At 71.6% G+C, this 56,959-nt stretch carries 52 protein-coding genes and 1 pseudogene (1 of these 53 cut by a window edge); 29 read left to right on the top strand and 24 right to left on the bottom strand.

Going from position 1 to position 56,959, the window contains the following annotated elements; translation table 11 throughout:
- The 6 genes from ABTZ99_RS19795 to ABTZ99_RS19770 form a co-directional block, all read right to left on the bottom strand.
- On the bottom strand, positions 1–267 hold the 5' end (the start) of the coding sequence (locus ABTZ99_RS19795; protein ID WP_499612821.1) for an MFS transporter. Its footprint begins 900 nt before the window's first position; 267 of the gene's 1,167 nt are visible here — the first part of the coding sequence; the start codon lies at positions 265–267; the stop codon falls past the left edge of the window.
- Positions 264–1,613: a DegT/DnrJ/EryC1/StrS family aminotransferase gene (locus ABTZ99_RS19790; protein WP_499612819.1), complete on the bottom strand. Its 1,350-nt coding sequence runs from the start codon at positions 1,611–1,613 to the stop codon at positions 264–266. The genes ABTZ99_RS19795 and ABTZ99_RS19790 overlap by 4 nt, the downstream gene beginning before the upstream one ends.
- 52 nt (positions 1,614–1,665) lie before the next feature.
- Positions 1,666–2,706 carry a Gfo/Idh/MocA family protein gene (locus ABTZ99_RS19785; protein ID WP_499612817.1) on the bottom strand — a complete coding sequence of 347 codons (1,041 nt, stop codon included), beginning with the start codon at positions 2,704–2,706 and terminating at the stop codon, positions 1,666–1,668.
- A gap of 16 nt (positions 2,707–2,722) precedes the next feature.
- Positions 2,723–4,063, bottom strand: a complete 1,341-nt coding sequence (locus ABTZ99_RS19780; RefSeq protein ID WP_499612815.1) for a DegT/DnrJ/EryC1/StrS family aminotransferase — start codon at positions 4,061–4,063, stop codon at positions 2,723–2,725.
- Between the two features lie 2 nt (positions 4,064–4,065).
- Positions 4,066–4,317 carry a hypothetical protein gene (locus ABTZ99_RS19775; protein WP_498772414.1) on the bottom strand — a complete coding sequence of 84 codons (252 nt, stop codon included), beginning with the start codon at positions 4,315–4,317 and terminating at the stop codon, positions 4,066–4,068.
- Between the two features lie 228 nt (positions 4,318–4,545).
- Positions 4,546–5,406: a peptidylprolyl isomerase gene (locus ABTZ99_RS19770; protein WP_498772416.1), complete on the bottom strand. Its 861-nt coding sequence runs from the start codon at positions 5,404–5,406 to the stop codon at positions 4,546–4,548.
- A gap of 145 nt (positions 5,407–5,551) precedes the next feature.
- Between ABTZ99_RS19770 and ABTZ99_RS19765 the strand changes: the two genes are divergently transcribed.
- Genes ABTZ99_RS19765 through ABTZ99_RS19755 form a run of 3 tightly spaced genes read left to right on the top strand, consistent with a single transcriptional unit; the run spans position 5,552 to position 8,151 of the window.
- On the top strand, positions 5,552–6,253 hold the full coding sequence (locus ABTZ99_RS19765) for an MBL fold metallo-hydrolase (RefSeq protein WP_499612813.1): 702 nt from the start codon (positions 5,552–5,554) through the stop codon (positions 6,251–6,253).
- Positions 6,254–6,259: 6 nt separating this feature from the next.
- Positions 6,260–7,525, top strand: coding sequence for a histidine--tRNA ligase (hisS, locus tag ABTZ99_RS19760; protein WP_498772420.1), 1,266 nt, complete (start codon positions 6,260–6,262; stop codon positions 7,523–7,525).
- Entirely contained in the window at positions 7,522–8,151 is a 630-nt protein-coding gene (locus tag ABTZ99_RS19755; protein ID WP_499612810.1) for a hypothetical protein, read from the top strand. Before hisS ends, ABTZ99_RS19755 begins: the two co-directional genes overlap by 4 nt.
- A gap of 330 nt (positions 8,152–8,481) precedes the next feature.
- Here ABTZ99_RS19755 and ABTZ99_RS19750 read toward each other — a convergent pair whose 3' ends face one another.
- Genes ABTZ99_RS19750 through ABTZ99_RS19740 form a run of 3 tightly spaced genes read right to left on the bottom strand, consistent with a single transcriptional unit; the run spans position 8,482 to position 10,901 of the window.
- Positions 8,482–9,345, bottom strand: a complete 864-nt coding sequence (locus ABTZ99_RS19750; protein WP_499612808.1) for a spermidine synthase — start codon at positions 9,343–9,345, stop codon at positions 8,482–8,484.
- Between the two features lie 7 nt (positions 9,346–9,352).
- Entirely contained in the window at positions 9,353–9,760 is a 408-nt protein-coding gene (locus ABTZ99_RS19745) for a hypothetical protein (RefSeq protein WP_499612806.1), read from the bottom strand.
- A 49-nt stretch (positions 9,761–9,809) separates the two neighbouring features.
- Positions 9,810–10,901 carry an NAD(P)-dependent alcohol dehydrogenase gene (locus ABTZ99_RS19740; RefSeq protein ID WP_499612804.1) on the bottom strand — a complete coding sequence of 364 codons (1,092 nt, stop codon included), beginning with the start codon at positions 10,899–10,901 and terminating at the stop codon, positions 9,810–9,812.
- A gap of 245 nt (positions 10,902–11,146) precedes the next feature.
- Here ABTZ99_RS19740 and ABTZ99_RS19735 point away from each other — a divergent pair, with 245 nt between their 5' ends.
- Positions 11,147–11,431, top strand: coding sequence for a DUF1653 domain-containing protein (locus ABTZ99_RS19735; RefSeq protein ID WP_499612802.1), 285 nt, complete (start codon positions 11,147–11,149; stop codon positions 11,429–11,431).
- A gap of 37 nt (positions 11,432–11,468) precedes the next feature.
- Here ABTZ99_RS19735 and ABTZ99_RS19730 read toward each other — a convergent pair whose 3' ends face one another.
- Together ABTZ99_RS19730 and ABTZ99_RS19725 are read right to left on the bottom strand one after the other, a co-directional pair.
- Positions 11,469–12,593 carry a carboxylate-amine ligase gene (locus ABTZ99_RS19730; RefSeq protein WP_499612800.1) on the bottom strand — a complete coding sequence of 375 codons (1,125 nt, stop codon included), beginning with the start codon at positions 12,591–12,593 and terminating at the stop codon, positions 11,469–11,471.
- Between the two features lie 3 nt (positions 12,594–12,596).
- Positions 12,597–13,709 carry a pyridoxal phosphate-dependent aminotransferase gene (locus ABTZ99_RS19725; protein ID WP_499612798.1) on the bottom strand — a complete coding sequence of 371 codons (1,113 nt, stop codon included), beginning with the start codon at positions 13,707–13,709 and terminating at the stop codon, positions 12,597–12,599.
- Between the two features lie 430 nt (positions 13,710–14,139).
- On the opposite strand from ABTZ99_RS19725, the gene ABTZ99_RS19720 reads away from it, so the two are divergent.
- The 6 genes from ABTZ99_RS19720 to ABTZ99_RS19695 all read left to right on the top strand — a co-directional run bounded on the left by ABTZ99_RS19720 (position 14,140) and on the right by ABTZ99_RS19695 (position 21,207).
- On the top strand, positions 14,140–15,555 hold the full coding sequence (locus ABTZ99_RS19720; protein ID WP_499612796.1) for a hypothetical protein: 1,416 nt from the start codon (positions 14,140–14,142) through the stop codon (positions 15,553–15,555).
- Positions 15,556–15,700: 145 nt separating this feature from the next.
- Positions 15,701–16,933 (top strand): hypothetical protein, encoded by a 1,233-nt coding sequence (locus tag ABTZ99_RS19715; RefSeq protein WP_499612794.1) that lies wholly within the window; start codon positions 15,701–15,703, stop codon positions 16,931–16,933.
- 269 nt (positions 16,934–17,202) lie between these two features.
- A complete protein-coding gene (locus tag ABTZ99_RS19710; protein WP_499612792.1) occupies positions 17,203–18,525 on the top strand; it encodes a hypothetical protein in 1,323 nt (440 codons plus the stop codon).
- A gap of 115 nt (positions 18,526–18,640) precedes the next feature.
- A complete protein-coding gene (locus ABTZ99_RS19705; RefSeq protein ID WP_499612790.1) occupies positions 18,641–20,092 on the top strand; it encodes an aldehyde dehydrogenase family protein in 1,452 nt (483 codons plus the stop codon).
- A gap of 61 nt (positions 20,093–20,153) precedes the next feature.
- A complete protein-coding gene (locus ABTZ99_RS19700) occupies positions 20,154–20,780 on the top strand; it encodes a UbiA prenyltransferase family protein (protein ID WP_499612788.1) in 627 nt (208 codons plus the stop codon).
- A 64-nt stretch (positions 20,781–20,844) separates the two neighbouring features.
- Positions 20,845–21,207 (top strand): DUF1304 domain-containing protein, encoded by a 363-nt coding sequence (locus tag ABTZ99_RS19695; RefSeq protein WP_498772811.1) that lies wholly within the window; start codon positions 20,845–20,847, stop codon positions 21,205–21,207.
- On the opposite strand, the gene ABTZ99_RS19690 is transcribed toward ABTZ99_RS19695, so the two are convergent.
- Positions 21,134–22,534, bottom strand: coding sequence for a YibE/F family protein (locus ABTZ99_RS19690; protein ID WP_499612786.1), 1,401 nt, complete (start codon positions 22,532–22,534; stop codon positions 21,134–21,136). The two genes, ABTZ99_RS19695 and ABTZ99_RS19690, sit on opposite strands and share 74 nt — an antisense overlap.
- Positions 22,535–22,781: 247 nt before the next feature.
- On the opposite strand from ABTZ99_RS19690, the gene ABTZ99_RS19685 reads away from it, so the two are divergent.
- Positions 22,782–23,408 (top strand): nitroreductase family protein, encoded by a 627-nt coding sequence (locus ABTZ99_RS19685; protein WP_498772813.1) that lies wholly within the window; start codon positions 22,782–22,784, stop codon positions 23,406–23,408.
- Between the two features lie 56 nt (positions 23,409–23,464).
- Here the strand turns inward: ABTZ99_RS19685 and ABTZ99_RS19680 are convergent, their stop codons facing one another.
- Positions 23,465–24,568, bottom strand: a complete 1,104-nt coding sequence (locus ABTZ99_RS19680) for an AAA family ATPase (RefSeq protein ID WP_499612784.1) — start codon at positions 24,566–24,568, stop codon at positions 23,465–23,467.
- Positions 24,565–25,206: a nicotinamide riboside transporter PnuC gene (pnuC, locus tag ABTZ99_RS19675; protein ID WP_499612782.1), complete on the bottom strand. Its 642-nt coding sequence runs from the start codon at positions 25,204–25,206 to the stop codon at positions 24,565–24,567. The genes ABTZ99_RS19680 and pnuC overlap by 4 nt, the downstream gene beginning before the upstream one ends.
- 46 nt (positions 25,207–25,252) lie before the next feature.
- Between pnuC and ABTZ99_RS19670 the strand changes: the two genes are divergently transcribed.
- Entirely contained in the window at positions 25,253–27,157 is a 1,905-nt protein-coding gene (locus ABTZ99_RS19670) for an intein-containing Rv2578c family radical SAM protein (RefSeq protein ID WP_499612780.1), read from the top strand.
- Here ABTZ99_RS19670 and ABTZ99_RS19665 read toward each other — a convergent pair.
- Both ABTZ99_RS19665 and ABTZ99_RS19660 read right to left on the bottom strand, forming a co-directional pair.
- Complete coding sequence (locus ABTZ99_RS19665; protein ID WP_499612778.1) at positions 27,154–28,572, bottom strand: FAD-binding oxidoreductase; 1,419 nt, start codon at positions 28,570–28,572, stop codon at positions 27,154–27,156. The two genes, ABTZ99_RS19670 and ABTZ99_RS19665, sit on opposite strands and share 4 nt — an antisense overlap.
- A gap of 99 nt (positions 28,573–28,671) precedes the next feature.
- A complete protein-coding gene (locus tag ABTZ99_RS19660) occupies positions 28,672–29,457 on the bottom strand; it encodes an SDR family oxidoreductase (RefSeq protein WP_498772436.1) in 786 nt (261 codons plus the stop codon).
- 108 nt (positions 29,458–29,565) lie between these two features.
- On the opposite strand from ABTZ99_RS19660, the gene ABTZ99_RS19655 reads away from it, so the two are divergent.
- From ABTZ99_RS19655 to ABTZ99_RS19615, 9 genes and pseudogenes are all read left to right on the top strand, one after another.
- Positions 29,566–30,153, top strand: coding sequence for a TetR/AcrR family transcriptional regulator (locus ABTZ99_RS19655; RefSeq protein ID WP_499612776.1), 588 nt, complete (start codon positions 29,566–29,568; stop codon positions 30,151–30,153).
- 87 nt (positions 30,154–30,240) lie between these two features.
- Positions 30,241–30,642: a nuclear transport factor 2 family protein gene (locus tag ABTZ99_RS19650; protein WP_499612774.1), complete on the top strand. Its 402-nt coding sequence runs from the start codon at positions 30,241–30,243 to the stop codon at positions 30,640–30,642.
- A 72-nt stretch (positions 30,643–30,714) separates the two neighbouring features.
- Complete coding sequence (locus ABTZ99_RS19645; RefSeq protein ID WP_498772442.1) at positions 30,715–31,329, top strand: TetR/AcrR family transcriptional regulator; 615 nt, start codon at positions 30,715–30,717, stop codon at positions 31,327–31,329.
- Positions 31,326–32,078, top strand: coding sequence for a TIGR03084 family metal-binding protein (locus ABTZ99_RS19640; protein WP_499612772.1), 753 nt, complete (start codon positions 31,326–31,328; stop codon positions 32,076–32,078). The genes ABTZ99_RS19645 and ABTZ99_RS19640 overlap by 4 nt, the downstream gene beginning before the upstream one ends.
- A gap of 56 nt (positions 32,079–32,134) precedes the next feature.
- Positions 32,135–33,648 (top strand): annotated as a pseudogene (locus ABTZ99_RS19635) (acyclic terpene utilization AtuA family protein).
- On the top strand, positions 33,645–34,799 hold the full coding sequence (locus ABTZ99_RS19630) for an acyl-CoA dehydrogenase family protein (RefSeq protein WP_499612771.1): 1,155 nt from the start codon (positions 33,645–33,647) through the stop codon (positions 34,797–34,799). Before ABTZ99_RS19635 ends, ABTZ99_RS19630 begins: the two are co-directional and overlap by 4 nt.
- Positions 34,796–36,391 (top strand): acyl-CoA carboxylase subunit beta, encoded by a 1,596-nt coding sequence (locus ABTZ99_RS19625; RefSeq protein ID WP_499612770.1) that lies wholly within the window; start codon positions 34,796–34,798, stop codon positions 36,389–36,391. Before ABTZ99_RS19630 ends, ABTZ99_RS19625 begins: the two co-directional genes overlap by 4 nt.
- 7 nt (positions 36,392–36,398) lie before the next feature.
- Positions 36,399–38,318, top strand: coding sequence for an acetyl/propionyl/methylcrotonyl-CoA carboxylase subunit alpha (locus ABTZ99_RS19620; RefSeq protein ID WP_499612768.1), 1,920 nt, complete (start codon positions 36,399–36,401; stop codon positions 38,316–38,318).
- A 2-nt stretch (positions 38,319–38,320) separates the two neighbouring features.
- Positions 38,321–39,478: an acyl-CoA dehydrogenase family protein gene (locus ABTZ99_RS19615; RefSeq protein WP_499612850.1), complete on the top strand. Its 1,158-nt coding sequence runs from the start codon at positions 38,321–38,323 to the stop codon at positions 39,476–39,478.
- Between the two features lies 1 nt (position 39,479).
- Here ABTZ99_RS19615 and ABTZ99_RS19610 read toward each other — a convergent pair whose 3' ends face one another.
- Complete coding sequence (locus ABTZ99_RS19610) at positions 39,480–40,442, bottom strand: helix-turn-helix domain-containing protein (RefSeq protein ID WP_499612766.1); 963 nt, start codon at positions 40,440–40,442, stop codon at positions 39,480–39,482.
- Positions 40,443–41,228: 786 nt separating this feature from the next.
- On the opposite strand from ABTZ99_RS19610, the gene ABTZ99_RS19605 reads away from it, so the two are divergent.
- Together ABTZ99_RS19605 and ABTZ99_RS19600 are read left to right on the top strand one after the other, a co-directional pair.
- On the top strand, positions 41,229–42,353 hold the full coding sequence (locus ABTZ99_RS19605) for a S8 family peptidase (protein WP_499612765.1): 1,125 nt from the start codon (positions 41,229–41,231) through the stop codon (positions 42,351–42,353).
- A gap of 34 nt (positions 42,354–42,387) precedes the next feature.
- Positions 42,388–43,512, top strand: coding sequence for a S8 family peptidase (locus ABTZ99_RS19600; protein ID WP_499612763.1), 1,125 nt, complete (start codon positions 42,388–42,390; stop codon positions 43,510–43,512).
- Between the two features lies 1 nt (position 43,513).
- Here the strand turns inward: ABTZ99_RS19600 and ABTZ99_RS19595 are convergent, their stop codons facing one another.
- Positions 43,514–43,981: a GNAT family N-acetyltransferase gene (locus ABTZ99_RS19595; protein WP_498772458.1), complete on the bottom strand. Its 468-nt coding sequence runs from the start codon at positions 43,979–43,981 to the stop codon at positions 43,514–43,516.
- A gap of 233 nt (positions 43,982–44,214) precedes the next feature.
- Between ABTZ99_RS19595 and ABTZ99_RS19590 the strand changes: the two genes are divergently transcribed.
- Positions 44,215–45,402, top strand: a complete 1,188-nt coding sequence (locus ABTZ99_RS19590) for a S8 family peptidase (protein WP_498772460.1) — start codon at positions 44,215–44,217, stop codon at positions 45,400–45,402.
- A gap of 171 nt (positions 45,403–45,573) precedes the next feature.
- Here the strand turns inward: ABTZ99_RS19590 and ABTZ99_RS19585 are convergent, their stop codons facing one another.
- From ABTZ99_RS19585 to dprE1, 5 genes are read right to left on the bottom strand one after another with little or no spacing between them, the layout of a single operon-like run.
- Complete coding sequence (locus ABTZ99_RS19585; protein WP_499612760.1) at positions 45,574–46,524, bottom strand: decaprenyl-phosphate phosphoribosyltransferase; 951 nt, start codon at positions 46,522–46,524, stop codon at positions 45,574–45,576.
- Positions 46,521–47,087, bottom strand: coding sequence for a phosphatase PAP2 family protein (locus ABTZ99_RS19580; protein WP_499612758.1), 567 nt, complete (start codon positions 47,085–47,087; stop codon positions 46,521–46,523). The genes ABTZ99_RS19585 and ABTZ99_RS19580 overlap by 4 nt, the downstream gene beginning before the upstream one ends.
- On the bottom strand, positions 47,084–48,781 hold the full coding sequence (locus ABTZ99_RS19575) for a hypothetical protein (protein ID WP_499612756.1): 1,698 nt from the start codon (positions 48,779–48,781) through the stop codon (positions 47,084–47,086). Before ABTZ99_RS19575 ends, ABTZ99_RS19580 begins: the two co-directional genes overlap by 4 nt.
- Entirely contained in the window at positions 48,778–49,533 is a 756-nt protein-coding gene (gene dprE2, locus ABTZ99_RS19570; RefSeq protein WP_499612754.1) for a decaprenylphospho-beta-D-erythro-pentofuranosid-2-ulose 2-reductase, read from the bottom strand. Before dprE2 ends, ABTZ99_RS19575 begins: the two co-directional genes overlap by 4 nt.
- Positions 49,530–50,873, bottom strand: coding sequence for a decaprenylphosphoryl-beta-D-ribose oxidase (gene dprE1, locus ABTZ99_RS19565; RefSeq protein WP_499612752.1), 1,344 nt, complete (start codon positions 50,871–50,873; stop codon positions 49,530–49,532). The genes dprE2 and dprE1 overlap by 4 nt, the downstream gene beginning before the upstream one ends.
- A 49-nt stretch (positions 50,874–50,922) precedes the next feature.
- Between dprE1 and ABTZ99_RS19560 the strand changes: the two genes are divergently transcribed.
- From ABTZ99_RS19560 to ABTZ99_RS19540, 5 genes are all read left to right on the top strand, one after another.
- Positions 50,923–51,354 carry a GtrA family protein gene (locus tag ABTZ99_RS19560; RefSeq protein ID WP_498772472.1) on the top strand — a complete coding sequence of 144 codons (432 nt, stop codon included), beginning with the start codon at positions 50,923–50,925 and terminating at the stop codon, positions 51,352–51,354.
- A gap of 66 nt (positions 51,355–51,420) precedes the next feature.
- On the top strand, positions 51,421–53,199 hold the full coding sequence (aspS, locus tag ABTZ99_RS19555) for an aspartate--tRNA ligase (protein WP_498772474.1): 1,779 nt from the start codon (positions 51,421–51,423) through the stop codon (positions 53,197–53,199).
- Positions 53,200–53,203: 4 nt separating this feature from the next.
- Positions 53,204–54,145, top strand: coding sequence for a DUF389 domain-containing protein (locus ABTZ99_RS19550; RefSeq protein WP_498772476.1), 942 nt, complete (start codon positions 53,204–53,206; stop codon positions 54,143–54,145).
- Between the two features lie 111 nt (positions 54,146–54,256).
- A complete protein-coding gene (locus ABTZ99_RS19545; protein ID WP_498772478.1) occupies positions 54,257–55,456 on the top strand; it encodes a hypothetical protein in 1,200 nt (399 codons plus the stop codon).
- Positions 55,457–55,507: 51 nt separating this feature from the next.
- Complete coding sequence (locus ABTZ99_RS19540; protein WP_499612749.1) at positions 55,508–56,356, top strand: SGNH/GDSL hydrolase family protein; 849 nt, start codon at positions 55,508–55,510, stop codon at positions 56,354–56,356.
- On the opposite strand, the gene ABTZ99_RS19535 is transcribed toward ABTZ99_RS19540, so the two are convergent.
- The coding region (locus ABTZ99_RS19535) for a mannosyltransferase YkcB-related protein (RefSeq protein ID WP_499612748.1) at positions 56,341–56,959 on the bottom strand (619 nt) is incomplete at its 5' end. The genes ABTZ99_RS19540 and ABTZ99_RS19535 overlap by 16 nt on opposite strands.

Here is a 56,959-nt window from a genome sequence, read left to right as displayed (position 1 = left end):
CGGCGTCAGCACGCAGAACGACAGGGCTCCCAGCCGGGCGGCGGCCCGTGCGCCGTAGCGGTCCGCGAGGCGGGGCGCCAGCGTGAGGATGACCGCCGTCAGGCCGACCGCCTGGCCGAGGAGGGCCAGCGCCAGGCTCTCGGCGGACAGGCCGAGGGACGTCACGATCTCCGCGTAGCGGGGCGCGAGCGCCGCCGACAGCGCCGTGTTGACGAAGTACAGCCCGCCCAGCGCGATCATCGGCCACAGTGCGGATCGCTGCTTCACAGCCCCCTCCGGTGGCCGGCGCTCCTCACGATCGGGTTCGTCACCCGGTCGGCCGTGAAGCCGGGAGACCTCTCGGCGATGCCGGCCAGCTCCCCCTTGTGCTCCCGGATCTTCTCGAAGACCCGGTCCAGCCACACCGGGAAGTCGGGGTGCCGGAGGAACTTGTTGTGGATGAAGATCGCCCGGTCGTGCACGAGCGTCGAACCGGGGTAGGAGAGCTCCGCGCCGCCGACGCAGGTGCTCCACGCCGGGTCCTGGTGAGTGGGGGTGAAACCCGCTTCCGCCCAGATGCCCTCCGCGGTGAGCGCCAGCCGGAGGTCGTCCGGCGTCAGGCCCCACTCGTCCTCCAGCGCCTCGGTGCACAGCATGTAGAGGCAGAAGAAGGGCGGGTACTCGGCGTCGACCGGAGGCACCCACAGGACCGGTGTGGGGAACCGCCCGCGATCCCGCACCAGGTCGGTGATCACGCGCCGGTTCTCCCGCACCTGCAACCGGTAGTGCAGCGCTCGCAACCACTGGACGAGCATCAGCACCGCCGGCTGCTCGCCCATCCGCTGGTTGCCGGCCGGGACCGGTCCGAGGTCGGCGGCCGGGATCGGGTCGCCGCGCTCGGGCCCGTTGCCGCAATCGGTGTCCGCCCGGACGAGCGCCGCCAGGTACGGGTCCGAGGCCACGACCATCCCGCCCTCGCACGACGGGGTCGCCTTCCCCTCGCCGTGAGCCGAGATGGAGGCGGTCGGGGCCGGTCGGCCGTCGTAGCGGGCCGCGCCGCCCAACGCGTTGTCGTGGTGCACGGCGACGTCGTGCCGCTCGCCGAGTTCGACGATCTCCTCGATCGGGCCGAAGTTGCCGTACATGGTCGCGGGGACCACGGCCAGCACGCGGTCGGCGTGGCGGTCCAGGTAGTCGGCGACGACCTCGCTGTCCATCGTGGCGTCCGGCCGTGCGTCGATCGGCACCAGCGTCGGCGTGCGACCCAGTTCGGCCGCCACGCCCAACCGGACGCCGTGGTGGGCCGAGGCGTGGGTCAGGTCGGCGACGAGCACCTCGTCACGCCCGTCGGCCCACTCCAGGCCACGTCGGCGCAGTTGTGCGCGGAGGCCACTGGCGATCGCCAGCGTGCCGTTGGGCTGGCCGACGCCGTAGCGGTACCCCGTGGTGTCGGCCACCACCTGCTCGAGGATTGCCCGCCACTTCGCCGGGACGTGGCTGAACCCCACCCACTGGCCGCTGTCGGTGACCTCGGTGAGCGCCGCCGTCTCGATCAGTCCGGACAGGGGCCAGATCGGGGCGTCCTCCGCTGTGACGACCGGGTCGCCGCCGAGGGCTGCCGGCATCGTGCTCATGACTCCACTCCTGTCTGTGCGTTGTGGGCGGACTTCGCGTTGGGGACGGACTTCAAGAGCCCGCGATGGGCAGCCGCTCCTCGACCGGGCCGCCGATCGCGATCGACTCGCCGGACCGCGCCGACACCAGGGCCAGGTCCACCATGCGCTGGAGCGTGACGGCTTCGTCCGCGGTGACGACCGCGGTGCTGAGCCCCAGCGCGGAGTCCCTGAAGTTGGCCAGCTGGTCGCGGATCGCCTCGCGGACCAGTCTCGGCCGTGCGCGGGCGAGCGGCGCGGCGGAGCCGTGGAACCGGGGGAGCAGGTCCGGCGCCATGGCGGTCTGGTGCGTCGGCATGGGCAGCCGCAGTCGTCCGAGCGGCCCTTCCACCTCCAGGTGGGTTTCCTCTCCGACGAGGGTGTGGGACGCGTACGCCACCGCGACGGTCGCGGTGGACCCGTTGCCCATCCGAACGGTCAGCGAGGCGTTGTCGGTCGCGTCCCGGTCCGGTTCCGGCGGCACGTGGTTCCAGGTCGTGGCCTCGACCGCGACGGGGTCCGGGCAGTTCATCAGGTACCAGGAGAGGTCGAGCACGTGCACACCCAGGTCGGTCAGGGCGCCTCCCGCGCTCTCCCGGAATCCGGCCGGGCTCCACTGCGGGAAGCCCCGGCGGCGCAGCCACCTGCCGGTGATCCTGAGTGGCTGACCGACCGCCCGGACGATTCCCACGCAGTCCCGGAAGACGTGCCGGTACAGCAGTCCGTAGGTGAGGACCAGTCCTCGCTCGTCGGCCGCCTCCGCCATCCGGGCGGCTTCTGCCACGTTGGTCGCGGGTGGTTTTTCGCACATGACGTGCTTGCCCGCCTGAAGGGCTTCCAGGGTGAGCGCGCAGTGCGACGCCGGCCAGGTGCAGATGCTGACGACGTCCACCGCGTCGAGCAGTTCGCGAAGTCCGAGTTGCCTGATGCCGAAGGTCGCGCACATCCGCTCGGCGCGCGGGGCGTCCCGATCGTGTGCCGCGACCAGTTCCACTCCCGGTATTTCCTGGTACGCGGACGCGTGGTTGTGCGCCATCTGCCCGCATCCAATGATTCCGGCTTTGAGTTTCTTCACGGCTGGCGTCCCGATCCTATCGAGTCGGCGAGTGTGCTATTCGTTTCGCGTGTTCGTGGACCTTCCGCACCGCGACGGCGTACGACTCGACGAAGTCGTCGCTCAACGCGGCGGCGTGTTCGATGACCAGGACCGACTCGTACAGGCGTGCCGCCACGGGGCAGTCGTACCGGCTCGGGTCGAGTTCGTCGGTCCCGTGCACGGTCCCGATCAGCGGGTCTTCCGCCGGTTGGTACAGGCGCGAGCGGTTCAACGGTTCGTAGACCCGTGACACCTCGACGTCCAGCTCGGCCGTGAGGGCCTGCGCCAGCAGGTCCGGGGACAGGCCGCCCCACTGTTCGCGGGGGTAGCGGGCGGCCCACTTGTAGGTCGGGGCGACGACGTCCGGCTGAGCCGGGAACGGGTCGACCCCGGGCAGGCTCGTCGCGAGGTCGTCGAGTCGGCGCCAGACCTCGGTCCGCGCCGCCTGGCGCGTCTCGAACTCGTCGAGCTGCGCTCGCGCGAGAGCCGCGGACAGGCCGGGCAGCCGGTCGTTGCCGGCGGGGATCCCGATGGCGTCACCGCAGGGCCGGCCGCAGTTCGCCAGCGAGCAGAGCTGCTCCGCGAGCAGGCCGTCCCGCGTGGTGATCATGCCGCCTTCGCCGCAGGTGAGCGTCTTGCTGGCCTGGAGGCTGAAGGTGCCGGCCGTGCCGATGGCGCCGACGGGCTCACCCCGGTAGCGCGCACCGTGCGCGTGCGCGCAGTCCTCGATCAACGCGATCCCGCGCTCGTCGGCGATGCGCTTCAGCTCCCCGAGGTCGGCGACCCGGTTGTACAGGTGCACCGCGATGATCGCGAACGTCCTGTCGTCGACGAGCGCCTCGACCGAGGACGGGTCCAGGCAGAGGGTCTGCTCGTCGACGTCGGCCAAGCGCGGCACGAAGCCCTTCTCGAGCGCGGCGGTCGCCGTGGCGCTCCACGTCAGGGCGGGGACGATCACGTTGTCCCCGACTACCGGCTTCCTCAGCCCGAGCCGTCGCGCGTGAGCGGAGATCGCGGTCAGCGCCAGCGCGATCGCCCTGGTCCCGTTGCTCACGGGGATGCTGTGGAAGTCGTTCGCGCCATTGCCGTGGACCTGGGTGAATTCCCGGGAGAGGGCCTCCTGCTCCGCGCCCAGCGACCCGACGGGCAGCAGGAGCGGCTCGGCTTCGCACGGCGCGCTGAGCGCCTGGGACGCGGGTTGGAAATCCGCCGCCCGCAAGTAGGAGTCGACGCGCGACCGGTCCGCACCGGTGATTATCGGCGTGCGCGTGGCCGATCCCGGATCGCGGACCGGGGGTCCGCCGAGGGCGACCGGGAGTTCGTCAAGATTTCTCATGGTCAGTCCCGGAGGTCGGAATTTCTGCCAAGGTGCGCCGGCGCGCCGATCACTTGGTCGGCATTCACGCCGGGCGGGCTGTCCGAATTGGACGCAGAGGTGATCTTCGGTCCCCAGACCTCGTCCTTGGCTTCATGACGAGACAGTGTTTCCCCGCTCCCGAACGGCACAAACGCCACTGCGGGATTCGTTTCTGCCCGGTCCGCTTGGAATACGCGAAACGCGCTGATCAATTCCCGCGCGATCACCGTCATTTCACGTCGCCTGGTATGGAGAAAATGTCCTGCCCGGACGCACGAAGCGCCCGCGGCCCGATCCTCCTTCAAGGACCGGGCCGCGGGCGCGTCAGCGAAACGTAAGGGGCCGGTGGGACCATCCGAGGATGTCGGCCTCACCGGGGCCGACGGGGAAGACGAAGGGGCCCGCTACTCCTCTCCCGAGTAGCGGGCCCCTTCGTGTCCGGGTGGCTGCCGTCGCAGGGGTTAAGCGACCGCGACCGACTCGAACTTGACTTCCTTGTTCGGCTTGCCGCCGCCGGGGCTCGGGTCGAACGCGCCGTCGTGGCCCGCGCGGGCCACCTCGTCGATCAACTTGAGACCGGCCTCGTCGAGGCTGCCGAAGACGGTGTAGTCGGGCGACAGCTGGGCATCGCCGTAGACGATGAAGAACTGGCTGCCGTTGGTGCCCTTCTGCGTCGCCTGGTCGAGGCCGGCGTTCGCCATGGCCAGGTAGCCGCGGCCGTAGGTCAGCTCCGGCCACGTCTCGTTGTCGAACGTGTAGCCGGGGCCGCCGGTGCCGGTGCCCGTCGGGTCGCCGCACTGCAGCATCTGCAGGCCCTCGGTGCCGATGCGGTGGCACGTGCTGCCGTCGTAGTAGCCCTGCTTGACCAGGCTGACGAAGCTGTTCACGGCGCACGGCGCCAGGGCGCGGTCCAGGGTCAGCTTCAGCTCGCCGATGTTGGCCTTGATGGTGGCGGTGGCGGTGCCGGTCGCGGGGGCGCTCGCCTCGGGGGCCTTGGTGCCCTCCTTGGACGCGGGCTCCGTCGACGGCCGGTACTCGCACGTGGCCGGGTCCGCGATGGGCGTCGGGCGCGTGGGCAGCGCCTTCACCTCGGTCGGGATCTCGATCGGGGCCGGGGTGGTCGAGCTGGCGGCGGCGTCGTCGCCGGTGCTGCTGAAGTCGGTCGTGGCGAGGAAGTACACACCGCCCGCGATGACGACGACGGTGACCGCCGTCGCGACGACCGCGATCACCCGGCGCCGCTTCGCGCGCTCCGCCCTGCGGACGAGCTGGCGTTCCAGCTTCCGCTTGGCCTGCTCGCGGCGCTGCACGTTGGTCGGCACCTGCAACCTCCCTGATCTCTGCGTCGACGGCGACGATCGGTCAGCAGTCTAGGGGGCGGGTATGTGACTGGTGTATGCCGGATAGGCTGCTCGGCGTGGTCCACAGCGATCCGTTGTCGATCCGTTGCCGTCGAGAGGTGATCCCGTGCTGGTGATCGGGTTCCCGACCGGCGCTCTGATGGCCAACTGCTTCGTGCTGGCCACGGGCGCGGGCGGGCCGTGCGTGGTGGTCGATCCGGGCCAGGGCGCGGCCGAGCGGGTCGCCGAGGCGTTGCGCGAGCACCGGCTCTCCCCGGTCGCCGTGCTGCTCACGCACGGGCACTTCGACCACACGTTCTCCGTCGCGCCCGTCTGCGACGGCAACGACATCCCCGCGTGGATCCACCCCGACGACCGCGAGATGCTGGCCGACCCGCTCAAGGGCATCAGCGCGCAGTCGCGGGCCTCCTTCGGCGGCAACCTGGAGATGCGGGAGCCGCGCGAGGTGCGCGAGCTGACCGACGGCGCCGAGCTGGACCTGGCCGGCCTCCGGCTGACCGTCGACCACACACCCGGCCATACCGGCGGGTCGGTGATGTTCCGGACCGGCACCGAGGAGGGCGGACGGCTCGTGCTGTCCGGCGACACCCTCTTCGCGGGCTCCATCGGACGCACCGACCTGCCGGGCGGCAACCACCGCGAGATCCTGACGTCGCTGCGCACGAAGGTGCTGACGTTGGCCGACGACACGGTGGTCCTGCCCGGCCACGGACCGACGACGACCATCGGTCGCGAGCGCGTGAGCAACCCGTTCCTGCTGGAACTGGCCTCACCGGGCGCGCCGGCCGCACCGCACCGAGGACTGTAGAGACCCGTGACGACCCCCTTCGCCGCGCCCAAGGGCGTTCCCGACTACTTCCCGCCCACCTCGGCGTCGTTCCTGGCGGTGCGCGACACGTTGGTGGAGTCGGCGCGCCGCGCCGGCTACGGCTACATCGAGCTGCCCGTCTTCGAGGACACCGCGTTGTTCGCGCGGGGCGTCGGCGAGTCGACCGACGTGGTCAGCAAGGAGATGTACACGTTCACCGACCGCGGCGGGCGGTCCATCACGCTGCGGCCCGAGGGCACGGCGGGCGTCATGCGGGCCGTCATCGAGCACGGCCTCGACCGGGGCCAGTTGCCCGTGAAGCTCGCGTACGCGGGCCAGTTCTTCCGCGCCGAACAGCCGCAGGCAGGTCGTTACCGCCAGTTCCACCAGGTCGGCGTGGAGGCGGTCGGCGTCGACGACCCGGCCCTGGACGCCGAGGTCATCGCCATCGCCGACGCCGGCTTCCGGGCGCTGGGCCTGACCGGCTTCCGCCTCGAACTGACGTCACTCGGCGACTCCACGTGCCGCCCGCAGTACCGGGAGAAGCTCCAGGCCTTCCTCGCCGAGCTGCCCCTGGACGACGAGACCCGCCGACGCGCCGAGCTGAACCCGCTGCGCGTGCTGGACGACAAGCGCCCCGAGGTCCGCGAACTCGTCGCCGACGCGCCCCTCATGGTGGACAACCTCTCCGCCGAGTCCCTCGCCCACTACGAGCAGGTCAAGGGCTACCTCAACGAGCTGGGCGTGAAGTTCGTGGAGAACCCGCGGATGGTCCGCGGCCTCGACTACTACACGAAGACGACCTTCGAGTTCGTGCACGACGGCCTGGGCGCCCAATCCGGCATCGGCGGCGGCGGTCGCTACGACGGCCTCATGGAACAACTCGGCGGCCAACCGCTGTCCGGCGTCGGCTTCGGCCTCGGCGTCGACCGCGCGCTGCTCGCCTGCCAGGTGGAGGGCGTCACGCCGGGCGACCAGACCCGCTGCGACGTCTACGGCGTGCCGCTGGGCGAGGCCGCGAAGTCCCGCCTGGTCGCCCTCTCCGCTCCTTTGCGCGCCGCCGGTGTGCGGTTCGACCTGTCCTATGGTGGCAAGGGCCTCAAGGGCGCGATGAAGGGCGCCGACCGCTCGGGCGCGCGCTTCGCCCTCGTCCTGGGCGAGCGCGACATCGAGGCCGGTGTCGTGCAGGTGAAGGAGTTGTCGTCGGGCGACCAGCGCGAGGTGCCGCTGGCGGACGTGGTGATCTCAGTGCTGGAGGCGTTGGGCCGGTGAGCGAGCGGATTGCCCTTGACCTGCTTGACCCGAAGTCGGTGCGCAAACGCGCGCGGACGGTGGCCATCGGCGCGCTGATCGTCGCCGCCGCGTTCGGCGGGTTGCTCGGGCTGCTCGCCGGCCGGACCGCCGGGCTCGTCGCGGCGGCCGTCTTCGCCGTCCCCCTCCTGCTGCTGGCCTGGTCGGAAGCCAGGAGACGGGTGTGGCTGGAGGGCCACGTCCTCTCCGTCCGCGCCTTCGGCACGCGTTCGGTCGACCTGCACACCGCCGACCAGTTGGACCTGCTGGTGACCGACGTCCGAGGCGCCCGCACCGTCGGCCTCTTCGTCCGCGGCGGCGGCAAGGCGATCAACCTCGCGCTGGCCATCTACGCCGGGACGGGCGGCCGCGAACAGGGCGTCCTCCCACTGCGCAAGCTGGCCGACGTGCTGGCCGGCCGAGGCGACCCCCCTGGCCTCGTCTTCTCCGAACTCCTGGTCGCCCAACTGCGCGCCGAGGCCCGGGGCCTGGCCGCCGCCGACCGCCCGCTCTACCAACTGGGCTCCAAAGCCCCGACCGGCCGCCTCGCCCAGAAGCTGAACCCGGAAGCCATCTCCCGCTTCGTCTCCACCCTCGACCAACCCTGACACCACCACCACACGTCCACTGGCACGCCTTGCCCCCAAAGGAGGGCTTCGTGTCATCCCGCCGACCTGGCTCCGCCCTACCGCGCGTGTCAAGGGGGGCGCTGTCTCACCTATACCCGCACCGTCCACTGATGTCGCCCCCCTTGATACGTGTGGTAGCCCGTAGGGAGGTCGGTGGGATGACACGAAACCCGACCAACAACGGACCCGCCGCCGAACCACCCACCGGCCCGTCATCCTGCTGATCTGCCCGTCCGGCGAGGACTCTTTAAAGCACCTACTCCACCCTGCCCATCCACCCTGCCCGCCCATCCACCCTGCCCATCCGCCTTAATCGTCGGGCAATCCCCACGTGCCCTTGGGCGGCGCGGGGGACTGGGTGGCCGTCGCGTCGGTCGTCGCCGGCGCGCCGCCGATGAACCGGATCAGCGAGTCGTCGTGCTCGACCCGCCCCGGGAACGGGTCACCGGCCGTCAGCCGGGTCAACGCCGCCACCGGCAGCTCGACGTGCGACCCGACCAGCACGAAGTTGCCGAACCGCCTGCCCTTGAACACCGCCGGCTCCGCCAGCACGCACACGTGCGGGAACACCGCGCGGACCGTCGCGGCCTGGGCCCTGGCGAACGCCAGCTTCCCGCCGTCACCGATGTTGGCCGCGTAGACGCCACCGGCCCGCAGCGCCCGCGACGCCAACGCCACGAACTCCACCGACGTCAGGTGCGCGGGCGTCCGCGACCCGGCGAACACGTCCGTCACCACCAGGTCGAACGCCGCCTCGGGCGCCTTCTCCAGCACCGCCCGCGCGTCGCCGTTGCGGATCCGCAGCCGCCAGTTCCGGTCCAACGGCAGCACGCCCCGCACCAGGTCGACCAACGCCGCGTCGATCTCCACCACCTGCTGGCTGGACCGCGGTCGGGTCACCGCGATGTACCGGGGCAACGTGAGCGCGCCGCCGCCCAGGTGCAGCGCCCGGATCGGCTCGCTGCCCGGCGCGACCAGGTCGGCGACGTGGCCGAGCCGCCGCAGGTACTCGAACTCCAGGTGCCCGGGGTCGTCCAGGTCCACGTGGGACTGCGGCGTGCCGTTCAGGCGCAGCATCCACGCCCTCGGCACGTCCGGGTCCGGGATCAGTTCCGCGATGCCCGAGTCGACCTCACGGCTGATGGTCTCGTCGGCTTTCCGGATCCGTCCCACCCGACGATTATCCCGGTAGCGACTGCGTGCGGCGCTTGCGGTCCGGCAGGCGGTCGACCAGCCTGCCCAGGCGCTCGGTCGTGCCCTGCAACGGCCCGAGCGCGGCGGCCAGCACGCGGATCGACTCGTCCAGCTGCCCGGTGTTGCCGGCCAACGTGGCGATCCGGGGCTCCAGCTCCGTCAGCTGCCGCTGCACCGCCTCCAGCTGGTGCAACGCCTCGGGCATCTCGTTGGCCAGGAACGTGGCGAGCTGCTCCAGCCGTTCCAGCGTGCCCCGCAGCTCCGCGACCTGCGGCAACGCCTGCGCCAGCGGCGTCAGCTTCTCCAGCGCGTCGGCGATCCGCGGCAACGCGAGCACGCCCGACACCAGCCCGGTGGCGACACGGGCGGTGAGACCCAACACGGTCCGCAGCATGGCGGTACGGTAACCGGATCCTCGTTCTCTCGCCTCGCTCACTCGAAGCTCACTCGAACATGAGCACCGGTTTGAGCACCCGGTGCGCGAGCGCGGCTTGTGCCGCGTCCTCGATTTCCTCGAACGCGAACGGCGTGGTGAGACGTTCCACTGGTAGTTGCCCGCCCCGGTGGAACTCGACGAGCTTTGGCAGGAATTCCTGCGCCACGGCGTCGCCCTCGATGACGCCTTGCGCGCTGATGCCACGGGACTGCAGCCGCGTGATGTCGAGCGACAGGTCGGTGCCCGCTCCGACGAGCGCGACCCGCCCGGTGGAGCGCAGCATGGCGATCGCCTGGCGCACCGCGTCGGAGCGGCCGGTGGTGTCGACGGCACAGTGCGCACCGCCGGAGGTCAGCTCCTCGACCGTGGTGACGAGGTTCGTCTCGGTCGGGTCGAACGCCGCGGTGGCGCCGAGTTCCAGGGCCAGGCCGCGGCGGGTGGGCGATGGTTCCACGACGATGATCGGAGAGCACCCCGCGATGCGGGCACCCATGACCGCGGACATGCCGACGCTGCCCGCGCCGAACACCAAGACCGCTGTGCCCGGTTGTGCTCGGAGAACGTTCAACACGGTGCCGACGCCGGTCTGCACGCTGCACCCCAACGGGGCCGCGACGAGCGGCGGCAGATCCGGCGGCACGCGGACGACCGTGCGTTCGTGAACGATCGCATGCGTCGCGAAGCTGGACTGGCCGAAGTACCCGGCGTGGACGACTTCGCCGAGGCGGGAGAGCGGCGACGAGCCGTCGCTACGGCCTCCGGAGGAGTTCAGCAGGCCCAGTGAGCCGCAGTAGGCGGGATGCCCGTTGAGGCATGAGTGGCACTCCCCGCAACTGTTGTACGACAAGCACACGGTGTCGCCGACCTCCACGTGCGACACCGCAGTCCCGACTGCTTCGACGGATCCCGTCCCCTCGTGACCGAAGACCATCGGCAGCAGGTGTCCTGGCCACGTGTCCCGGTTGCGCAGATCCGTGTGGCAGATCCCGACCGCGCTCATGCGCACCAGGACTTCACGGGGTCTAGGCGGTTCGAGGTCGACTTCACGAAGCCGAAAAGGACCGCCCTTGGTGTGCACGATTGCCGCAACGACTCGCATGGGACCTCCGCGGTCAGCTCGTCATGACTTCGGAGACTACGTCGCGTCCGCCGTGGCGAGTCCGCAACAAGAGTGCTCACGTGACCGCCACATTTTTGCGGTCTCCGGTATCGGCTGTGGCCGGGGACGGCCCTCCGCCCACCACCCCGATCGGAGGGGATAGCATTCGCGCCATGGCGGAGCGGAGCGTCCGTGCACTACCGTTGCCATGCCTCGTACCAATTCAATCATCGGAGAACTCCACCATGACTGAACGAGTTCGACTCGGTCTGCACGAGCACTTCAGCGGTCACCGCTACAACGTTCTCGGATTCGGGCACTACGTCGTCGGCGATGGTGTCGAGGAGAACGTGGGTGACGAAGTCGTCGTCTATCACGCGACGTTCACGTCGGCCGCCTATGGGGAGCAGCACACGTGGGTGAGGCCGGTCGACAACTTCGTCGAAGAGGTCGAGGTCGATGGGACTCGGGTGCCGAGGTTCCGTTTCGTCGGAGAGGAGGGGGACACGACTGGTCAGGTTGAGCAGTAGGAGTCACCGCGTACTGCTGGTGAACCGATACGGAGCGCTAAAGTCCATCGGTTGGCTCATCGGCGAGAAGCGTGCTGTCGACGACCGCCTCGAGGCTCGTGGTCCGATGGTGTACGGCTCGTTGGCGATGAGCGCCACCACCCAAGTGACGAAGCCTGCGCACGAGAGAGGTGACGGTGCGCCAGTCGCCATTCTCCTCGAGGTGTGGGCGTAGTCGACTGACCAGTCGCTCTACCGCTTCTACGTTCGTGACAAGTGCGGGATCGGTTCGCGCGCAGGTATCGGACAAGCCGTTGCGAGCGGCAGCCCAGAGAGCCGCGCGGATGTACGTGTCATCGTGTGCTGGAAACGGGTCTTCACGTTGCGTGGCCATTACTGCTTCGCACACCAAGGCCCGGATGACGACGACGAGGAGGAGGGTGTCCGCCACAGTGGGTTGGGTGTCGGCGACCCGCACCTCGACTGTCGGGAATCGCCGTGACGGTCGAGCCAGCCAGTAGATCCCGGATTCCTCCGAGGCGAGGCCGTACCTGTGCAGGCGTTCAACCTCGTCGTGGTACTGGGCACTGTCGAGGAGGCGTGGCGGTGCTGTGACGGTCGGCCACCGCGAGCTCAGCACTGCCCGCCAGCTGTCGTGTCCGGTGTCCATTCCCGCGTGGAACGGAGAGTTGGCGCTGATCGCGAGCAAGATGGCCAGGCTCGGTCGGAGGCGGGTGCACACCCGGACGGCGAGGTCGAGGTCGGCCACGCCCACGTGAACGTGCAGCCCGCAGGTGCCCTGTTCGTCGAGCAGCGCACCGAAGTGGTCCGCCATCCGCTCGTAGCGGCCCCCCTTCCGGACCGGAGGCGGGGGTGTGGTGCCCAGTGCCGGTGTGCCCGTCGCGGCGAGTGCCAGACCGTGGTTCGCCGCGAGTCTCCCGGCGAGTGCGCGTTGGCGGCGCAACGACAGCGCGATCTCGGGCACCGTCCGGCATACCGGGGTGACCACTTCGAACTGCATCGGCGTGAGTTCCGCCGCGGCCGAGAGGCCTACCGTTCCGGCATCGTCGACCAGTGCGTCTGCTCGTGCGACCGGCAACCGGGTAGCAGGGTCGATGACGAAGAACTCCTCTTCTACGCCTAGCGTTTCGCCTGGCCGCGGGGCTCCGTCTGCGGAACGCACCGTTCAGGTCACCCCTCGTCGCTCGGCGTTGTGCGGCGGGAGCGCCCAGAGCCGGGACGCGGCGTCGGCCAGCGTGGCGTCGCTGCGGTTGAACGCCACCCGCGCGAAGCGATGACCGGCGGGATTGTCGTCGGCGGTGAATGCGCTGCCGGGGAGCAGGAGCACCCCCACCCGGTCCGCCAGGAATCCGCAGAACTGCTCGGCGTTGCGGAACCCGTCGGGAACGGCAACCGTGAAGTAGAAGCCGCCTTGCGGCGTGGCGCAGGCGAATCCGGTGTCTCGGAAGACCTGGAGCGCCAAGTCGCGCGCGCGTTGCAGTTCGCTCCCACCCACCGCCTCCGCGGACAGGGTCAACGCGTGTTGGAAGGGTGCTGGTGCCCCGCCTGTCAGCACCTCGTGCACCGCCCTTATCCGACTCGCGACCACCGGAGCCGCACGCACGTAGCCGATTCGCCACCCGCTCACGGCGTGGCTCTTGGAGAAGCTGCCGATGCTGATCGTGTGTTCGCTGCGCGAGGTCAGGTCGGACACGGAAGTGAACTCGGCCCCGTCGTACACGAAGTCGCGATAGACCTCGTCACAGACGAGCCAGATGCCGCGTTCGGCGCACCAGTCGGCCGCCGTTGACAGATCGGCGCGCGACAGCACCGACCCGGTGGGGTTGTGTGGACTGTTCACCAGCAGGACGCGGGTCCGCTCGTTCATCGCCGCACGGAGGCTGTCGAGGTCCAGTTTCCACTCCGGTGGTCGCAGGCGCACGAACCTCGGCCTGCCGCCGGTCAATGCCAGCGCGGCGGCGAAGTTGGGGTAGTGAGGATCGAGCAGCACCACTTCGTCATCGTCGTCCACCAGGGTCAGCAGTGTCGCTGCCAATGCTTCTGTGGCACCTACCGTCACGATGAACTCGTCGGCGGAATGAGGAGAACCTGTCAAGCGCTCGGAGAGCGCTATGCGCAACGATTCGTCACCCACCGGCGCCGCGTATTGGTTGTGATCACCCTGCAAGGCCTCGATCGCGGCGCGCACCACTGATTCAGCCGTTGGCGGGTGTCGGGGAGTGCCGAGCATGAGGTCGACGACGTCGCCGTTCGGATGGCTTGGCACCCAACGGCCCAAGCCTTTCGGAGTGTGTGTCGCACGTCGTGCGATCCGCGGTTCTCCGCCCATCGACTCACCGCTCTGCCGAGTGCCGCCGGCGTCGGCGGTTGTTGCGGCGATGTTCCGCCCGGTGATCAGAGGATAGCGGGGGACTGCCTGGTGCGGTACGTTCTGGTTTCACCTCGCCCACCGGCCGAGGGGTGTCATCCGATTGGTGGAAAGATATTCCGCACTATTGCGGATCCTTCGGGTAACGGTGGTAGTGACAATGACTTGGGGAAGTCGTCACCGGCTGCGGTGGACGGCCGGTGCGGCAGCCGTGGCCATCGCTCAAGCGCTATCGGGTTTCCTGTTGTCCGACACGGCCGCTGCGCAGGAACCGGTGCCGGTGGTCCGCGTCCTCCCTGGCAGACTGGCGGTTCCACCCGATTCGACCGCCGTCGCCGACGTGCTGGTCGACACCGGTGCCGGCGATCCGGGCGGGTTGGCCTTGTCCTCGGTTCCGGTGGCGGGGGTGTCGGTCAACGCCACCACGGTCGAGACGACACCCACGACCATCCGCTGGCGGGCCGACGTCGCACGGGCCGGGTGGCGCTCGGGGGACGTCGACGTGGTCTTCGTCGTCACCAGGGGTGGAGCGACGGTGGCCACCGGCACGCTGGTGGTCACGCCGGTGAGCCCACCCGACCCCGGAGGGGTGGTCGAGGTGACGGTGTCGACGGAGTTGGACCAGTTGCAGGAGGCCCGGCCGCAGGAGGTCGTGATCGTCGTTCGCAACACCTCATCCGGACCTGTGACCGTGGACTTCGTGTCGGGGGTGGTGAGTGCCGATGTCAGGGTGTGTCTGCTCCCCGACGCCGGGACGGGCACCGGTGGAGGTCTGGACGGCGAACGGTGTGACCGGCGCCGGATGTCCGCCGAGCGTCGTGATCTGGACCGCGGCGAGGTCTCCACCTACTGGTTCGTCGTGGAGGCCACGGAGCGGACCCGGACAGGACGTCACCAGATCCTCTTCGTCACGAAGTCGTCCTACCTGAACGACAGCGGCGACAGGGCGAGCACTGAGACCGTGGTCAAGCACGCGTTCACGCATTCGGTGCTGGGTGAAGCCGAGTTCCTCACCGCCGTCGGCGTGCCGTCCTTCCTGCTGCTGCCCGGCTTCTTGGTGGTGATGGCATATCGGATACCCGCGCGACGTGCGCAGTCACGAGGGGTGGAGCTGCCCCCGTTGGACGTCAGCGCGCCGGAGTTCCTCGCCATCTCGGCGACGTTGTCGGTGGTGGCCATCCCGACGTACTGGTTGATCACGACGCTGCTCGGTCGACCGCACACATACCTGGCCGGCTACGGCGTCCGAGACCTGTTGGCTGTGTGGATCGGCTCTGTGGTGGTGGGTTTCGGCGCGTTCGCGATCCCTTGGGCCGTCACCACGACGCGAACCCGCCTGCGTACCCCGACACCGCACGACAGTCCGCTGACCGTGGTGGAGCGTCTCGCGAGATCCGGTAGTCCGCTCGTGCTGCCCCAGGTTCGGTTCGAGGTAACGGGAGGCGAGATCCGCCAAGGCTTCCTGGTGGTCGTGCCGGGCGGGCAGTCCGGGACGGCCTGGTGCTTGCCGCGCATCCGACTCTCCCTGTCGCCCGACACGGGGGACGACCGCCGGGCGGAGGTCCAGGCGGCGATGACCGGTCCGGCAGAAGGGCTGTGGTCGGTGGTGCGCCGCCGCAGCGACGTGTCGTTGTCCTGGGACTCGGCCGGGCTCGCCGGACCGACCCTCGTCCGGACCGCTGACATCCTCACCGAGATCACCGCGGCACCGCTGGTGACCCAGTCGCTCAGCGCGGAGGCGGAGTTGGACTACTGAGGACGTGACGCAGAGGTCGGGGCGGCCTCCTGGAAGCCGCCCCGCAGTGGCATCAGCCACTGTTTGATCCTCAGCCCACCCGGCACCCCGGGCCTGCGTGGGCTCGCCACGGGCCTCGAACCAGTCGAACCGGACGCTAGCACTGGTGGAGAAGGGGGACAAGATGGCCGTCGTGGTGGGAGAGGTCCGCATCACCTACGTGTTCTCGTCGACGTTGCCCGCCCTCGCGAACGAGGTTCCGGCGGACGCGCCACTGCCCGGGATCCTGAGTCCGCTCGACTACGCCCGCGCGTTCCGCGGCGCCACCGGCACCGGTGCGGACCCCGTCGGCAGGGGCCCGTGGCCGGTAGTGGAGGAGGGAAGCACCCCGTTCGCCCTGCCGTGGTCGATCAGGCCCGAGGACCGCTTCAACACCAACAACTACTGGAAGTACTCGCTGGGAACTCGCGACTACCACGACAGTTCGGTCGGGCGGGCGTGGCGGGTGCAGGCGTGGCTGCGCTCGGCGCGGCGGATCCGGCTCGAAACCTCCGACACGCGGGTGAGAGCCGTGGTTGACGTGGGTTGCCACCCGCTGGCCGACAGCGTCGTCATCTCCTTGCGGTGCACCGGTGATGGGACGCTGTCGGAGTGGGCGCAGCGGTGTGCCGACCTGGACCGCGATCTCCTGCTCACGACCTCCGATGGCGAAGCGCCGAGGACGATCAGACGGTTGGGCTACGACCTGCTGGACCGGCTCGCCCGCGCCAGGTTGGGTGACACCGAGCGCGGACTGGGTTACGCACCCGACCCCGCGATCATCACCACCGTGGTCCGCGCCGGGGGTGGGGTGGATGAGTGCGCCGCCGTAGAAGGCGGCGAAGTGCACAAGTTCCTTGCCTGCGTGGCGGAGCGCGCGACCTTCGACGCCCTGCCGCAACCGGTCGGCCTGGCGGATCACCTGGTGCTGAGCCGGGCGGAGCGGGCGGGTGGTGCGATGTTCGCTGCCGGCCGGCAGCGCGTGGTGTGGGCGCCCAACCGGTTCCGCGCCGGCGGGCGCGGCAGGTGGCTCGGGTGCTACCACAACAACCTGGCCGTGTTGACCGCCCACGTGGATGCGTGGATCGGCACCATTCGGTGGGCTGCGGTGAAGCTGCGCGCGGGTGTGCCCATCACGCGGGGTGTCGAAGCTGTCGATCGGACCAGCCGCCTGCTCATGCTGCTCTACACCTCCGACAGGCGATCGCACCTGCTGTACCGGTCGCGCAGCGCGGCGGCGCAGATCCTCGTGGCCGGGGCGCAGTCCGAACTCCTCGAAGTGCTGCGCTACGTGGGCGTGACCGAACCTGTCTCCGTCATCCCGATCTTCATCGGAGAAGGCGAGGGTTCGATTACTTGAGTCCTCCGACCTGGAATCACACGAAGGTGTGCCCTTTCGCCCGCAAATATGCGGAATGGTCGCGCGACTTTGCGGTACGAGGATGAGGGGGGCTCATCGAGATTGACCCGATCGCCCTTTTTTGGGAAAGTGGACTCCGGCTCTCGGGATGTGGCTGTTCGTGCCGTCGATCGCGGGGCAGGGGAGGTATCGTGTCGGCGAGTCCGAACAGCGGAGGGCTGAATGCCGAGCAGAGGGGTGCGGCGGCTGAGAGCACGTTTCGTGACCTCATGCTGCTCTGGTTGGCCAACGCCCTGCCGTTCCAGGTTTCCACGGTCGTCCCGGACACCCAGAAGATCGACTTTCTCGTGCGCATACCCTCGCTGTGGTCGGTCGCCGACCAGGTGGAACTCAAGTGGCAGGTGAAGTCGACCAGTCGGGACAAGGTCAACGAGGTCGAACAGAGCCCACTGGGCTGCGCCGCCCTGCGACTGGAGCTGGGGCGCAAGAGCATCGAGGGGTTGTACGCGGCGAGCACCGCCGGGCAACTCCTGCTCGCGCTCGCGGTGCAGCGCGACGTCTCGGTGCCGGCGTACGACCTGATGTACCTGCCGCCGAGTGATCGCTTCGACTGGTACGTGCTCGACATGGGCGAGTATTTCCGGGCGACGAGGTGGCGCAACCACCCGGACGTCCTCTACGTGCCCACTCAGAACAAGTTGAACCTGGCCACGTTCTCGTTGCTGTGGAGCGCGCACTGGGTCAACAACTTCTTCCGCGTCCTGGCGACTCCGCAGTTGCTCGCTGTGCCTGAGTTGGTGCAGGACATCAACACCGTCTTCCACGAGCGCGACAGCCTTCACCTGGTGCGCGACTTCGGCTGGAGCTTCCTGCAGAAGCGCTTGCCGAGGTATCGAGGCGAGTTCGACGAAGACGAATTCGCGAAGATCAACTTCCGGACCGGGTTGGCGGGTGCGCTGGGGATAATCCGGGAACGGCTGTACGACGCGTCGAGCTACATCGACGTGGTGCGGAACTACTGCCCCGAGTCGCTGTACGGCACTGCCAACCTGTGGCTCTTCTCGACCTGTTACCACCATTTCATGAAGGCCACCATGGACATCGGCGGTGGGCGGCCCGACTTCTTCAGCGAACGGCTTCTGCCGCTTCCCGACGTGGACATCAGGTTGGTGCCGCGAATACACCTGGTTGCGCTCTGGCATGTCATTCTCAGATATCGGCACCTTGGTACCGAGGTGCGCTTGGTGACGCCGCCGAAAGACGGTGCCGGCGAGGACTACAGCTTTTACGGCGGTGGTATCGGCTATTTCCCCTGGATCAGTCTCGCGGGCGACGGGGCCAATTGGGAGATCGAGATCGGCAGCACTCGCAGCATGGTGGACAACATTGACTTCCTGGAAAGCAGGGCTAGGGAGACCCAGTTCTCCCTGGATCAGGGTGGTCGGGCAGAGGTGGCCCGGTTGTTCGGCGTCAGGGAATCGGACCTGCTGCTGCCGAGCCGGATGCCAACCTTGATGTTCCCCAGGGAGAACCTCTTCCTGAGGTACCCGGTGGAGCTGTTCGACCCCGACTCGCGGCTGATCTCCGCGTGATCGGCGATCAATCGACAGCCCGATCACCCGAGTGATCTGGCGACTACTTACGACAACGACGAGGAGAACGTGCGTGACCGTCCCAGGCAGTGCCCCGGAGCGCAGGAGTTTCGCGGTGGACAAGGTTTTGCCGGGCATCGACCTCCGGCCCTTCATCGGTGGTGAGCACGTCGAACCCCGGACCGGGGAAACGCTGGACGTGACCGACCCTGGCACTGGACAGCGGATTGCCGTGTTGCCCGCGGTGGTCGAGACCGACGTGCGGGAGGCTGTCGGCGCCGCGCGGACGGCCTTCGACGAGGGACCTTGGCCTCGGATGTCGCCGGTCGAGCGCGCGTCGCACCTGCACCGGCTGGCCGATCTGATCGAGCGCGACCTGGACGAGCTGGCGCTCGTGGAATCGCTCGACACCGGCAAGCTGTTCCGGGGGGTGCGCGGCTGGGACATCGGCAACGCGGCCGAAACCTTCCGCTACTACGCGGAATGGGCGGTCCGCACCAGCGGGGACGTACTGCCTTCCGTCGGAGCCGTCCGGGTCACCACGCAGAGGGAGCCGATCGGTGTCTGCGCGGCGATCATCCCGTGGAACTTTCCCTTCGCCTGCGTGTCGTGGAAGGCGGCTCCGGCGCTGGCGGCGGGCTGTACGGTCGTCATCAAGCCGCCGGAGCGAGCTCCGCTGTCTGTCCAGGCGTTGGCCGCGCTGATCGCGGAGGCGGGGTTCCCGCCCGGGGTGGTGAACATCGTCAGCGGTCTTGGGGACACTGCGGGCCTCGCGCTCGTCTCGGACCCACGAATCGACAAGATCAGCTTCACCGGGAGTACGGAGACCGCGCGGACCATCACCCGCGCGTCCGCCTCAAGCATCCCTCGCATCACCACCGAACTCGGCGGGAAGGGCGCGAACATCGTCTTCGCGGACGCTGACCTGGACGCCGCGCTCGATGGAGCGGTCGAAGCCTCCTTCGGGCTCGCCGGGCAGAACTGCTGCGCCGCGGGGCGCATCCTGGTCCAGCAGGACATCTACGACGAGTTCCTGACCCGCCTGGTCGGGCGGGCGGAACGCCGCGTGCTCGGCGACCAATTCGACGACGGCACCGAGCAGGGCCCGCAGATCGACCGCGCGCACCTCGCCCGCATCGACGGCATGGTGCGGGAATCGCTTGCCTCCGGGGCGAGGGCGGAGACCGGTGGGCGGGCCGGTGACGACGGCGGCCTGCACTACCTGCCAACCCTGCTGACCGGCGTCGGGCGTGCCGACCGGATCTCGCGCGAGGAGGTGTTCGGGCCGGTCGCGTGTGTCTACCCGTTCCGCGACGCCGCAGAGGCGGTGGAGATCGCCAACGATTCCGAGTACGGCCTTTCGGCGTCGTTGTGGACGAAGGACGCTGGCACGGCCGACAAGTTGGTCGACGAGTTGCGCGTCGGCACCGTCTGGCTGAACTGCTTCGGGTACTTCATGCCGTACATCCCTTGGGGTGGCACCAAGTTGTCCGGCAACGGCCGGGAACTCGGCCGAGAAGGCATTGACGAGTACCTCGTCACCAAGGCGGTGTACCGGGCCCCGTAATCGGCGCCCACGACCGCTTCGCCCGTCCGCCGGCGTCCACGTGCGTAACCGAGGGAGAGCGATGCGCGGTGCACTGAACTACCTCGGGCAGTTGCGGCTGTACTCATTCGTGGATCTGTTGTTGCTGCTTGCGGCAGTCGGGGCGGACGGCACGGAGGTGGTGGGCGTCAGCCTGCTCTGGATCGGCTTCTTGGTGCACTTGGAATGGCGGCACCGGGATGACGGGCGCCTGCGGTGGCACTGGGCGGCCTGGCTGGTCCCGTGGCTCCTCGCGCCCTTGTTCTTGATGAGCCCATGGCTGGTCCTCTACTACGCCCTCGCTGTGGCTTACACCTACAAGAAGCGATTTCCCGCGGCCGGTGCGGTGTCGCCGCTTCTTAACGGCGGGCTGAAGGCCACCTACGTGCTCCTGCTCCCGACCGGAACACCGGTGGTCACCGCACTCGTGTTCGTCGTCATGGCGGTCCGCAACCTGCTCGGGGACGTGCGCGATGCGGCGAAGGATGCCCGGCAGGGCGTCGGCACGCTGCCGGTTCTGCTGGGCTACCGTCGGCGCACACCGCTGGTGTACCCGGCCGGGCTGGTGGCGACTTCGGTCCTGTGGACGTTGTGGGGAAACCTGCCGTTGTGGGCGCTGGCGGGTGCGCTGGTGGTCCAGGCGTCCACCTACCGGTTGACCCCGAGATGAGATCTCGGGATCGGCCGTGAGTCCTGCGCGTGCGATGTCCGAACCACGAGTACGGTACCGATCCGTGCAGCTCGCCGCAGATGTCCTCACCGCGCTGGTCGCGGCCATCCACCTCTACATCGTCGTGCTGGAGATGTTCCTCTGGAACACGCCGCGCGGCCGTGCGACGTTCGGCACCACGCCCGAGTTCGCCGCCGAGTCGAAGGTGCTGGCCGCCAACCAGGGCCTCTACAACGGCTTCCTGGCCGCCGGGCTGATCTTCGCGCTGATCGCCCGGGGCGACACCGGGTTCGCCTTCGCCGTGTTCTTCCTGGTCTGCGTGATCATCGCGGGCCTGTACGGCGCGGCGACGGTCAGTCGTCGGATCCTGGTCGTGCAGTCCGTGCCCGCCGCGATCGCGTTGCTGCTGGTGGTGCTGGCGAGGTAGCCGGGCGGCGCCACGGACCCTTCGCCGGGTCGTAGCCGGTGCGCAGGTCACCCCTCACGTGCTTGCGCCACAGCGGATCGGCCGCGGTCCGACCACCCGCGTCACCGGCCTCACCCGACCGGCGCGGCTCACCCGACCGGTCCGGCTCACTCGACCGGTCCGGCTCACCCGACCCGTCCGGCTCACCCGACGCGGGCACGGAGACCGGCTCACGGCCCGCCACGAACGCCGCCAAGGCGGTCGTGATCGGCACCGCCGCCACGAGCCCGATGCTGCCCACCAGCGTCCGCACGACCTCCTGCGCCACCTCCTGCGCGGTCAGGATCTCGCCCAGGCTCCGGCCCGACAGCGTGAACGCCAGCAGCAGCGGCAGCGCCGCGCCCGCGTACGCCATGACCAGCGTGTTCACCACCGACGACAGGTGGTCGCGGCCGATGCGCGACCCCGCCGCGTACAGGTCGCGGAACCCCAGCGACGGGTTCGCCCGCCGCAGCTCCCACACCGCGCTGGTCTGCGTCACGGTCACGTCGTCCAGCACGCCGAGCGCGCCGATGATCGTGCCCGCCAGCAGCAGCCCGCGCGTGTCGATGCCGTGCCCGAGCAGCGACACCAGGTTGGCCGTCTCCTGGTCCAGCCCGGTCAGCTTGCCGAACGCCGAGAACAACGCGCCCAGCACGCAGATCAGGGCCAGGCTCACCAACGTGCCCAGCACCGCCGTGGACGTCCGCGCGGACAACCCGTGCGTCAGGTACAGCACCACGAACATGATCAGCCCCGCGCCGACCACCGCCACGGTCAGCGGGTTCTCGCCGGCCAGGATCGCGGGCAGCACGAACAGCACCAGCACCACGAAGCTCAACGCCAGCGCGCCCAGCGCCGCCAGCCCCTGCCACCGCCCCAGCAGCAGCACGGCCGCCGCGAACAGCACCGCCAGCAGCAGCAACGGCACGCCGCGCTGGAAGTCGGCCAGCTGGTAGGACGTGCTGTCGTTCGGGTCGCCGCCGCCGTAGGACAGCACCACCGCGTCGCCCACGGTGAACGTCGGCGTGCCCGGCTGGTCCGGCACCGGGATCCGGATCTCCCGACCGGCCGCCGCGCCGTCGCTCATCTTCACGGTCACCAGCACGCACCCGGTGGCGCCCGGCTCGCCCGTGTCCGGACCGCACCCGCCCTGCGCCACGGCCGTCACGTCGCCGCGCACCGGCACCTGCGCGAGCCCCGCCTCCGCGCCCGTGCGCTGCTCGTGCCCGAACGGGTACAGCAGCAGCGCGCCGACCACGGTCGCGAGCACGAGCGGCAAGAGCAGGACCAGCAGCAGCTTCCGCACACGTCGGGAAGCAGGCCCGACGGGGCCGTGCCCATGGCCGTGTCCATGGGCGGCGATGAGGTCCTTGGCGCGCACGCGCACATACTGCCCGCCCACCCCGGTCGTCCGCATGTCGGACAGTTCGGTGCGAATTTCGGGGTGAGCCCTTCAACCGCGCCCCGGTCGGTGCCACGCTCGCCGCGTGACCACGAACTGGACACCCACCCACGGCCGGTCCTTCGAGCCGGTCCCGTACCGACCGGCCAGGATGCCGGTCGACGAGTCCCTGCGCACGGCCGCCGACCTGCGCGCCCGCATGGGGGACCGCCGCACGGTGCGCATGTTCTCCGCCGATCCCGTGCCCGACCGGGTGGTGCTCGACGCCATCGCGGTCGCCTCCACCGCGCCCAGCGGCGCCCACCAGCAACCCTGGACGTTCGTGCTGGTCAAGGACCCCGCGGTGCGCCGGCGCATCCGTGAGGCCGCCGAGCACGAGGAACGCGTCTCCTACGCGGGCAGGCTCGGCGACGAGTGGCTGGACGCGCTGCGCCCCCTCGGCACCGACGACGTCAAGCCGCACCTGACGGACGCGCCGGAACTCGTCGTCGTGTTCGAGCAGCGGTACTACCTGGAGCCCGACGGCACCCGCCGCAAGCACTACTACGTGGACGAGTCGGTCGGCATCGCGGTCGGCATGCTGCTGACCGCGCTGCACCTGTCCGGGCTCGCCGCGCTGACCCACACGCCGTCGCCGATGAAGTTCCTCGGCGAGGTGCTGGGCCGCCCGCGCAACGAGAAGGCGTTCGCGGTGATCCCGATCGGCTACCCGGCCGACGACTGCGTGGTGCCCGCCCTGGTCCGCAAGTCACTGGACCAAGTCCTCGTCACCGTCTGACCGCCCTCCGGGTCACCAGCCGACCGCCCTCCGGGGTTGATGCCGACCCGGCCGCGTCACCGACCGGGCTCCGACGGATCGGCCTGGGGCAACGGATCGGCGAACCGGAAGTGCGCCGCCACCGCCTCCTCACACGCCGCCACGGCCTGCCGCAGCCGCTCCTCCGGCGACCCCGTGACCAACCGCCACGGCACACCCCGCCGTGCCAACCCGACCCGGAACAAGTCCGTCATCCACTCCCGCAGGTGCTCGCCGTCCCGCCACCCGTCCTGCTCGAACGGCACGCCGACGTGATCGGTCAGCAGGTACAGGGCGGGGCGGCGGGCGTCCGGCGCGATGTCCGGGTGCGGCGCGCCGAGGTACCGGTGACCCCACACCGTCGCCGCCCACGCGTCGTTGTCGCACACCAGTACCGGTCCGTCCACCGCCGCGTCGGCCGACTCCTGCTGCCTGCGCGCCACGTCCTGGAAGTCGCCGACCGTCCACACGAGATCGTCGACCCCCGCCTCGGGGTCGAACGCCCGCGCAGCCGCCAGCTTCAGCTCGGTGTGCTCCCGCCCGTACTCGGGCACCCACGTCGCGGCCAACGCCTGCGCCAACTCCCGCGACAACGTCGTCGTGCCCGTGCTCTCGGCTCCCACCACCACGACCCGCGCGCACAACCCGACCCTGGTCGCCCGCGCGAGCCACCCCCACTGCCCGCGCGGATCGGCCCGCACCGCCGTGCCCGACACGGGAACGGCGCCGCGGTCGAGGTCCACCAGCACGTGCCGCGCGCCGAGCCGCTTGGCCATCTCGTCGCCGTACCGCTCGCTGGAGAACACGACGTCGACCGCCGCCGACGCCGGGTCGCCGTCCAGGATGGCCCGCCGCGCGAGCACCGCCCGTGCCACGCCCATGTGCAGTTCCCACACCACGTCGCTGTGGAAGTCCATCGGGTGGTCGTCCACGTCGCCGAGCACGACGAGACCGGGCGTGCCCGCGTGCTCGGCGCGCAGCCACGACACCCGGTCGGCGACCGGGATGGACTCGGCGCCCGACGCCAGCACGGTCACGGTCGTGCGCCGGCTCCGCGCGGCGGCCGTGCGGATGAGGTGGTGGTGACCGGCGTGCGGGGGGTAGAACTTGCCGAGCACCAGCGCGTGGTCGAAGTCGGTCACGCGGCCACCGCTTCGTCCTGGCGCAACGCCCTCGTCCAGTTGCGCAGGCCGAGCACGCACAGCGCCATGAAGCCCACGTAGAGGACCGCGGTCAGCCACAGGCCCTTGTAGGCGTACAACGGAACGTAGATCACGTCCGCGGCGATCCACAGCCACCAGCACTCGACCTTCTTGCGGGTCTGGCCCCACGTGGCCAGCAACGAGAGCACGGTGGTCGCGGAATCCGCCCACGGCACGGTCGAGTTGCTGAACGTGGTGAGCACCCACACCAGCAGGAGGGTGCCCGCCACGCCGGCGGCGAGGAGCCACCACCACTGCTCGCGCGTGGTGCGACCGACCGGCAGCGGGGTGTGCTCGACGCCGCCGCGCAGCCACGCCCACCAGCCGTACAGCGCGAGCGCCACGTAGACGACCTGGAGGCCCGAGTCCGCGTACAGGCCGCTGGTCGCGAACAGCACGAGGAAGGCGAGGTTGTTGAGGATGCCGATCGGCCAGTTGAGCGGGTTCTGCCGGGCCACCAGCCACACGCAGAGCGCGCCGGTCACGAAACCGGCGACCTCGCCCCAGCTCGTGGCGACGCCGGCGAACGTGAACGCGGTGGTGGTGAAGGGCCACAAGATGACGTCCAGCACAGACACAGGCACTCCGTTTGACCCTGTTTCGAACACGTGTTCGAATGTGGACATGCGATGGGACGGGCAGAAGGACGGGGCGGACCGGCAGCAGGCCCTGCCGGGATTGCCGGGGCTGGTCCGAAGCGTACGAACTCCCGACTTCGCCGACGTCGTGTTCCACGAGGTGAACGCCAAGTCCGTGCTGAACAAGGTGCCCGGCGGCGGCCTGCCGTTCGGGTGGACGGTCAACCCGTACCGCGGCTGCACGCACGGCTGCACGTACTGCCTGACCGGTGACACGCCGGTGCTGCTGGCGGACGGCCGCACCAAGCCCATCGCCGAGCTGGCCGTCGGCGAAGAGGTGTTCGGCACGGCGAACGGCCGGTTCGTGGTCACCCGCGTGCGGGCGCACTGGAAGACCTCCAAGCCCGCCTACCGGGTCACGTTGAGCGACGGCACGCAGGTGGTGGCGGGCGGCGACCACCGGTTCCTCACCGACGAGGGGTGGAAGCACGTCACGCCCGGCCGGTGCGACGACTTCGAGGAGCGGCCGTTCCTGGTCAAGGGCGCGCGGCTGGTCGGGACGGGCCGGTTCGCCTCGCCGCCCGCGCACGGCGACGAGTACCGCGAGGGCTACCTGTGGGGCGCGGTGCGCGGCGGCCTGCCCAGCCACCCGGACGTGCTGGGTCGGGTGCGCGAGTTCGCCGGCGGCCGGGCGCCGCGCGAGCAGGACCTGGTGCGGTGGCCGACCACGCCGGGTGAGGAGTGGTCGAAGGGGTTCCTGGCCGGTCTGTTCGACGCGCGGGGCAGCTCGACGGGCGGCGAGCTGGTGATGTCCAGTTCGGACAGCGCGGTGTTCGAGGCGGCGGTGCTGGCGCTGACGCGGCTGCGCGTGTCGCACGTGGTCGAGGTGCGCGGTGTGCGGATCGTCGGCGGGCTGGCCGAGCGGCTGCGGTTCCTGCACCTCGTCGGACCGGCGATCGGGCGCGGCAACGCCGTGGAGGGCATGGCGGTGCCCTCCACGTCCCGGCTGGCGGTGGTGTCGGTGGAGTCGCTCGGCGTGACGCGGACGTTGTACGACATCACCACCGGCACCGGCGACTTCGTGGCCAACGGCCTGGTCAGCCACAACTGCTTCGCCCGCAACACGCACACCTACCTCGACCTCGACGCCGGGCGCGACTTCGACACCCAGGTGGTGGTGAAGGTCAACGCGGTGGAGGTGCTCGAAGGCCAGCTGCGGTCCAAGCGGTGGCGGCGCGAGCACGTGGCGATGGGCACGAACACCGACCCGTACCAGCGGGCCGAGGGCCGGTACGCGTTGATGCCGGGCATCATCCGGGCGCTGGCCGACTCCGGCACGCCGTTCTCGATCCTCACCAAGGGGACGGTGCTCGCGCGGGACATCCCGCTGCTGGAACGCGCCGCGTCCTCGGTGTCGGTGGGCATCGGGGTGTCGCTGGCGTTGCTGGACCGCGAGCTGCAGTCCGGGCTGGAACCGGGCACGCCCAGCCCGCGGGCGAGGCTCGAGCTGGTGCGCCGGGTCCGTGACGCGGGGTTGCCGTGCGGGGTGTTCGTCGCGCCCGTGCTGCCGCGGCTCACGGACTCGGAGGAGCAGCTGGACGCGTTGCTGGCCTCGATCGCCGAGGCCGGCGCCACGGGCGTCACGGTCCTGCCGCTGCACCTGCGGCCGGGCGCGCGCGAGTGGTTCGCCCGGTGGCTGGTGCGCGAGCGGCCGGACCTGGCCGACGACTACCGGCGGCTGTACGCGCGCGGATCCTATGTGGACGTCCGGTACCGGCGGTGGCTGGCGGCGCGCATCGAGCCGTTGCTGCGGCGGCACGGCCTGGACCCGCGCGGCGGCCGTGACGCGGTCGGCGTGCCCGGCGACGACGAGGGCGTGTGGCCGGCGGGCAGCCTGCCCGCCTCGACGCCGACCGGCCCGGTCGTGCAGGAGCAGCTGACCCTCCTCTAGCGCACCGCCTGCGGGAACCGCAGCACGCCGTCCGGGTCGTAGCGGCGGGCGACGGCGCGCAGCCGGGGCAGGTTGTGCCGGTAGCCCGTCTCCGCCCAGTCCTCCTGCCGCGGGTCCAGGTAGTTGATGTAGGTGCCGGCGCCGACCAGACCGGCCAACGCCGACTGGACGTCGTCGACCTCGCGGGTGACCAGCTCCGGCGGCAGGTCGCCGACGGTGCCGAAGACCTCGACGGACGTCGGCGCGCCGCGATGGGGGTAGGCCGTGTCGGTGGGGCCGAGCCGGTCGATCGCACCGCCGAGCGCGCCCACGATGAGCAGCGCGCTCTCCTTGCCCCGCACCGTCTCCGCCACCGCCGCCGGGTCGTCCCACATGCCGTCGGCGATGCGTGAGGACGCGCGGAAGGCGTTGCGGGGCGGGTGCCCCTGGGTCATGATCGCGATCGCGGTCGGGTAGTCGACCTCGGCGTGCTCCAGCGGACCGTCGACGCCCAGGCCGGCGAGGTCCCCGTGCAGCAGGGCCGCGGGGCCGATCGAGCAGCCGGTCAGGTCCACCGAGCCGTCGGGCAGGACCACGCAGGTGCTGGACAGGCGGTCGGGGACCCCGGCGCTCCACGGCTGCCAGGCGCCGAGCACGTCCGCCGCCGACCCGGCCGGGAACCTCAGCCGGAACACGGTCAGCACCTCCGGCGCGGGAGCGGTGGCGAACTCGAACGAGGTGACCACGCCGAAGTTGCCGCCCCCGCCGCCGCGCAACGCCCAGAACAGGTCCGGCTCGCGGTCCTCGGAGGCGGTGACCAGGCGGCTGTCGACGGTGACCACGCGGGCGGCACGCAGCCGGTCGCACGTGAGGCCGAACGCGCGGTCGACCCAGCCGAGGCCGCCGCCCAGCGTGAGACCGGCGATGCCGACCGACGGGCAGTTGCCCAGCGGCAGGCACCGGCCGGCGGCGGCGAGGGCCGCGTAGACGTCGCCGAGCCGTGCGCCCGCGCCGATCACGGCGGTGCCGTCGGGCCGCACGTCGACGCCCGCCATCGGCCCTAGGTCGACCACCAGGCCGTCGTGCGGGGTGGAGTAGGCGGCGTAGCTGTGCCCGCCGCCGCGCGCGGCCACCCGGATCCGGCCGCGCCGGGCCTCCTCCAGGCACCGCTGCACGTCCTCCGCGCGCACGCAGCGGGCGATCGCGGCCGGCCGGTGGTGGTCGAACAACGAGTTGAACGGCAGCCGCGCGGTGTCGTAGCCGTCGTCGCCGGGCACCAGCAGCTCGCCGGACAGGTGGGCGCGCAGTCGTGCCCACCTCCCGGGCCGAGCCGCCGGCGCGCCGTTCGCCGCCACCGGCCCGCCGGCCGCCACCACGCCGCCCGCAGCCGCCGCCGCGCCCGCCCAGCGCAACACGTTCCGCCGTGAAACCGCCACTCCGGCCTCCTCCTCAGCCAGCCCTCATCGAACAAGGCGGCCGATCACGGCGGAACCGCTGTTCGGACGGCTGAGGAGGAGCCGGTCGACCTCCCCGGGCTACGCGGCCTTGAGTGTGCCGCCGTCGATGACGTAGTCGACGCCGGTGATCCAGGACGCCTCGTCGGACACCAGGAAGGCCACCAGGTTGGCGATGTCCTCCGGCGTGCCGGTGCGGCCCAGCGGGATGCCGCCGATCATCCCGACCAGCGCCGCCCGGGCGTCGTCGAGACCGCCGCCGGTGCTCGCGGCGAGGTCGCCGAGCACCGCGTCCACCGCCGAGGTCTCGGTCATGCCGGGGGAGACTCGGTTGACCCGCACGCCCTTGGACGCCACCTCCTCGGCCAGCCCCTTGCTGTAGTTGGACAGCGCCGCCTTGGCGGCCGAGTAGTGCATCAGCGGGCCGACGGGGACGTGCGCCGCGGACGACGAGATGTGGACGATCACGCCCGAGCCCCGCTCGACCATCCCGGGCAGCAGCGCGCGGTCCAGCCGGACCGCGCCGAGCAGGTTCGTCTCCAGGATCTCCTGCCACGCCTTGTCGTCGATGTCGCGGTACCCGCCCGGCTTCGCCTGGCCGCCGCCCGCGTTGTCGATCAAGATGTCGACCCCGCCGAGCTGCTCGACCGCCTCGTCCGCCAACCGGGACGCCGAGTCCGGGTCGGCCACGTCCGCGGTGGTGAACAGCACGCCCGGCGGCAGCTCCGCGCCGCCCGCCGAACGGGCCGTGGTCAGCACGAGCGCCCCCTCGGCGGCCAGTTTGCGCACGATCCCCGCACCGATGCCCCGCGTGCCGCCGGTGACCACCGCACGCCGTCCCGCCAACCTGCCCGAGTTATTTACCATGAGGTACACAATTCGTGTTCTGTACCGATCGGTCAACAACCTGTGACCGCTCTCACCGGCGGGGATCGAGTACCGTACTGACAGGTCCAGAATCGAGGTGGCGGATCGATGGCCGGTGGACGTCCACGCGCGTTCGACGCCGACGAGGCGTTGGACCAGGCGCTCCGCGTGTTCTGGGAACGCGGCTACGAGGGTGCGGCCCTGTCCGACCTGACCGAGGCGATGGGCATCAACCGCCCCAGCCTGTACGCGGCCTTCGGCAACAAGGAGTCCCTGTTCCGCAAGGCGCTCGACCGCTACACCGAGCGGCAGGCCGTCCACGTGCGGGACGCGCTCGACCGGCCGACCGCCCGTGCCGCCGCCGAGCGCATGTTGTGCGGCGCCGCCGACGTGTCGACCCGGCCCGGCTGCCCGACCGGCTGCCTGAGCCTGCAGGGCGGCCTGGCCATGGGCGAGGACGCCGTGGCGACCCGTGAGCGGTTGGCCGACTGGCGTCGGACGGGTGAGGCCGGGCTGCGTGACCGCTTCGAGCGGGCCAAGGCCGAGGGCGACCTGCCCGCCCACGTGGACGCGGCGGACCTGGCCAAGTTCGTCGTGCTGGTCGCGCAGGGGATCTCGGTGCAGGCGGCGGACGGCGTGGACCGCGAGCAGCTGCACCGGATGGTCGACATCGCCCTGGCCGCCTGGCCGACCTGACTCTGCTCGAACCCGAAAACTGCTGGTCGAACTCCTCTGCGGGCCTGGCGCGACCCTTGTCGTACGGCGTACGGTACAATGTACGGCATGAGTGCTGTGCCGGGTAGTGGAGCGGGGTTCGTGCCGACCGACGAAGACGTGGCGAGCGTGCTCGCGTGGTTCGAGCAGTGGGACGCCCTGGCCGTGGCCAAGGACGTCGAGGCGATGGCCGACATGGCGCTGTTCCCGGTCAACGCGGTGACCGGCGGGTCGGCGCAGTCGTGGGACCGGGCGCGGTTCCTCACCGACATGAGGGCGGCCCTGGGCGACGGCGACGTGCGGATGGAGTCCGTCCGGACGCCGGTGTTCATCAGCGCCGACCTGGTGTTCGTGATCACCGACGCGACCATCACCGCCGATGACTTCTCGCAGGTGGTGAGGTACGGCGACCTGTTGGTGAAGACCGACGGCAAGTGGCTGTTCCAGACCATGGCCCAGGGCGGGTGGTAGCCGGGTGGTCCCTCCGCGCCGACTAACAATCAGTCTTGACTGTTTGTTAGTCGGCGCGGAACACTCGCTGCCATGGCCACCGACACCGGGCAGCGGGAGACGAGGCGCCAGGCCGACCGCAGCCGCGAGACCCGGCGCAAGCTCATGCAGGCCACGGTCGAGTGCCTGGTCGAGCGCGGCTGGGCGGGCACCACGACGACCGTGGTGGCCGAGCGCGCCGGCGTGTCCCGCGGCGCCCAGCTGCACCACTTCCGCACCCGCGGCGAGCTGGTCGCCGCCGCGGTCGAGCACTTGGGCGCGGAGAGCGTCCTCGACCTGAAGGCGCGTGCGCGGCAGGTCGACGAAAGCTCGCCAGAAGATCAGATCGCTGCCGTGGTCGAGCTGATCGCCGACTTCTACGCCAGCGACCTGTTCACCGCCGCCCTCGAGCTGTGGGTCGCCGCACGCACCGATCCCGACCTCAAGACCGTGGTGGTGCCGCTGGAGGTCCGCCTCGGCCGCGAGACGCACCGCCTCGCCGTCGAGCTGTTGGGCGCCGACGAGGCGAAGCCGGGCGTCCGCGAGACCGTGCAGCTCACCCTGGACCTGGTGCGCGGCCTCGCGCTGGCCAACCAGCTCACCGACGACCGCAAGCGACGGGGTCGGATCATCCGGCACTGGGCGCGGATGCTGGAGGACTCGCTGTGATCACCGGACTCCTGGACGACCTGCGCGCCGAGAGCCAGGTGCTGGACGACCTGGTCGCGCCGCTGCCCGACTGGGCCGTCCCGACGCCCGCCGAGGGCTGGACGATCGCCCACCAGATCAGCCACCTGCGCTGGACCGACCGCGTGGCCGCGCTCGCCGCCCGCGACCCCGACGCGTTCACCGCCGCGTTGACCCGGGCCACCGCGGACATGGTGGACGAGGGCGCGCGGGAGCCGATCAGCCTGGACGAGTGGCGGGCGGGCCGCGCCGAGCTGGCCGAGGCGCTCGCGGCGCTGCCGCCGGGCGTGAAGATGCCGTGGTTCGGGCCGCCGATGAGCGCGGCGTCCATGGCCACCGCCCGGCTGATGGAGACCTGGGCGCACGGCCAGGACGTGGCCGACGCGCTCGGCGTGACCCGCGAGCCGACGCACCGGCTCAAGCACGTCGCGCACATCGCCGTCCGCACGTTCGGCTGGTCGTTCCTGGTCAACGGGCTGCCCGTGCCGCAGGCGCCGGTCCGGGTCGAGCTGGTCGCGCCCGACGGCGAGGTGTGGTCGTGGGGCCCGGAGGACGCGGAGAACCGGATCACCGGTCCCGCCCTGGACTTCTGCCTGCTGGCCACCCAACGGCGACACCGCGACGACCTGGCCGTCACGGCGGTCGGCGAGGCCGCCCGCGCCTGGGTCCCGATCGCGCAGGCGTTCGCGGGTCCTCCCGGACCGGGCCGCGGTCGCCGGGAGCGGCCGTGATCCGCGTCGGCAACGCCTCCGGCTTCTACGGCGACCGGTTCTCCGCCGTCCGCGAGATGCTCACCGGCGGCGAGCTGGACGTGCTGACCGGTGACTACCTGGCCGAGCTGACCATGCTCATCCTGGGCCGCGACCGGATGAAGGACGCCGCCCTCGGCTACGCCCGCACGTTCCTGCGCCAGCTGGAGCAGAACCTGGCCGACGCGCTGGCCCGCGGCGTCAAGATCGTCTCCAACGCGGGCGGGGTGAACCCGGAAGGGCTGGCCGAGGCGATCGACCGGCTCGGGCTCGGCGCGAAGGTCGCCTACGTGACCGGTGACGACGTGCGCGACCGGTTCCCGGAGTCGTTGACCGCCAACGCCTACCTGGGCGCGTGGGGCATCGCCGAGTGCTTGAGCGCCGGGGCGGACGTGGTGGTCACCGGCCGCGTCACCGACGCGTCGCTGGTCGTGGGGCCTGCCGCCGCGCACTTCGGCTGGGGCCGCGAGGACTTCGACGCGCTGGCGGGCGCGACGGTCGCCGGGCACGTGCTGGAGTGCGGCGCGCAGGCCACCGGCGGCAACTACTCGTTCTTCACGGCGATCGACGCGACCAGGCCCGGTTTCCCGATCGCGGAGATCGAGGCGGACGGCTCGTCGCTCATCACCAAGCACGACGGCACGGGCGGCGCGGTCACCGCGGACACCGTCACCGCCCAGCTGCTCTACGAGATCGGGCCGCCCGCCTACGTCGGACCGGACGTGGTCAGCCACTTCGACACGATCCGGCTCGACCCGCACGAGCGGGGTGTGCGGATCTCCGGGGTGAAGGGCTCCCCGCCGCCGGACACGCTCAAGGTCTGCCTCACCACGCTGGGCGGGTTCCGCAACTCGACCACGTTCGTCCTGACCGGGTTGGACGTCGAGGCGAAGGCGGACCTCGTGCGGCGGCAGGTGGAGGCGGCGATCGGGCCGGCGGAGCTGACCTGGACCTTGGCGCGCACCGATCACGTCGACGCGGACACCGAGGAGACGGCGAGCGCGCTGCTGCACGTGACCATCAAGACGGCGGATCCCCAGCGGGCCAAGGCGTTCGCGCGGGCGGGTGTCGAGCTGGCGCTGGCGTCGTACCCCGGCTTCCACGTCACGGCGCCACCCGGTGACGGCACGCCGTTCGGCGTCTACCGGGCCGCGTACGTGCCGCGTTCGTCGGTGCCGCACCGGGCCGTGCTGCCGGGTGGGAAGGTGGTCGAGGTATGAGCGCTTCCCCGAAGAAGGTGCCGCTGGGTGTGATCGCGGGTGCGCGCTCGGGCGACAAGGGCGGTGACGCGAACCTCGGCGTGTGGGTGCGGACGGACGCGCAGTACGAGTGGCTGCGGGCGGAGCTGACCGTCGAGCGGCTGAAGGAGCTGCTGCCGGAGGCGGGCGAGGTCGACCGGTACGAGCTGCCGAACCTGCGGGCGTTGAACTTCGTGCTGCACGGCCTGCTCGGCGAGGGCGTCGCGTCGTCCACCCGCTTCGACCCGCAGGCGAAGGCGCTGGGGGAGTGGCTGCGCTCCCGGCACGTCGAGATCCCGGAGGACTTGCGGTGACCGCCACGTCGGACCTGTTCGCCACGCCCGAGCGGCGCGACCTGCGCGCGGTGGTGCGGAAGTTCACCGAGCAGGAGGTCGTGCCGCACCTGCCGGACTGGGAGCGCGCCGGTGAGCTGCCCCGGTCGTTGCACCGCAGGGCGGCGGAGATCGGGTTGCTCGGGCTCGGGTTCCCGGAGGCGGTCGGCGGCGCGGGCGACCTGCTCGACACCGTCGTGGCCACCGAGGAGCTGATCCAGGCCGGTGGGTCGTCCGGGCTCGTCGCGGGGTTGCTCACGCACGGGATCGCGTTGCCGCACATCGTGGACTCGGGTGACGAGGGGCTGATCGACCGGTTCGTGCGGCCGACGTTGGCGGGTGAGCTGATCGGGTCGCTCGCCATCACCGAACCGGGTGGTGGTTCGGACGTGGCGGCGCTGCGCACCACGGCCCGTCGTGACGGTGACTCCTACGTGGTGAACGGGACGAAGACGTTCATCACGTCGGGTGACCGGGCGGATTTCGTGACGACGGCGGTGCGGACGGGTGGTCCCGGGCACCAGGGCGTGAGCCTGCTGGTGATCGAGAAGGGCACGCCCGGGTTCGCGGTGGACCGCCGGCTGGAGAAGATGGGCTGGCACTGCTCGGACACCGCCGAGCTGTCCTTCGTGGACGCACGGGTGCCGGCGGCGAACCTGGTCGGCGCCGAGAACGCCGGTTTCGCGCTGATCATGCGGCAGTTCCAGGCGGAGCGGATCTCCTTGGCCGTGCAGGCGTACGCGACGGCCCAGCGCTGCCTGGACCTGGCGTTGGCGCACACCCGGCAGCGCGAGACGTTCGGCAAGCCGCTCATCGCGCGCCAGGTGATCCGCCACCGGCTGGTGGAGATGGCGCAGCGCATCGACCTCGTGCGCACGTACACGCGCGAGGTCGCGGTGAAGGTGCTGGCCGGCGAGGAAGCCGTGGCGCAGGTGTGCTTCGCGAAGAACGCGGCCGTGGAGGCGTGCTCGTTCGTCGTGGACGCGGCGGTGCAGATGCACGGTGGCGCGGGTTATCTCCGCGTTATGGAGGTCGAGCGACACTACCGGGACGCGCGGATCCTCGGCATCGGGGGCGGTGCGACCGAGGTGATGGCGGAGCTGGCGGCACGACGATTGGGGTACACGGCATGACTGCGTTGCGCACGGCGGTGGACCGCCGGTCGGCGGGGTACGCCGAGAACCGGGAGGCGTTGCTGGCCCGGCTCGCCGAGCTGGAGGTCGAGCAGGCCAAGGCGCTCGCGGGCGGTGGGCCGAAGTACACCGAGCGGCACCACAAGCGCGGCAAGCTCCTGGCGCGGGAGCGGATCGAGCTGCTGGTCGACCGGGACAGCCCGTTCCTGGAGCTGTCGCCGCTGGCCGCGTGGGGCACCGACTACCCCGTGGGCGCGAGCGTGGTCACCGGGATCGGGGTGGTCGAGGGCGTCGAGTGCGTGATCGTGGCCAACGACCCGACCGTCCGGGGCGGTGCGAGCAACCCGTGGACGTTGCGCAAGACGTTCCGGGCCAACGACATCGCGGCGCAGAACCGGCTGCCGCTGATCGGGCTGGTCGAGTCCGGCGGCGCCGACCTGCCGAGCCAGAGCGAGATCTTCATCCCGGGCGGGCGGGCGTTCCGCGACCTGACCCGGCTGTCGGCGGCGGGCGTCCCGACGATCAGCACGGTGTTCGGCAACGCGACCGCCGGCGGGGCCTACGTGCCGGGCATGTCGGACCACGTGGTGATGATCAAGGAACGCTCGAAGGTGTTCCTCGGCGGGCCGCCGCTGGTGAAGATGGCCACCGGCGAGGAGTCCGACGACGAGTCGCTCGGCGGCGCGCGGATGCACGGCACGACGTCCGGGCTGGCCGATTTCGTGGCCGAGGACGAGGTGGACGCGCTGCGGCTCACCCGGCGCGTGGTGGCCCGGCTGAACTGGCGCAAGCTCGGTCCCGCGCCGCGGGCCGTCGAGCCGCCGCTGCACGACGAGGAGGACCTGCTCGGCCTGGTGCCGACGGACCTGCGCGTGCCGTTCGACCCGCGTGAGGTGATCGCCCGGATCGTGGACGGGTCGCGGTTCGACGAGTTCAAGCCCGACTACGGCGGCAGCCTCGTGACGGGGTGGGCCGACCTGCACGGGTACCCGATCGGGGTGCTGGCGAACGCGCGCGGCGTGCTGTTCAGCGAAGAGGCGCAGAAGGCCACGCAGTTCATCCAGCTGGCGAACGCGAGCGACACGCCGTTGCTGTTCCTGCAGAACACGACCGGGTACATGGTCGGCGCGCAGTACGAGCAGGGCGGGATCATCAAGCACGGCGCGATGATGATCAACGCCGTGTCGAACAGCCGCGTGCCTCACCTGACCGTGGTGATGGGCGCGTCGTACGGCGCCGGCAACTACGGCATGTGCGGCCGGGCGTACGACCCGAGGTTCCTGTTCACCTGGCCGAACGCCAAGTCGGCCGTGATGGGTCCGAAGCAGCTGGCCGGCGTGCTGTCGATCGTGGCCCGCCAGGCGGCCGCCGCGAAGGGCCAGGACTACGACGAGGAGCACGACGCGGCGATGCGCCGGATGGTGGAGGGGCAGATCGAGCAGCAGTCCGTGGCCGCCTTCCTGTCCGGCCGCCTCTACGACGACGGCGTGATCGACCCCCGCGACACCCGCACCGTGCTGGGCCTGTGCCTGTCGGCGATCCACAGCGGGCCGGTCAAGGGCGCGGACCGCTACGGCGTTTTCCGGATGTGAGGACACGATGATCCGCAAGCTGTTGATCGCCAACCGGGGCGAGATCGCGCGTCGGGTGATCCGCACCTGTCGCGACGTCGGCGTGTCGCCGGTGGCCGTGTTCTCCGACCCCGACGCGGGTTCGCCGCACGTGCGCGAGGCCGACGCGGCGGTCCGGTTGCCCGGCGCCAGTCCCGCCGACACCTACCTGCGCGGCGACCTGGTGGTGGCCGCCGCCCTCGCCGCCGGCGCGGACGCGGTCCACCCCGGGTACGGGTTCCTGTCCGAGAACGCCTCCTTCGCGCGCGCCGTCCTCGCCGCCGGGCTGACGTGGGTCGGGCCGGACCCCGACGTCATCGACGCGATGGGGTCGAAGGTCGCGGCCAAGAAGAGGCTGGCGGCGGCGGGCGTCCCCGTGCTGCCGGAGCTGGACCCGGAGTCCGCCGGCGAGTTCCCCTTGCTGGTCAAGGCTTCCGCCGGCGGTGGCGGGCGGGGGATGCGGGTGGTGCGGTCCGCCGCCGAGCTGGCCGGGCAGGTGGCCGCGGCCCGCCGCGAGGCCGAGTCGGCGTTCGGCGACGGCACCGTGTTCTGCGAACCGCTGCTGGAGCACGCGCGGCACGTCGAGGTGCAGGTCCTCGCCGACGCGCACGGCACGGTGTGGGCGTTGGGTGAGCGGGAGTGCTCCATCCAGCGCCGCCACCAGAAGATCATCGAGGAGACGCCGAGCCCGGCCGTGACGCCGGAGGCCCGGGAGCGGCTGTTCGAGGCCGCCACCAAGGCCGCGGAGGCCATCGGGTACGTCGGCGCGGGCACGGTGGAGTTCCTGTTCACCGACGACGGCTCGTTCCACTTCCTGGAGGTCAACACCCGCCTGCAGGTGGAGCACCCCGTCACCGAGGAGGTGTTCGGCCTCGACCTCGTCGCCTGGCAGCTCGCCATCGCCGAGGGCGCCCGCCTGCCCGCCGAACCGCCCGCGCCGAACGGCCACGCCGTCGAAGCCCGCGTGTACGCCGAGGACCCCGCGCACGACTGGCGGCCCGCGAGCGGCACCCTGCACCGGTTCGCGGTGCCCGGCGGCGTGCGCGTGGACAGCGGCGTGGAGGACGGCAGCGAGGTGGGCGTGCACTACGACCCCATGCTGGCCAAGGTGATCGCCTGGGCGCCGACCCGGCCCGCCGCGATCCGCAAGCTGGCCGCCGCCCTCGACCGGGCCGAGCTGCACGGCCTCGTCACCAACCGGGACCTGCTGGTCCGCACGCTGCGGCACCCGGCGTTCGGCGCGGGCGACACCCACACCGGCTTCCTGGGCCAGCACGGCCTCACCACCCCCGAACCGGTCGACGTCCGGCCCGCCGCGCTGGCCGCCGCCCTCGCGCTCGCCGAACGCAGGCGTACCGGCGCCCTTCCGCTGGGCTGGCGCAACCTCGCGTCCCAACCGCAGCGGGCCGTGTTCGAGCACGGCGACGAGGCGGTCGAGGTCGACTACCGGCACACCCGCGCGGGCGTGGAGACGAGCCTGGACCTGACGGTCGTCGCGGCCGCGCCGGACGCGGTGACGCTGGAGCTCGACGGGGTGCGCACGACCTACCCGGTCGCCGTCTACGGGGACCGGGTCGAGGTCGGCCCGACGGGGTCGGGCGCGGTGTCGTTGAGGCTGCGGCCCCGGTTCCCCGAGCCGCGGGCCACCCTGGCCGAGGGTGCGACCGTCGCGCCGATGCCCGGCACGGTGGTGCGGGTCGCGGTCGAGCCGGGGCAGCGGGTCGAGGCGGGCGCGGAGCTGCTCGTGCTGGAAGCGATGAAGATGGAGCACCGCGTGCTCGCCACCACCGGCGGCGCGGTCGCGGAAGTGCTCGTGCGGGCGGGGCAGCAGGTCGACGCGGGCGACGTGCTCGCGGTGGTGGCCGACGAGCCGCGCCCCGAGTCGACCGGAGGGACGGGCGGGGCATGACGATCAACTTCACCGAGAGCGAGGAGCGGCAGGCGCTGCGCAGGGCCGTCGCCGACCTCGCCCGCAAGTACGGCCACGAGTACTTCACCGCCAAGGCGAAGGCCGGCGAGAAGACCGACGAGCTGTGGGCCGAGGCGGGCGCGCTGGGCTACCTCGGCGTGGCCGTGCCCGAGGAGTACGGCGGCGGTGGCGGCGGCATCGGCGACCTGGCCGCCGTGTGCGAGGAGCTGGCCAGAGCGGGCTGCCCGCTGCTGCTGACCGTCGTCTCGCCCGCCATCTGCGCCACGATCATCGCCCGCTTCGGCACCGCCGAGCAGAAGCGGAAGTGGCTGCCCGGGTTCGCCGACGGCACCACCAAGATGGCCTTCGCCATCACCGAGTCCGACGCGGGCTCCAACTCGCACAAGCTCGCCACCGCCGTCCACCGCGACGGCGACGAGTGGGTGCTCGCCGGCGGCAAGTCGTTCATCTCCGGCGTCGACGAGGTCGAGGCGGTGATGGTCGTCGCCCGGCACGTCGACGCCACCGGCCAGCGGCTGCTCCCCTCCTTGATGATCGTGCCGACGGACGCGCCCGGCTTCACCTACCAGCACATCCCGATGGAGGTGCAGTCGCCGGAGAAGCAGTTCACCTGCTTCTTCGACGACGTGCGCCTGCCGCTGGACGCGCTGGTCGGCTCCGAGGACGCGGGCTTGGCCCAGCTGTTCGCGGGGCTCAACCCGGAGCGGATCATGGCGGCGTCCTTCGCCACCGGCATGGCCCGCCGCGCACTCGACCAGGCGAGTGAGTACGCCCGCACCAGAACGGTCTGGGACACGCCGATCGGCGCGCACCAGGGCATCGCGCACCCGTTGGCGCAGTGCGCGATCCAGGTCGAGCTGGCGAGGCTGATGACCCAGAAGGCCGCGGCTCTCTACGACGCTGGGGAGGACCGGGCTGCTGGTGAGGCGGCCAACATGGCCAAGTACGCGGCGGGGGAGGCGGTGGCGGGGGCGGTGGACCAGGCCATCCAGGTCCACGGCGGCAACGGGCTGTCGGCCGAGTACGGACTCGGCGCCATGCTGGCCGCGTCCCGGTTGTCCCGCATCGCCCCGGTCAGCCGGGAGATGATCCTGAACTTCGTGGCGCAGCACACGCTGAGGTTGCCGCGCTCCTACTGAGTCAGGTCCAGTCCCAGCGCAAGCCGACGACGCCGGGCCCGAAGTCCAGCGCGACCGCGTACGCGTAGCCCCACGTGTCCACCGGGGTCTCGCGCACGTCGGTCGGTTCTTCACCGGTCAAACCGGTCGTGAATTGCTCGCACCGCGCGGGTCGGCACCGCGAGTCGTACCGGACCTCCAGGACGTACTCGCGAACGGGGTGGCGGAAGCGCCGCGAGTGGGTGTTGTCGAACGTGGGGTGGTGCGGCGCGACGTGGATCAGCTCGTACTCGACGGCCGTCCGCTCGCCCCGGCGCAGCGGGCGGTCGAGCAGCAGTTCCGCGACCATCAGACCGTTGCGCGGGTCGGCGGAAACCCGCCCCAGTCTGCACGAGCGCAGGGTGCCGATGACCGGCAGCGGGTCGCCGGGCAGCCGGGTGTCGTAGCCGAGCAGCACCCGGTCGACGCCCGAGCGCTCGGCCCGCAGCACCTGCCGCGACCGCACCCGGCGGGTGCTGCCGTCCATCGCGAGCTCCACCTGGTCGCGCAGGCTGAGCCGGGTGAGGTCCTGGTCGGTGCTGGTGTCGATGTCGGCCAGCAGTTCCGCGATGGTCGCGTAGTCGCTCTCGCCGACCCAGCCCTCCGGGCCGGACACGCGGGAACGGGGTCGGGCCTTGCCGCGTGGCCGCGGCGGTCCGAGCAGCGAGCTGAGCCCGCCCGCGCCGACGTCCAGGATCTCCTCCAGGTGGCTGACGGCGGTGAGCGAGTCCGGTCGTTCGGGCCGCCTGCGGCCGGACTGCCAGTAGCTCAGCGCGGCGATGCTGACCGCCACGCCTCGCGTCCGCAGCTTGTGCTGGATGCGTTCCAGGCTGAGCCCTTTGGCGCGGATCGCCGCACGCAATGCGTCCGCGAAGGGGTCGGCCCCCGCATCGATCCGTCGGGGATCGCGCGTCCGCGATTCCGGTCCGACGACTGGCGTAGGCATCTTCGCTCCGTTCTCCCAAGGACAAGGCGAGCGACGTTATCGTGCGAAATCGCCGGGGCGGTACAGCCGATCGGGTTTCCCGCCCTGAATTTGACCGAATCGGACCCGCAAATCCGGTCGGCTGTGGAATCCTTGAATTCTCATTAACAGCGTGGCGCGCCGGGGGTGTGAAGATCCCGGCTACCGCGATCGCCGCACCGCGCTCGGTCATTCGGTCCTGTCCCGGTACGCGCCCCGGCCCATGGCCTCGCGCACCTGGGGTGATGCACGGCACACTCCTCCCGGCGCGGGCTTCGACACCGGTCGCAATCCCCGGCGCCCGCGACCGTTCACGACCGAGAGCGGAACCCCTATGCCGAAGCTCACGTTGACCACCGGGGCAATACTCGGGTCACCGGTGTCGTCGCTGGTGGCGGACCCGGGGTCGGCCGGCGGGGGTGTCATCCGCCCGGTCCGCACCGCGGATCGCCGGTCCAACGGTTACATAGTCACCCCGGAGAACTTCTCCGTGTTGGCGTCGAACACGCCCACCTCTCGTTTCGATCGAGCCGTCGGCCGTATTTTCTCCACAGCGTTGAATCGCTTCTCAATCACGTTGTCCGGCGCGCCGCACGTGCATCTCCGCCGTAGTGCGGTTCCGGCCGGGTTGACATCGCGCCGACCTCCGTGGTGGTTCCCCGAACCGACTCCGGCACGGACACCCACCGCCCGCGCCGAGTTCGGCACACTGGCAGCCCCGCGCGTGATCCGCGCCGGGGACCCCCTTACCCCGCAGAGGAAAGCGCTATGCGAAAGCTCTTACCGGGCGTCGCCGTGGCCGCCTTGACCGTCACCCTGCTCGCCGCGCCCGCCCACGCCGAGGGCGCCGTCCTGCACGCCGGCTCGCCCACGGCGGTGCCCGGCAGCTACATCGTCAAGCTCAAGGACCTCGCCGCGGCCGACGCCGTGACGCGCCAGCTGGCCGGGCGGGTGACCCGCGAGTACCCCGCGTTCGGCGGCTTCGCCGCCTCGCTCACCCCGGCGCGGGCCCGCCGGCTCGCCGCCGACCCGGCGGTGGCGTACGTCGAGCAGGACCAGGTCGTGCGCGCGCACACCACCCAGACCAACGCGCCGTGGGGCCTGGACCGGATCGACCAGACCGCCCTGCCGCTGGACACGACCTACGGCTACACCTCCACCGGCGCGGGCGTCACCGCGTACGTGATCGACACCGGCATCCGGGTCACGCACGCGGAGTTCGGCGGCCGGGCCGCGCACGGCCACGACGTCGTGGACAACGACTCCGTCGCCCAGGACGACAACGGCCACGGCACGCACGTCGCGGGCGTCATCGCCGGCCGCACGTACGGCGCGGCCAAGGGCGCGCGGGTGGTGGGCGTGCGCGTGCTCAACGGCCAGGGCAGCGGCACGGTCGCCGGCGTCATCGCGGGCGTGGACTGGGTGCGGCTGAACGCGAGCCGCCCCGCCGTGGCGAACTTCAGCCTGGGCGGCGGCGCGTCCACCGCGCTCGACGACGCGGTGCGGCGGCTGATCGCCTCCGGCGTCACCGCGTCCGTCACCGCGGGCGGCAGCAACACCGGAGTCGGCTCCACCTCGCCCGCCAGGGTCGCCGAGGCGATCACGTCGGGCGCCCACACGCAGACCGACGCCAGGGCGCCGTTCTCCAACTACGGACCGGGCGTGGACCTGTACGCGGCCGGCGTCGGCATCACGTCGGCGTGGCACACCGGCGACACCGCCACCAACACGCTCAGCGGCACGTCGATGGCGACCGGGTTCGTCACCGGTGTCGCCGCCCGGTACCTCCAGGTCGACCCGGGCGCCCTCCCCGCCCTGGTGCAGACCGAGCTGACCCGCCCCGGGCCGGTGCCGTGGGGCGGCCGGCTCCTGCACTTCCCGCCCACGCGCTAGCAGCCCAACCTCCTCACCCTGCGAAGGAACAGCCATGCGCACACTGCTGTCCGGCCTGGGCGTCGCCGCCCTCGCCGCCGTCACCCTCACCGCGCCGGCGCACGCCGAAGGCGCCGTGCTGCACGCCGGCTCGGCCACCGCCGTGCCCGGCAGCTACATCGTCAAGCTCGAGGACGTCGCCGCCGCGGGCGCGGTCGCCGCCCGGCTCGACGGCCGGGTCACCCGGGAGTTCCCGTCGCTGCACGGCTTCGCCGCGACGATGACCGCGACGCAGGCCCGACGCCTCGCCGCCGACCCGGCGGTGGCCTACGTCGAGCAGGACCAGGTCGTGCGGGCGCACACCACCCAGACCAACGCGCCCTTCGGCCTCGACCGGATCGACCAGCGCGCGCTGCCGGTCGACGGCACGTACAGCTACACGTCGACGGGCCTGCGCACCCGCGCGTACGTGATCGACACGGGCATCCGGGCCACCCACACCGAGATCGCGGGCCGCACGTGCCCCGGCTACGACGCGGTCGACAACGACACCGTGCCGCAGGACGACAACGGTCACGGCACGGCCGTCGCGTCCCTCATCGCGGGCCGCGTGAACGGCGTCGCCAAGCAAGCGGTGGTGTGCGGCGTCCGGGTGCTCAACGGCTCGGGCGGCGGCACGACCGCGGGCGTGATCGCGGGCATCGACTGGGTGGCGCGCAACCACGTCAAGCCCGCCACGGCCAACCTCAGCCTGGGCGGCGGCGCGTCCACCGCGATGGACGACGCGGTGCGCCGGCTCATCGCCGCGGGCGTCACGGCGTCCGTCACGGCGGGCGGCAGCGCCTCCGACGCGGCCAACTACTCGCCCGCCCGCGTCCGGGAGGCGCTCACCTCCGGCGCGGCCACCAGGACCGACACCCGGGCCACGTTCTCCAACTACGGCTCGGTGGTCGACGTCTACGCGTACGGCATGAACATCACCGTCGCGTGGAACACCGGCGACACCGCCACGAACACGCTCAGCGGCACGTCGTTGGCCACGGCGTACGTCACCGGCGTGACGCTGCGGTTCCTCCAGCTCAACCCCGCCGCCACCCCCGCGCAGGTGCACTCGGCGGTCGTCTCCGAGGCGACGCCGCTGTCGTGGGGCCGACTGCTGTACTGGTCGCCGACCCGGTGACCTACTGCTCGGCCAGGTGAGCCGGCGGCGCCGACGACGGGGCGAGCTCGTGGCGCATCACGAGCTCGCCGCCGTCCACCTCGCCGGTGTCGGTGAAGCCGAACGCCGCGTACAGGCCGCGGGCCACCGCGTTGCCGGGCACCACGCTCAGCACCAGCTCGGTGCGGCCCTCCGAGCGCGCCACCTCGGCGATCGCGGCCAGGCCCTTCCGGCCGAGGCCGCGGCCCTGCGCGCGCCGGTCGACCATGAACCGGACGATGTGCAGCGCCTCGGGCCGGTCGCGTTCGAGCAGGGTGAAGCCGACCAGCTCCTCTCCGCTGACCAGCGCAAGAGGTTGCAACTTCGGGCGGTGGATCCAGGCGTCCGCGATCGACTTGAGGTTCGTCGCGACGAACGCCCGCTGCTCCTCATGGACCTCCAGGCCGATGACGGCCCGGTAGTTGTCCTCGGTGACCGGTTCCAAACGCATGTCCGGACGGTAGCGCCGCGGTCACGCGACCGCGCCCGGATTATGGGAACACGCAGGTCAGGCGGTTTATTGACGCTGAGCGCTCAACTGGCAAATGTTCACACTTCCGAGTTAACACCCTGGTTGCCTACGGTGATGACTGTCAGCGAGGGCAAGGTGGCCCAACGTCACCCCCGAGCCCTGCACAGCTCCTCGGGGTGGGTTGGGGTCACCGTCGAAGAACGGAATCCCGCATGCGACAGTCACGACAGGTCCGGTTCCTGGCCGGGGTCGGGGCGACGGCGCTCGTCGTCACCGCGTCCTCCCTGTTGGCCGCCCCGGCGCAGGCCGCCGAGGGCGAGATCCGCGCCGCCGACGCCGCGAACAAGGTCCAGAACCACTTCATCGTCAAGCTCAAGGACGGCTCGGCCGCGTCCGCCCAGAGCCTGGCGGACCAGTACGGCGGCCACGTCGACACCGTCTACCGCAGCGCGCTGAACGGCTTCGCCGTGTCGCTGCCCGAGCAGGCCGCCAAGCGGCTCGCGGCCAACCCGGCCGTCGAGTACGTCGAGCAGGACCAGGTCTTCACGATCCAGGCGACGCAGACCAACCCGCCGTCGTGGGGCATCAACCGCGTCGACCAGCGCAACCTGCCGCTGGACACGTCCTACAGCTACACCTCGACCGGCAGCGGCGTGAACGCCTACGTCATCGACACCGGCGTCCGGATCACCCACACCACGTTCGGCGGTCGTGCGCGCAACGGGTACGACGCGGTCGACAACGACAGCGTCGCGCAGGACGGCAACGGCCACGGCACGCACGTCGCGGGCACCATCGCGGGCAGCCAGTACGGCGTCGCCAAGGGCGCGACGATCTACGGCGTGCGCGTGCTGAACAACGCCGGCAGCGGCACCCTCGCCGACGTGATCGAGGGCATCGACTGGGTGACCGCGAACCACGTCAAGCCGGCCGTGGCGAACATGAGCCTCGGCGGCGGCGTGTCCACCACGATCGACGCGGCCGTGCGCCGCTCGGTCGCCGCCGGCGTCACCTACGCCGTCGCGGCGGGCAACAGCAACGCCAACGCGTCCAACTACTCCCCGGCCCGCGTGGCCGAGGCCATCACGGTGGGCGCGACCACCAACACCGACGCCCGCGCCAGCTACTCGAACTACGGTTCGATCCTGGACATCTTCGCGCCGGGCTCGTCGATCACCTCGGCGTGGCACACCAGCGACACGGCCACCAACACCATCAGCGGCACCTCGATGGCGACCCCGCACGTCGCCGGCGCGGCGGCCCGCTACCTGCAGGGCGCCCGCACGGCGACCCCGGCCCAGGTGTCGAGCTACCTGGTCGGCCAGTCGACCGCGAGCAAGGTGACCAACCCGGGCAGCGGTTCGCCGAACCGCCTGCTCTACCTGGCGCCCAGCGCCTGATCCGCATTACGTCCGAACCGGGGCCGTCCCTGCGGGGGCGGCCCCGGTCGCGTGTCCTGACCTGCGCGTTCAAGGTTTGCTCACCGTTCGTTCAGCGCCCTCTGCGCATACTGGTGCCGCGGCGGCCCACGGCGTCCATAGGTGGTGGCGCAGGGGGGAGGGCCGCCGCGTTCACACGTAGATCGACAGCGCCAGCGACACCACCCAGCAGGCGCCGATCACCTGGAGCACGTGGTCGCGCAGGGCGATGCGCTCGGGCTCTCCCGCGCCACCGTCGTCCACGTCGACCGCGTACCGCAGCACGGCCACCACGAACGGCACGATCGACAGCATCGCCCAGCCGGAGTCGTAGTCGGCGCGCTCGCGCATCTCGAACGCCCACAGCGAGTAGGCCAGGATCATGATCGCGGCGGCGGTGGCCCAGACGAACCGGAGGTAGCTGGCCGAGTAGCGGCGCAGCGACGCGCGGATCTCCGCGCCCGTCCGCTCGTAGAGCACGATCTCGGCGTACCGCTTGCCCGCCACCATGAACAGCGAGCCGAACGCCGTCACCAGCAGGAACCACTGCGACAGCGGGATGCCGGCCGCGATGCCGCCCGCGATGGCGCGCAGCAGGAACCCCGACGCGACGATGCACAGGTCGATCACCGGCTGGTGCTTCCACCCGAGGCAGTAGCCCAGTTGCGCGGCGCAGTAGACGCCGATCACCACGGCCAGCGGCGGGCCGGAGACCAGGGAGACGGCGACGGCCGCGACGAACAGCGCCGCCGCCGCCACGTACGCCGTGCGCGTCGAGACCACGCCGGCCGCGATCGGGCGGCGCCGCTTGGTCGGGTGCGCGCGGTCGGCGTCCACGTCGATCGCGTCGTTGACCAGGTACACCGCGGAGGCGGCCAGGCAGAACGCGACCAGGGCCAGCCCGGTGTCCAGCAGCACCGCCGGCTCGCCCAGGCGGTTCGCCGCGAACGGCGCGGCCAGCACGAGGAAGTTCTTCACCCACTGGTGCGGCCGGACCGCGCGGACCAGGCCGGTGATCGCGCCGGTGCCTCGCGCGGTGGTGCTGCCCGGTTCACCGGTCTCGTTCAGCTCGCCGGTGTCGCTCTTCTGGCCGGTGTCGCTCATCTCGCCGCTCCGTCCAGCTTGCGGCCGACCAACCGCCCGAGCACCGCGCCCAACGCCGCGCCCGCCGCGACGTCGGTGGGGTAGTGCACGCCGAGCACCAGCCGGGACAACAGCATGGGCGGCACCAGCACCGGTTCCAGCCGGCGACCGGTGAGCCGCGAGAACAGCACCGCGGCGGCGGCGGTCGACACGGCGTGCGCGGACGGGAAGCTGAGCCGGCTGGGCGTGCCGGCCAGCACGGCGACGGACTCGTCGGCCGGCCGCTGCCGCCGGACCACGCGCTTGACCGCGATGGCGACCGCGTGCGACCCGGCGACCCCGGCGGTCGCGACCAACCAGTCCCGCCGCCGCCCCCGGTCCACGGCCGCGCCCGCGAGCCCCAGCGCCAACCACCCCGCGCCGTGCTCGCCGAACCACGACAACCCGCGCGCCGACGCCACCACCAGCCGGTGGCCGAACGCACCCTGCACCTGGTTCAGGACGGTGATCTCGGCAGACCTGGCGGCCCTCCGGCGATCGGTGGCGGGGCGAGCGGTGGTGTGCGCGGTGGTGTGGGCGGTCATCCCGGCACCTGCCCGGGGCGGAGGGTGGTGCCGCAGTGGCCCCGGGGCGCGGCGAGCCGCACGCCCTCGGCCCGGGCCAGGTCGGTCCGGAGGTAGTCGCGCAGCCGCGCCAACCGCGCCGCGTCGGGGACGGCGTCGCGGCGCACCCAGTCGCGCGCGGCCGGCCCGGTCGAGAGCAGGTGGTAGTCCGCCGCCATCCTCGGGTCGTCCGCGATGCCGGTGAGCCGCGACCACTCGCCGTGCGAGTGGATGAACGTCGGCTTCACCCGGTCGAACACGTAGTCCCGGACGCCGGCCATGTCCCGCGCGCCCCACAGGTCCGCGAGCCTCGGCTCGGCCAGCCCGACCAGGTCGACCACCGCCAGCCTCGACGTCAACGCGGTGCCGCCGATGTCCGGCAGCACCACGGTGGGGCGCGCGGCGCCGAGCACGTCCGCCAGCCCGTTGAACCCGCGCCCGAACGTCTCGGCCACCAGGCACATCGGCACCGTCGGGTCGGCGCGGAACTCCCGCGCCGAGGCGGTGAACCGGGCCGCCGTCGGCAGCACCGCGACGGCCAGGACCACCGACAACACCGCACGCCGCCGGGCCGTCCCACGCCCCAGCACCCGCGCCACGGCGAACACCGCGACCAACGCGCCCAGCACCCAGACGGGCGTGGCGAACCGCAGCTGCCCCATCCAGTCGGGCTCCAGCACCGCGAACGCGAGCAACGACAAGCCGAACGGCACCAGCAGCGCGACGAGCGCCGACCCCAGCCGGGAGCCCCGTGCCAGCGCCAGCCCCACGCACAGCGCCACCACCAGCACGGCCAGGGCGCCGGCGTACTGCACCACCTCGCCGACCCGGGTGAACCCCGCGAGGGTGGGCGGGGCCTGGCTCTTCGCCGCCGCCGGCAGCGCCAGCCACCGGCCGAACTCCACCCGCCGCCACGCCACGTAAGCGCCGAACGGCACCAGGAACACCGCCGCGGACAACGCCACCGACCGCACCGCCGCCGCCGACCCGGCCCGGCGCGCCGTCAGCAGCACCAGCAGCGGGTACGCCCCGGCGTAGATCAGCCCGTCCGGCCGGGTCAACGCCGCCAGCGCGACCAGCGCGCCGGCCACCGCCGCCACCCGCCCGGACAGCAGCCGGTCGTCCAGCACCGCCGTGCACAGCACCACCGCGAGCCAGCACGTCGCCAGCGCGTACAGCGGGTTCTCCAACCCGGAGAACACCCAGACCACGAACGACGGCACGGCCGCCAGCACCGCGCCGAACGCCACCGTCACCAGCCCCGGCCGGCGGAACACCCGGCGCGCGGCCGCGTGGCACGCCAGCAGCACGCCCGCGCAGCACAGCACCGCGAGGACCTTGGGGAACAGCACGTAGTCCGGCACGCCGAAGATCGCGCCCCGGTCGAACAACCCGACCAACCGGCCCAGCGCGAGCAGCGCCAACCACGCCGGGTTCGAGTACGCCTCGGTCGGCTCCGCGCCCGGCTGCAGCACCGAGCCCGCGCCGTCGGTGATCGTGCGCGCGTACGCGAACGTGATCGCCGCGTCGTCGACCAGCCAGTGGCCGTACAGCGCGCCGTGCGAGGCGATCAACGCCGTGCCGCCCGCCACCGGCAGGACCCACCGGGCGCGGCGCGCGGGTCGTGCGGCGGGCGCGTGCCCGGTGACGCGCTCGGGCGCGGTCGTCGCGGTCACGTCGGCAACCGCCGGAACACGGCGCGGGGCAGGTGCCGCAGCGCCGACATCACCAGCCGCAGCGGCGCGGGCGCCCACACCAGCTCGCGCCGGTCGCGGACCGCGTTCACGACCACCTGAGCCACCTGGTCCGCGGTGCTCGACAACGGCGGCGGGCGCAGGCCGTCGGTCATCCGGGTGTGCACGAACCCCGGCCGCACCACGGTGACGGTGACGCCGTGCGGGCGCAGCGCCTCGCCCAGCCCCTGGTAGAACGCGTCCATCCCGGCCTTGGTCGAGCCGTAGGCGAAGTTCGACCGCCGCACCCGCTCGCCCGCCACGGAGGACAGCGCGACGATCACGCCGTGCCCCTGCGCGCGCAGCCGCTCGGCGAGCCCGACGCCGACCGACACCGCGCCGGTGTAGTTGACCTCCGCCAGCTCGACCGCCGCCTCGTGGTCCTGCCAGGCGCGCTCGGCGTCGCCCAGCACCCCGAACGCCACCAGCGCCACGTCGATCCCGCCGTCGGCGAAGGCCTTGTCCAGCACGGCGGGGTGACCGCCGACGTCACGCGCGTCGAAGTCCACCGCCGTCACCGGCACGCCCGCCGCCGCCAGCTCCGCCGCCGCCGCGTCACGCCGGGGTGAGGGCCGGGCGGCGAGGACCACGCGCGGCTTGCGGGTGGCGGTGTAGCGCCGGACCACCGCCAGCGCGATCTCGGACGTGCCGCCCAGCACGAGCAGGCTCTGGGGTGTGCCCACCGCGTCGATCACAGGTTCAACCTCCTGGACATGTCGGACGCGAAGACGCCGTCCGGGTCGACCGAGGCGCGCACCGCGCGCCACTCTTCGAATCGGGGGTAGCCGCGGCGGACGGCCTCGGCCGTGGTCCGCGACTCCTTGGCCAGGTAGTGCCGCCCGCCCGCGTCGAGCACCAGGCCGTCCAGCTCGTCGCACAGCTCGGCGAGGCCGGGCCGGATCGGCAGGTCCACGCACAACGTCCAGCCCGGCACGGGGAACGACAGCGGCGCGCGGTTGCCCGGCCCGAACCGCTTGAGCACGTTCAACGCCGACACGTGGCCGGACGAGGCGATGCGCTCCACCACCCGCCGGATCACGTCGACCGCGGCGAACGGCACCACGAACTGGTACTGCAGGAACCCGCGCGGGCCGTAGCCCCGGTTCCACTCGCCGATCACGTCGAGCGGGTGCAGGAACTCGGTGATGTTCTGCACCTGCCCGGACCGCGTGGGCGACTTGCGGTACCAGAGCTCGCTGAACGCCCGGCCGGTCGCCCGGTTGAGCAGCCCGGAGGGCAGCACGTCCGGCACGGTGAACAGCCGGGGCGCGTCGAACGCCAGCGGGTCGCGGCGCAGCTTCGCGGGCAGGTCGTCCAGCCGCGCGTGGTTCGCCCTGGTCAGCACGCCCCGGCCCAGCCGCGGCCCGGTGGCGGTGGCGTCGAACCACGACACCGACTCGGCGTAGCGGTCGTCGTCGGCGGACTGGCGGGCCAGCAGGTCGTCCAGGTTGTCCACCTGCTCGGTGTCCACCACGAAGTAGGAGGTCTCCACCGGGACGACGCTCAGCGTCGCGCGCAGCACCACGCCGGTCAGGCCCATGCCGCCGACGGTCGCCCAGAACAACGCCGAGCCCTCCCCGTCGGGGGTGAGCGTGCGGACCGAGCCGTCCGCGGTGAGCAGGTCGAGCGACCGCACGTGGTCGCCGAAGCTGCCCACGACGTGGTGGCCCTTGCCGTGCACGTCGGCGGCGATCGCGCCGCCCACGGTGACCTGGCGCGTGCCGGGCAGCACCGGCGGCCACAGCCCGAACGGCAGCAGCGCCCGCATCAGGGCGTCCAGCGAAACGCCCGCCTCCACGTCGACCAGGCCGTCGTCGACCGCGACGCCGCGAATGCGGTCGAATCGGGTCATGTCCAGCACGACGCCGCCCGCGTTCTGCGCCGGATCGCCGTAGCTGCGGCCGAGGCCGCGGGCGATCACCCCCCGTTCGCGGGATTCTTTCACGATATTCGCGACGGCCTCGAAATCACGAGGGGAAACGACCCGCGCGACCGTCGGCGCGGTGCGACCCCAACCGGAGAGCCTGACTAGCATCGGCGCAGACTAACGGACACTGGTATTCCATCCGAGAGGTGTCGAAACGGTGGTGCGAAACGGCGGCGCGACCCGTCAGGCGATGATGTTCGTGCTGGTGGGAGCGCTCTGCGCGGGGCTCGACTACGGGACCTACAGCACACTTCTCGCATTCGGGGCGTGGGTGCACGCCGCCAAGGCGGTCAGTTTCACGATCGGCACCACGGCGGCGTTCTTCCTCAATCGACGGTTGACGTTCGGTGTCCCTGCCGGGGGTGTGCGGCAGGTGGCGGGGTTCGCCCTGCTGTACCTCAGCACATTCATCGCCAACGTATTGGTCAACGCGCTCGTATTGCACCTGTTGCCACCCTTTCGGGTGGAATATGCGGTGGCGTGGCTGATCGCGCAGGGCGTGGCCACGGCCGTCAACTTCGCCGGCCTGCGCGCGGTGGTCTTCCGCGTCGGGAAACCTGGTGGCGTCGGGCACCGGGTCGTTGGCTAGCCTTGACGACCAGCCGTCAGCCGAGCTGACCCCCAGAAGCAGCGAACACCGAGGAGAGCAGTTCCCGTGATGCGCACGCACGAGGCCGGGAAGCTCCGCGCCGAGCACGCCGGGCAGTCCGTCACCCTGACCGGGTGGGTGGCACGCAGGCGCGATCACGGTGGCGTGATCTTCATCGACCTCCGGGACGCCTCCGGCGTGGCCCAGGTCGTCTTCCGCGAGGGCGAGATGGCCGAGCGCGCGCACAAGCTGCGCTCGGAGTACGTGGTCAAGGTCGTCGGCGACGTGACCCGCCGCCCCGAGGGCAGCGAGAACCCCGAGCTGGCCACCGGCGACATCGAGGTCTACGCCAGCGAGCTGGTGGTGCTCAACGAGGCCGCCCCGCTGCCGTTCCAGCTCGACGAGCACCTGGAGGTCGGCGAGGAGGCCCGCCTCCGGCACCGCTACCTCGACCTGCGCCGCACCGGGCCGGCCAAGGCCATGCGGCTGCGCAGCGAGGCCAACCGGATCGCCCGCGAGGTGCTGCACGCCGAGGACTTCGTCGAGGTCGAGACGCCGACCCTGACCCGCTCCACCCCCGAGGGCGCGCGCGACTTCCTGGTGCCCGCCCGCCTGCGCCCCGGCTCCTGGTACGCGCTGCCGCAGTCGCCGCAGCTGTTCAAGCAGCTGCTCATGGTCGGCGGCCTGGAGCGGTACTACCAGATCGCCCGCTGCTACCGCGACGAGGACTTCCGCGCCGACCGGCAGCCCGAGTTCACCCAGCTCGACATCGAGATGAGCTTCGTCGAGCAGGACGACGTGATCGCGCTCGGCGAGAAGATCGTCTCCGCGCTGTGGAAGGACCTGGCCGACCACGAGATCGCCCGGCCGTTCCGCCGCATCTCCTACGCCGAGGCCATGGCCAAGTACGGCACGGACAAGCCGGACCTGCGCTTCGACCTCGAGCTCACCGAGCTGACCGAGTACTTCAAGGACACCCCGTTCCGGGTGTTCCAGGCGCCGTACGTGGGCGCGGTCGTCATGCCCGGCGGCGCGTCGCAGCCCCGCCGCACGCTCGACGCCTGGCAGGAGTGGGCCAAGCAGCGCGGCGCTCGCGGCCTGGCGTACGTGCTGGTCCAGGAGGACGGCACGCTCGGCGGCCCGGTCGCCAAGAACCTCTCCGACGCCGAGCGCGACGGCCTGGCCAAGGCCGTCGGCGCGAACCCGGGCGACTGCGTCTTCTTCGGCGCGGGCGACCCGGACGGCGCGCGCGCCCTGCTCGGCGCGGCCCGCGTGGAGATCGCGCACCGGGTCGGCCTGATCGACGAGAACGCCTGGTCGTTCGTGTGGGTCGTGGACTTCCCGATGTTCGAGGCGGTCGACAAGATCGGCGACGACGTGGCGGTGGGCAGCGGCAAGTGGACCGCGCTGCACCACGCGTTCACCTCGCCGACGCCGGAGTGGATCGACCGTTTCGAGGAGGACCCGGGCAACGCCCTGGCCTACGCCTACGACATCGTCTGCAACGGCAACGAGATCGGCGGCGGGTCGATCCGTATCCACCGCGCGGACGTGCAGCAGCGGGCGTTCCAGGTCATGGGCATCACGCCCGAGGAGGCGCAGGAGAAGTTCGGCTTCCTGCTCGACGCCTTCTCCTACGGCGCGCCGCCGCACGGCGGCATCGCGTTCGGCTGGGACCGGATCGCCATGCTGCTCGGCGGGTACGACTCGATCCGCGAGGTCATCGCGTTCCCGAAGAGCGGCGGCGGCTACGACCCGCTGACCGCCGCGCCGGCGCCGATCACCGCGCAGCAGCGCAAGGAGGCGGGCGTCGACTTCAAGCCCGCGCCCGCGGAGAAGCAATAGCACCGTGCTGCACCTGCGCGCCATCTGCCCGGTCGAGCGCACCGACGCGGTGCTGGCCGCGCTGCGACAGGACCCCGGCGTGACGCACGTCGTGGTCCTGCGCGGCGCGGCCGTCGACCCGGCGGGTGACGTGGTGGAGGCCGACGTCGCGCGGGAGGCCACCGACGGGGTCGTGTCCGCCCTGTGCGACCTCGGCGTCGACCGCGACGGCGGCGTCACGCTGGAGCTGATCGACACCGCGCTGTCCGACGCGGCCGACCGCGCCGAGGAGGCCGCGCCCGGTGACGCGGCCGACGCCGTGGTGTGGGAGGAGCTGCTGTCCCGCACCGGCGAGGAGTCGCGGCTCAACGCCACGTTCCTGTCGTTCCTGACCATCGCGTGCCTGCTCGCGGCGGTCGGCGTGGTGACCGACTCGCCGATCACCATCGTCGGCGCGATGGTCGTCGGGCCGGAGTTCGGCCCGCTGGCCGCGATCGCGGTCGGGCTGGTGCTGCGGCGCTGGGACCTGGTGCGGCGCGCCGCGCTGGCGCTGGCGGCCGGGTTCCCGGTAGCCATGGCGATCACCGCGGGCGGCGCGTTCGCGGGCTCGTTCACCGACCTGTTCGACCGGGACATGGTGCTGTCCGCGCACCAGGTCGACTTCGTGTTCCAGGTGGGGCCGTTCTCGTTGATCGTGGCGCTGCTCGCGGGCGCGGCCGGGATGCTGTCGATGACGTCGGCGAAGTCCGCGGCGCTCGTCGGGGTGTTCATTTCGGTCACCACGGTGCCCGCCGCCGGCTACGCCGCGCTGGCCGCCGTTCTCGGTGAGTGGGACATATGTCTCCAGTCGATTGCACAACTCGCGGTGAACCTGGTCGGCATCGTGGCGGCGGCGGCGCTGGTCCTGGCGTTGCGCAACCGCCGGGCGCGGGTCCGGGACCTGGGACGACCGCTCGCCGACGGTTGACCCGGCGCTGATTTCCACAAAAGGTGGAACGGCCGGACCGTGAGCACTACCGTCACGGTGCCCGGACGGGTTCTGTCAGATCGGTCGCCACCGGGAGTAGGGTCGGAGGAGATGAGCGTGGAGATCACCGCCGGCCCGCACGACATCGACGACGCTGCCCCCTCCGAGCTCGACGACGCGGTGGCAGCGGCCCAGTCGGTGCTGAGCAAGAGGTTCGGCGCACCGGTTCGGCTGGCCGACCCCGAGGACCTCGGGGGTGCCGGCCGGTCCGTGGTCGCGCGCGTCCGGGTGGCCCACACCCCGTTCTCGCTGCCCCGCACGCTGGTGGTCAAGCGCTACCCCTCACCGGTGGCCGACCGCGACCCGTTCGCGCACGAGGTGGTGAGCCACAAGCTGCTCACCGCGCTGCCGTCCGAGGAGCGCCTCACCCCCGAGCTGGTCGCGCAGGACAACGCCAAGCGGCTCGTCGTGCTCGAAGACCTGGGCAAGGCGCCGCGGCTGGCGGAGAAGCTGCTCGGCTCCGACGCGCGTGCCGCGGAACGCGGCCTGCTGTCGTGGGCGCACGCCATGGGCCGGCTGCACGCGACGACCGCCGGGCGTGACGCGGACTTCGACGCGCTGATGCGCCGCCAGGGCGCGCAGTGCTGCGCCGACCCGATCGTGGTGGACGTGCACACGGCGTTGGCCGGGCTGCCCGAGCTGCTGTTCGACTCGTTGGAGGTCGACACGCCCGACTCCGTGCGCGCGTTCGCCGAGCAGGCCGTGCGGGGGTTCGTCACGTCCCGCCGGCGGGCGTTCAGCCCGTCCACGTCGTGCCCGGACAACCACCTCGTGACCAGCAAGGGCGTCCGGTTCCTCGACTTCGAGGGCGGGTGCGTGCGCGACATCGTGTTCGACGCGGCGTGCCTGCGGGTGCCGTTCCCGTCGTGCTGGTGCGCCTACGGGCTGCCCGCGGGCATGTCGGAGGCGATGGTCGCGGCGTGGCGGGCCGAGGTGTCCTCGGTGTGGCCGGACCTGGACGACGACGCGGTGTTCCTGCCGCGGCTGCTGGAGGCGCAGCTGCTGTGGGTGTGGCTCGGCACGTGGCGCGGGCTGCCGGGGCTGGACTCGTCGCTGCCGTCGGGTCACCGGCCGTTGGACTCGCCGCCGCGCGTGGTCGTGCTGACGTCCCGGTGGGTGCGGTTGCGGCAGGACGCGCTGGCGGCGGGCGCGAAGCACATCGCCGCGCACGCCGACGAGGTCATCTCGGCGCTGGTGTCGCGGTACGGCGCGCGGGCCGCGGAACTGCCGCTGTACCCGGCATTCCGATAGCGTTGGGCTGTTCGTCCCCGTCGCGTCACGTGGCTGCGCGATCGTTCCGGTGTGGCCAAGACGGTGCGCACGTTGGTGGTCCTCGGTGACTCGACGACGGTGGGCGTGGGCGACCCCGTGCCCGGTGGGTGGCGCGGCGTCGGCCCGCTGCTCGCGGCGGCGCTGCCGCACGCGCGGTACCTGAACGCCTCGTTCACGGGTGCGCGGGTGGCCTCGGTGCGGCACGAGCAGCTGCCGGAGGTCCTGCCCGCGCGGCCCGACGCGGCCGTGCTGCTGGTGGGCATGAACGACACGCTGCGGTCCGACTTCGACGCCCGGCAGCTCCACCTCGACTTGGACGCGATCGTGGGCGCGCTGGTCTCGGTCGGGTCCGCCGTGGTCACGGTGCGGTTCCACGACCACACCCGGGTGTTCCGGTTGCCGGGCGTGTTGCGGCGGGCGTTGCGGGCGCGGATCGCCGAGCTGAACGGGATCATCGACGCGGTGGTGCGGCGGTACGGGATCGAGTGCGTCGACCTGGACCGGATGGAAGGCGCGTACTCGGTGCAGACGTGGGCGGTCGACCGGCTGCACCCGTCGGAGTCGGGGCACCGGCGGCTCGCGGCGGCGTTCGCGGCGCGGTTGGCGCGGGCCGGCTGCGAGGTGCCGGGCCGGGTGTCCCTGGTCTGCACGGGCGGGCTCAAGGTGACGCCGCTGCACCACGCGGGCTGGCTGGTGGTGAAGGGGATCCCGTGGCTCTGGCGGCGTGGCCGCGACCTGGTCCCCTACGCGGCCACCATCGTGTACCGCTCCTGGGCGGGCCTGCCGGAGCCGCCGCGCTACGTCGTCGACCCGTCCGGTGCGGAGGCGGTGGCCGTGACGACCACCGCCCCGCCCGGGTGGCGTCAGCCGAGCTTGTAGACGGTCGACCCGCCGATCGTCTCGGCCGCGTAGTTCGCCGCCACCCACTCGCTGATCTCGTTGTCGCCGCGCGGCCCGCCGCCCATGCCGCCGCCGGAGACGAAGTAGCCGATCCGGCCGTCCGCCACGTACTGCCGGAACTCCTCCAGCGTGGGCGCGGGGTCGCCGCCGCTCCAGCCGCCGATGCCGATCACGGCCTTGCCCGAGGACAGCGAGAGGTCGGCAGCGCTCTGCGCGCTCACCGTCGCCGCCGCCCACGTGCCGGTGGTGGCCTTGAGCAGCTCGATCACCTCGGCGGACGTCTCACCCAACGGGCCACCGCCCAGCTGGCTCGCGTAGGACGGGGGACCGGACATCGGGATGGAGCCGGAGTGCGGGGTGGCGGCCGTCGCCACGCCGAACGCCGCGGTGGAGAGCACCGAGGTGGCCAACGCGAGCGCGGCGACCCGGCGCACGCCCATCACGACCGCCGTGGCCACCAGCACGGTCAGCGCCGCCACGACCCAGCGCAGCGCGGGCAGCCACTCGCCGAACCGCTGGAGCAGCGCGAAGCCCCAGAACCCGGCGGCGGCGACCATCGCCGCCAGCGCGACGCGCACCGGC

It is taken from the genome of Actinosynnema sp. NPDC002837, assembly GCF_040295345.1.
Taxonomy (GTDB): Bacteria; Actinomycetota; Actinomycetes; order Mycobacteriales; family Pseudonocardiaceae; genus Actinosynnema.
This window is presented reverse-complemented; position numbering and strand designations above follow the sequence as displayed.

What these genes read in the sequence shown, in the direction of transcription:
- ABTZ99_RS19790 (WP_499612819.1), bottom strand. Translation starts at nt 1,613, where the DNA reads ATGAGCACGATGCCGGCAGCCCTCGGCGGCGACCCGGTCGTCACAGCG.
- ABTZ99_RS19780 (WP_499612815.1), bottom strand. Translation starts at nt 4,063, where the DNA reads ATGAGAAATCTTGACGAACTCCCGGTCGCCCTCGGCGGACCCCCGGTC.
- ABTZ99_RS19775 (WP_498772414.1), bottom strand. Translation starts at nt 4,317, where the DNA reads ATGACGGTGATCGCGCGGGAATTGATCAGCGCGTTTCGCGTATTCCAA.
- ABTZ99_RS19745 (WP_499612806.1), bottom strand. Translation starts at nt 9,760, where the DNA reads ATGCTGCGGACCGTGTTGGGTCTCACCGCCCGTGTCGCCACCGGGCTG.
- ABTZ99_RS19740 (WP_499612804.1), bottom strand. Translation starts at nt 10,901, where the DNA reads ATGCGAGTCGTTGCGGCAATCGTGCACACCAAGGGCGGTCCTTTTCGG.
- ABTZ99_RS19735 (WP_499612802.1), top strand. Translation starts at nt 11,147, where the DNA reads ATGACTGAACGAGTTCGACTCGGTCTGCACGAGCACTTCAGCGGTCAC.
- ABTZ99_RS19710 (WP_499612792.1), top strand. Translation starts at nt 17,203, where the DNA reads ATGCTGCTCTGGTTGGCCAACGCCCTGCCGTTCCAGGTTTCCACGGTC.
- ABTZ99_RS19700 (WP_499612788.1), top strand. Translation starts at nt 20,154, where the DNA reads ATGCGCGGTGCACTGAACTACCTCGGGCAGTTGCGGCTGTACTCATTC.
- ABTZ99_RS19685 (WP_498772813.1), top strand. Translation starts at nt 22,782, where the DNA reads ATGCCGGTCGACGAGTCCCTGCGCACGGCCGCCGACCTGCGCGCCCGC.
- ABTZ99_RS19670 (WP_499612780.1), top strand. Translation starts at nt 25,253, where the DNA reads ATGCGATGGGACGGGCAGAAGGACGGGGCGGACCGGCAGCAGGCCCTG.
- ABTZ99_RS19660 (WP_498772436.1), bottom strand. Translation starts at nt 29,457, where the DNA reads ATGGTAAATAACTCGGGCAGGTTGGCGGGACGGCGTGCGGTGGTCACC.
- ABTZ99_RS19655 (WP_499612776.1), top strand. Translation starts at nt 29,566, where the DNA reads ATGGCCGGTGGACGTCCACGCGCGTTCGACGCCGACGAGGCGTTGGAC.
- ABTZ99_RS19650 (WP_499612774.1), top strand. Translation starts at nt 30,241, where the DNA reads ATGAGTGCTGTGCCGGGTAGTGGAGCGGGGTTCGTGCCGACCGACGAA.
- ABTZ99_RS19645 (WP_498772442.1), top strand. Translation starts at nt 30,715, where the DNA reads ATGGCCACCGACACCGGGCAGCGGGAGACGAGGCGCCAGGCCGACCGC.
- ABTZ99_RS19625 (WP_499612770.1), top strand. Translation starts at nt 34,796, where the DNA reads ATGACTGCGTTGCGCACGGCGGTGGACCGCCGGTCGGCGGGGTACGCC.
- ABTZ99_RS19620 (WP_499612768.1), top strand. Translation starts at nt 36,399, where the DNA reads ATGATCCGCAAGCTGTTGATCGCCAACCGGGGCGAGATCGCGCGTCGG.
- ABTZ99_RS19610 (WP_499612766.1), bottom strand. Translation starts at nt 40,442, where the DNA reads ATGCCTACGCCAGTCGTCGGACCGGAATCGCGGACGCGCGATCCCCGA.
- ABTZ99_RS19605 (WP_499612765.1), top strand. Translation starts at nt 41,229, where the DNA reads ATGCGAAAGCTCTTACCGGGCGTCGCCGTGGCCGCCTTGACCGTCACC.
- ABTZ99_RS19600 (WP_499612763.1), top strand. Translation starts at nt 42,388, where the DNA reads ATGCGCACACTGCTGTCCGGCCTGGGCGTCGCCGCCCTCGCCGCCGTC.
- ABTZ99_RS19595 (WP_498772458.1), bottom strand. Translation starts at nt 43,981, where the DNA reads ATGCGTTTGGAACCGGTCACCGAGGACAACTACCGGGCCGTCATCGGC.
- ABTZ99_RS19590 (WP_498772460.1), top strand. Translation starts at nt 44,215, where the DNA reads ATGCGACAGTCACGACAGGTCCGGTTCCTGGCCGGGGTCGGGGCGACG.
- ABTZ99_RS19585 (WP_499612760.1), bottom strand. Translation starts at nt 46,524, where the DNA reads ATGAGCGACACCGGCCAGAAGAGCGACACCGGCGAGCTGAACGAGACC.
- ABTZ99_RS19580 (WP_499612758.1), bottom strand. Translation starts at nt 47,087, where the DNA reads ATGACCGCCCACACCACCGCGCACACCACCGCTCGCCCCGCCACCGAT.
- dprE1 (WP_499612752.1), bottom strand. Translation starts at nt 50,873, where the DNA reads ATGCTAGTCAGGCTCTCCGGTTGGGGTCGCACCGCGCCGACGGTCGCG.
- ABTZ99_RS19545 (WP_498772478.1), top strand. Translation starts at nt 54,257, where the DNA reads ATGAGCGTGGAGATCACCGCCGGCCCGCACGACATCGACGACGCTGCC.